Origin of the sequence: Lysobacter niastensis, from assembly GCF_031457115.1 — a bacterium.
In the GTDB taxonomy this organism is placed as follows: Bacteria; Pseudomonadota; Gammaproteobacteria; order Xanthomonadales; family Xanthomonadaceae; genus Lysobacter_J; species Lysobacter_J niastensis_A.
In genome coordinates, this window is record NZ_JAVDVY010000003.1 from 112,132 (window position 1) to 168,169 (window position 56,038).

Annotated in this window: 54 protein-coding genes and 4 tRNA genes (2 of these 58 running past the window's edge); 17 read left to right on the plus strand and 41 right to left on the minus strand. The window is 66.2% G+C overall.

What is annotated here, in order from left to right:
• A protein-coding gene (gene msrP, locus J2X06_RS15100; protein WP_310063833.1) for a protein-methionine-sulfoxide reductase catalytic subunit MsrP crosses the window boundary here: on the plus strand, window positions 1–77 show its end. The gene continues 892 nt to the left of window position 1, outside the view; only the last 77 of its 969 coding nucleotides appear in the window; the start codon falls outside the window, past its left edge; its stop codon occupies window positions 75–77.
• On the plus strand, window positions 77–730 hold the full coding sequence (msrQ, locus tag J2X06_RS15105; RefSeq protein ID WP_310063835.1) for a protein-methionine-sulfoxide reductase heme-binding subunit MsrQ: 654 nt from the start codon (window positions 77–79) through the stop codon (window positions 728–730). The genes msrP and msrQ overlap by 1 nt, the downstream gene beginning before the upstream one ends.
• Here msrQ and J2X06_RS15110 read toward each other — a convergent pair.
• The gene (locus J2X06_RS15110) at window positions 699–1,499 is read right to left on the minus strand and encodes an FHA domain-containing protein (RefSeq protein ID WP_310063837.1); all 801 of its coding nucleotides are present in this window, start codon (window positions 1,497–1,499) and stop codon (window positions 699–701) included. The genes msrQ and J2X06_RS15110 overlap by 32 nt on opposite strands.
• A gap of 85 nt (window positions 1,500–1,584) precedes the next feature.
• Here J2X06_RS15110 and J2X06_RS15115 point away from each other — a divergent pair, with 85 nt between their 5' ends.
• On the plus strand, window positions 1,585–1,863 hold the full coding sequence (locus J2X06_RS15115) for a polyhydroxyalkanoic acid system family protein (protein ID WP_310063838.1): 279 nt from the start codon (window positions 1,585–1,587) through the stop codon (window positions 1,861–1,863).
• Window positions 1,864–1,881: 18 nt separating this feature from the next.
• Here the strand turns inward: J2X06_RS15115 and J2X06_RS15120 are convergent, their stop codons facing one another.
• Window positions 1,882–2,610, minus strand: coding sequence for an FFLEELY motif protein (locus J2X06_RS15120; protein WP_310063840.1), 729 nt, complete (start codon window positions 2,608–2,610; stop codon window positions 1,882–1,884).
• An 88-nt stretch (window positions 2,611–2,698) separates the two neighbouring features.
• Here J2X06_RS15120 and J2X06_RS15125 point away from each other — a divergent pair, with 88 nt between their 5' ends.
• From J2X06_RS15125 to J2X06_RS15135, 3 genes are all read left to right on the plus strand, one after another.
• Window positions 2,699–3,970, plus strand: a complete 1,272-nt coding sequence (locus tag J2X06_RS15125; protein ID WP_310063841.1) for a patatin-like phospholipase family protein — start codon at window positions 2,699–2,701, stop codon at window positions 3,968–3,970.
• Between the two features lie 76 nt (window positions 3,971–4,046).
• Complete coding sequence (locus J2X06_RS15130; protein ID WP_310063842.1) at window positions 4,047–4,589, plus strand: phasin family protein; 543 nt, start codon at window positions 4,047–4,049, stop codon at window positions 4,587–4,589.
• Between the two features lie 238 nt (window positions 4,590–4,827).
• Complete coding sequence (locus J2X06_RS15135; RefSeq protein ID WP_310063843.1) at window positions 4,828–5,796, plus strand: restriction endonuclease; 969 nt, start codon at window positions 4,828–4,830, stop codon at window positions 5,794–5,796.
• 19 nt (window positions 5,797–5,815) lie between these two features.
• Here the strand turns inward: J2X06_RS15135 and J2X06_RS15140 are convergent, their stop codons facing one another.
• Window positions 5,816–7,804, minus strand: a complete 1,989-nt coding sequence (locus J2X06_RS15140) for an SDR family oxidoreductase (RefSeq protein WP_310063846.1) — start codon at window positions 7,802–7,804, stop codon at window positions 5,816–5,818.
• Window positions 7,805–7,957: 153 nt separating this feature from the next.
• On the opposite strand from J2X06_RS15140, the gene J2X06_RS15145 reads away from it, so the two are divergent.
• Together J2X06_RS15145 and J2X06_RS15150 are read left to right on the plus strand one after the other, a co-directional pair.
• Complete coding sequence (locus J2X06_RS15145) at window positions 7,958–8,215, plus strand: acyl-CoA-binding protein (RefSeq protein ID WP_310063848.1); 258 nt, start codon at window positions 7,958–7,960, stop codon at window positions 8,213–8,215.
• A 28-nt stretch (window positions 8,216–8,243) separates the two neighbouring features.
• Window positions 8,244–8,870, plus strand: a complete 627-nt coding sequence (locus J2X06_RS15150; protein WP_310063850.1) for a TetR/AcrR family transcriptional regulator — start codon at window positions 8,244–8,246, stop codon at window positions 8,868–8,870.
• Window positions 8,871–8,925: 55 nt separating this feature from the next.
• Here J2X06_RS15150 and J2X06_RS15155 read toward each other — a convergent pair whose 3' ends face one another.
• Window positions 8,926–9,333 (minus strand): hypothetical protein, encoded by a 408-nt coding sequence (locus tag J2X06_RS15155; RefSeq protein ID WP_310063852.1) that lies wholly within the window; start codon window positions 9,331–9,333, stop codon window positions 8,926–8,928.
• A 142-nt stretch (window positions 9,334–9,475) separates the two neighbouring features.
• On the opposite strand from J2X06_RS15155, the gene J2X06_RS15160 reads away from it, so the two are divergent.
• Window positions 9,476–10,330, plus strand: coding sequence for a hypothetical protein (locus tag J2X06_RS15160; RefSeq protein ID WP_310063853.1), 855 nt, complete (start codon window positions 9,476–9,478; stop codon window positions 10,328–10,330).
• A 129-nt stretch (window positions 10,331–10,459) separates the two neighbouring features.
• Here J2X06_RS15160 and J2X06_RS15165 read toward each other — a convergent pair whose 3' ends face one another.
• Window positions 10,460–12,115 carry an ABC transporter ATP-binding protein gene (locus tag J2X06_RS15165; protein WP_310063855.1) on the minus strand — a complete coding sequence of 552 codons (1,656 nt, stop codon included), beginning with the start codon at window positions 12,113–12,115 and terminating at the stop codon, window positions 10,460–10,462.
• 103 nt (window positions 12,116–12,218) lie between these two features.
• On the opposite strand from J2X06_RS15165, the gene J2X06_RS15170 reads away from it, so the two are divergent.
• Complete coding sequence (locus J2X06_RS15170; protein WP_310063857.1) at window positions 12,219–12,473, plus strand: PqqD family protein; 255 nt, start codon at window positions 12,219–12,221, stop codon at window positions 12,471–12,473.
• A complete protein-coding gene (locus J2X06_RS15175) occupies window positions 12,466–12,945 on the plus strand; it encodes a lasso peptide biosynthesis B2 protein (protein WP_310063858.1) in 480 nt (159 codons plus the stop codon). The genes J2X06_RS15170 and J2X06_RS15175 overlap by 8 nt, the downstream gene beginning before the upstream one ends.
• Window positions 12,946–13,008: 63 nt before the next feature.
• Here J2X06_RS15175 and J2X06_RS15180 read toward each other — a convergent pair whose 3' ends face one another.
• Entirely contained in the window at window positions 13,009–14,145 is a 1,137-nt protein-coding gene (locus J2X06_RS15180; RefSeq protein ID WP_310063860.1) for a nucleotidyltransferase family protein, read from the minus strand.
• Between the two features lie 41 nt (window positions 14,146–14,186).
• Between J2X06_RS15180 and J2X06_RS15185 the strand changes: the two genes are divergently transcribed.
• The 3 genes from J2X06_RS15185 to J2X06_RS15195 all read left to right on the plus strand — a co-directional run bounded on the left by J2X06_RS15185 (window position 14,187) and on the right by J2X06_RS15195 (window position 17,694).
• On the plus strand, window positions 14,187–16,082 hold the full coding sequence (locus J2X06_RS15185; protein ID WP_310063861.1) for an asparagine synthase-related protein: 1,896 nt from the start codon (window positions 14,187–14,189) through the stop codon (window positions 16,080–16,082).
• A 159-nt stretch (window positions 16,083–16,241) separates the two neighbouring features.
• Window positions 16,242–16,415, plus strand: a complete 174-nt coding sequence (locus tag J2X06_RS15190; protein WP_310063863.1) for a lasso RiPP family leader peptide-containing protein — start codon at window positions 16,242–16,244, stop codon at window positions 16,413–16,415.
• A gap of 343 nt (window positions 16,416–16,758) precedes the next feature.
• Window positions 16,759–17,694 carry a hypothetical protein gene (locus J2X06_RS15195; RefSeq protein WP_310063865.1) on the plus strand — a complete coding sequence of 312 codons (936 nt, stop codon included), beginning with the start codon at window positions 16,759–16,761 and terminating at the stop codon, window positions 17,692–17,694.
• 22 nt (window positions 17,695–17,716) lie between these two features.
• On the opposite strand, the gene J2X06_RS15200 is transcribed toward J2X06_RS15195, so the two are convergent.
• From J2X06_RS15200 to J2X06_RS15280, 17 genes are all read right to left on the minus strand, one after another.
• Window positions 17,717–18,067 (minus strand): hypothetical protein, encoded by a 351-nt coding sequence (locus J2X06_RS15200; protein WP_310063867.1) that lies wholly within the window; start codon window positions 18,065–18,067, stop codon window positions 17,717–17,719.
• A gap of 86 nt (window positions 18,068–18,153) precedes the next feature.
• The gene (locus J2X06_RS15205) at window positions 18,154–19,311 is read right to left on the minus strand and encodes an MraY family glycosyltransferase (protein ID WP_310063869.1); all 1,158 of its coding nucleotides are present in this window, start codon (window positions 19,309–19,311) and stop codon (window positions 18,154–18,156) included.
• 210 nt (window positions 19,312–19,521) lie between these two features.
• Entirely contained in the window at window positions 19,522–20,676 is a 1,155-nt protein-coding gene (locus J2X06_RS15210; RefSeq protein ID WP_310063871.1) for a glycosyltransferase family 4 protein, read from the minus strand.
• Entirely contained in the window at window positions 20,673–21,713 is a 1,041-nt protein-coding gene (locus tag J2X06_RS15215) for an EpsG family protein (RefSeq protein ID WP_310063872.1), read from the minus strand. The genes J2X06_RS15210 and J2X06_RS15215 overlap by 4 nt, the downstream gene beginning before the upstream one ends.
• Entirely contained in the window at window positions 21,713–23,659 is a 1,947-nt protein-coding gene (asnB, locus tag J2X06_RS15220; protein ID WP_310063873.1) for an asparagine synthase (glutamine-hydrolyzing), read from the minus strand. Before asnB ends, J2X06_RS15215 begins: the two co-directional genes overlap by 1 nt.
• Window positions 23,659–24,735 (minus strand): glycosyltransferase family 4 protein, encoded by a 1,077-nt coding sequence (locus J2X06_RS15225; protein ID WP_310063874.1) that lies wholly within the window; start codon window positions 24,733–24,735, stop codon window positions 23,659–23,661. Before J2X06_RS15225 ends, asnB begins: the two co-directional genes overlap by 1 nt.
• On the minus strand, window positions 24,735–25,958 hold the full coding sequence (locus J2X06_RS15230; protein WP_310063876.1) for a glycosyltransferase: 1,224 nt from the start codon (window positions 25,956–25,958) through the stop codon (window positions 24,735–24,737). The genes J2X06_RS15225 and J2X06_RS15230 overlap by 1 nt, the downstream gene beginning before the upstream one ends.
• Window positions 25,945–27,300: an oligosaccharide flippase family protein gene (locus tag J2X06_RS15235; RefSeq protein ID WP_310063878.1), complete on the minus strand. Its 1,356-nt coding sequence runs from the start codon at window positions 27,298–27,300 to the stop codon at window positions 25,945–25,947. Before J2X06_RS15235 ends, J2X06_RS15230 begins: the two co-directional genes overlap by 14 nt.
• Complete coding sequence (locus J2X06_RS15240) at window positions 27,297–28,307, minus strand: NAD-dependent epimerase (protein WP_310063880.1); 1,011 nt, start codon at window positions 28,305–28,307, stop codon at window positions 27,297–27,299. Before J2X06_RS15240 ends, J2X06_RS15235 begins: the two co-directional genes overlap by 4 nt.
• An 11-nt stretch (window positions 28,308–28,318) precedes the next feature.
• Window positions 28,319–29,596 (minus strand): Vi polysaccharide biosynthesis UDP-N-acetylglucosamine C-6 dehydrogenase TviB, encoded by a 1,278-nt coding sequence (gene tviB / locus J2X06_RS15245; RefSeq protein ID WP_310063882.1) that lies wholly within the window; start codon window positions 29,594–29,596, stop codon window positions 28,319–28,321.
• A complete protein-coding gene (locus J2X06_RS15250; protein ID WP_310063883.1) occupies window positions 29,583–30,956 on the minus strand; it encodes an O-antigen ligase family protein in 1,374 nt (457 codons plus the stop codon). Before J2X06_RS15250 ends, tviB begins: the two co-directional genes overlap by 14 nt.
• Before the next feature lie 72 nt (window positions 30,957–31,028).
• Window positions 31,029–31,409 (minus strand): hypothetical protein, encoded by a 381-nt coding sequence (locus J2X06_RS15255; RefSeq protein WP_310063885.1) that lies wholly within the window; start codon window positions 31,407–31,409, stop codon window positions 31,029–31,031.
• Between the two features lie 153 nt (window positions 31,410–31,562).
• Complete coding sequence (locus J2X06_RS15260) at window positions 31,563–31,853, minus strand: hypothetical protein (protein ID WP_310063887.1); 291 nt, start codon at window positions 31,851–31,853, stop codon at window positions 31,563–31,565.
• Between the two features lie 67 nt (window positions 31,854–31,920).
• Window positions 31,921–33,186: a hypothetical protein gene (locus J2X06_RS15265; RefSeq protein WP_310063889.1), complete on the minus strand. Its 1,266-nt coding sequence runs from the start codon at window positions 33,184–33,186 to the stop codon at window positions 31,921–31,923.
• Between the two features lie 81 nt (window positions 33,187–33,267).
• Complete coding sequence (locus tag J2X06_RS15270) at window positions 33,268–35,412, minus strand: GumC family protein (protein ID WP_310063891.1); 2,145 nt, start codon at window positions 35,410–35,412, stop codon at window positions 33,268–33,270.
• On the minus strand, window positions 35,409–36,086 hold the full coding sequence (locus tag J2X06_RS15275; RefSeq protein ID WP_310064463.1) for a polysaccharide biosynthesis/export family protein: 678 nt from the start codon (window positions 36,084–36,086) through the stop codon (window positions 35,409–35,411). Before J2X06_RS15275 ends, J2X06_RS15270 begins: the two co-directional genes overlap by 4 nt.
• Window positions 36,087–36,235: 149 nt before the next feature.
• Window positions 36,236–37,072, minus strand: a complete 837-nt coding sequence (locus J2X06_RS15280; protein WP_310063893.1) for a tyrosine-protein phosphatase — start codon at window positions 37,070–37,072, stop codon at window positions 36,236–36,238.
• Between the two features lie 173 nt (window positions 37,073–37,245).
• Between J2X06_RS15280 and J2X06_RS15285 the strand changes: the two genes are divergently transcribed.
• A tRNA-Val gene (locus J2X06_RS15285) sits at window positions 37,246–37,320 on the plus strand.
• Between the two features lie 81 nt (window positions 37,321–37,401).
• Window positions 37,402–37,755 carry an arsenate reductase (glutaredoxin) gene (gene arsC, locus J2X06_RS15290; protein ID WP_310063895.1) on the plus strand — a complete coding sequence of 118 codons (354 nt, stop codon included), beginning with the start codon at window positions 37,402–37,404 and terminating at the stop codon, window positions 37,753–37,755.
• Window positions 37,756–37,771: 16 nt separating this feature from the next.
• On the opposite strand, the gene J2X06_RS15295 is transcribed toward arsC, so the two are convergent.
• From J2X06_RS15295 to J2X06_RS15305, 3 genes are all read right to left on the minus strand, one after another.
• Window positions 37,772–39,391 carry an FMN-binding glutamate synthase family protein gene (locus J2X06_RS15295; protein ID WP_310063897.1) on the minus strand — a complete coding sequence of 540 codons (1,620 nt, stop codon included), beginning with the start codon at window positions 39,389–39,391 and terminating at the stop codon, window positions 37,772–37,774.
• Window positions 39,392–39,447: 56 nt separating this feature from the next.
• The gene (locus J2X06_RS15300) at window positions 39,448–40,725 is read right to left on the minus strand and encodes a nucleotide sugar dehydrogenase (protein WP_310064464.1); all 1,278 of its coding nucleotides are present in this window, start codon (window positions 40,723–40,725) and stop codon (window positions 39,448–39,450) included.
• A gap of 84 nt (window positions 40,726–40,809) precedes the next feature.
• Window positions 40,810–41,823: a YeiH family protein gene (locus tag J2X06_RS15305; RefSeq protein WP_310063898.1), complete on the minus strand. Its 1,014-nt coding sequence runs from the start codon at window positions 41,821–41,823 to the stop codon at window positions 40,810–40,812.
• Between the two features lie 70 nt (window positions 41,824–41,893).
• Here J2X06_RS15305 and J2X06_RS15310 point away from each other — a divergent pair, with 70 nt between their 5' ends.
• Window positions 41,894–42,784, plus strand: a complete 891-nt coding sequence (locus tag J2X06_RS15310; RefSeq protein ID WP_310063900.1) for a LysR substrate-binding domain-containing protein — start codon at window positions 41,894–41,896, stop codon at window positions 42,782–42,784.
• Between the two features lie 203 nt (window positions 42,785–42,987).
• Here the strand turns inward: J2X06_RS15310 and J2X06_RS15315 are convergent, their stop codons facing one another.
• The 15 genes from J2X06_RS15315 to J2X06_RS15385 form a co-directional block, all read right to left on the minus strand.
• A complete protein-coding gene (locus tag J2X06_RS15315; protein WP_310063901.1) occupies window positions 42,988–43,431 on the minus strand; it encodes a hypothetical protein in 444 nt (147 codons plus the stop codon).
• 339 nt (window positions 43,432–43,770) lie between these two features.
• A tRNA-Leu gene (locus J2X06_RS15320) sits at window positions 43,771–43,857 on the minus strand.
• Between the two features lie 123 nt (window positions 43,858–43,980).
• Window positions 43,981–44,054, minus strand: a tRNA-Cys gene (locus J2X06_RS15325).
• 147 nt (window positions 44,055–44,201) lie between these two features.
• A tRNA-Gly gene (locus tag J2X06_RS15330) sits at window positions 44,202–44,277 on the minus strand.
• A gap of 149 nt (window positions 44,278–44,426) precedes the next feature.
• The gene (pgsA, locus tag J2X06_RS15335) at window positions 44,427–45,020 is read right to left on the minus strand and encodes a CDP-diacylglycerol--glycerol-3-phosphate 3-phosphatidyltransferase (RefSeq protein WP_310063903.1); all 594 of its coding nucleotides are present in this window, start codon (window positions 45,018–45,020) and stop codon (window positions 44,427–44,429) included.
• Window positions 45,017–46,900 carry an excinuclease ABC subunit UvrC gene (uvrC, locus tag J2X06_RS15340; protein ID WP_310063905.1) on the minus strand — a complete coding sequence of 628 codons (1,884 nt, stop codon included), beginning with the start codon at window positions 46,898–46,900 and terminating at the stop codon, window positions 45,017–45,019. Before uvrC ends, pgsA begins: the two co-directional genes overlap by 4 nt.
• A 174-nt stretch (window positions 46,901–47,074) precedes the next feature.
• Entirely contained in the window at window positions 47,075–47,557 is a 483-nt protein-coding gene (locus J2X06_RS15345; RefSeq protein WP_310064466.1) for a low molecular weight protein-tyrosine-phosphatase, read from the minus strand.
• Window positions 47,558–47,561: 4 nt separating this feature from the next.
• Complete coding sequence (gene kdsB / locus J2X06_RS15350) at window positions 47,562–48,326, minus strand: 3-deoxy-manno-octulosonate cytidylyltransferase (RefSeq protein ID WP_310063908.1); 765 nt, start codon at window positions 48,324–48,326, stop codon at window positions 47,562–47,564.
• Between the two features lie 15 nt (window positions 48,327–48,341).
• A complete protein-coding gene (gene lpxK / locus J2X06_RS15355) occupies window positions 48,342–49,382 on the minus strand; it encodes a tetraacyldisaccharide 4'-kinase (RefSeq protein ID WP_310063909.1) in 1,041 nt (346 codons plus the stop codon).
• Window positions 49,383–49,393: 11 nt separating this feature from the next.
• Complete coding sequence (gene msbA, locus J2X06_RS15360) at window positions 49,394–51,130, minus strand: lipid A export permease/ATP-binding protein MsbA (protein ID WP_310064469.1); 1,737 nt, start codon at window positions 51,128–51,130, stop codon at window positions 49,394–49,396.
• A gap of 8 nt (window positions 51,131–51,138) precedes the next feature.
• A complete protein-coding gene (locus tag J2X06_RS15365) occupies window positions 51,139–51,582 on the minus strand; it encodes an ExbD/TolR family protein (RefSeq protein ID WP_310063911.1) in 444 nt (147 codons plus the stop codon).
• A 12-nt stretch (window positions 51,583–51,594) separates the two neighbouring features.
• Entirely contained in the window at window positions 51,595–52,233 is a 639-nt protein-coding gene (locus tag J2X06_RS15370) for a MotA/TolQ/ExbB proton channel family protein (protein WP_310064471.1), read from the minus strand.
• 65 nt (window positions 52,234–52,298) lie between these two features.
• The gene (locus tag J2X06_RS15375; RefSeq protein WP_310063913.1) at window positions 52,299–54,635 is read right to left on the minus strand and encodes a DNA internalization-related competence protein ComEC/Rec2; all 2,337 of its coding nucleotides are present in this window, start codon (window positions 54,633–54,635) and stop codon (window positions 52,299–52,301) included.
• A 3-nt stretch (window positions 54,636–54,638) separates the two neighbouring features.
• Complete coding sequence (lolD, locus tag J2X06_RS15380; protein ID WP_310063915.1) at window positions 54,639–55,367, minus strand: lipoprotein-releasing ABC transporter ATP-binding protein LolD; 729 nt, start codon at window positions 55,365–55,367, stop codon at window positions 54,639–54,641.
• Window positions 55,360–56,038 carry the 3' portion of a lipoprotein-releasing ABC transporter permease subunit gene (locus J2X06_RS15385; RefSeq protein WP_310063917.1) on the minus strand. Its footprint extends 566 nt past the window's final position, so the window shows 679 of its 1,245 coding nt (coding positions 567–1,245); its start codon lies off the right edge, out of view; the stop codon is at window positions 55,360–55,362. Before J2X06_RS15385 ends, lolD begins: the two co-directional genes overlap by 8 nt.

Genomic DNA, 56,038 nt, shown 5'->3' on the forward strand with positions numbered 1-56,038 from the left:
CTACCCGGCTGTTCAACGGCTACGCCGATCAGGTCGGCAGCCTGTACGCCGGCATGGACCTGAAGAAGTGGTTCTGATGGGCACTGCGACCTGGCGTCCCGGTGCCCGTGCACTGCTTGCCTCCAAGACCCTCGTGCATCTGCTGGCGCTTACACCGGCCGCAATCCTGGGCTGGCAGATCCGGCAGGAGATGCTGACCGGCAGCGGTGGCCTCGGCGCCGACCCCGTCGCCGAGATCGAACATCGGCTGGGGCTGTGGGCGCTGCGCTTTCTGATGATCACGCTGGCCATCACGCCATTGCGCCAGCTGACCGGGCAACCGGCCTTCCTGCGCTACCGGCGCATGCTCGGCCTCTACACGTTCTTCTATGCGACGCTGCATTTCACCGCCTACCTGGTGCTGGACCTGCGCGGCTACTGGGCGCAGATCTTCGAGGAGATCGCCAAGCGCCCCTACATCACCGTTGGCTTCACCGCCTGGCTTTTGCTGTTGCCGCTCGCCATCACGTCGACCCAGGCGGCGATCCGCCGGCTGGGTCGTCACTGGGCGCAACTGCACAGGCTCGTCTATGCCATCGGCGTGCTCGCCGTGCTGCATTTCTGGTGGCTGGTGAAGTCCGACATCCGCGAGCCGGCGCTCTATGCCGGGATCCTCGCGGTGCTGTTGGGGTGGCGCCTGTGGAAACGGCTGCGCGCGGTCAGCGCGCGCCGTACAGCAACAGCAGGCTGAGCGCTGCGGCCATCAGCAATGCCGCGAGCAGCAGCCAAGGCATCCGGCGCATGGGGTTCCGCCGCGGACGCGGTGCTTCTTCGCTTCCGTGGACAACCGACGTATCCGCCTTCGGCATCCCAGCCGAATTGCCGACACCGGGGCGACCGACCGGCGCTTCGATCACGAAACGATGCTGGAGATCGAAAACCACCTGGTCGCCCGGATGCAGCAGCGCGTCGCGGACGGACACGCCATTGACCAGGCTGCCCTCGGCCGAACCGGCGTCGCGCAGCACCACGCCATCGGCATGGGGTTCCAGCCGCGCGTGATGCTCGGCGAACGCGGGTTCGTTGATGCGCACGTCGCAGTCGGCGGCGCGTCCCACCGCCCGCGACTGATCCAGCGAAAAAGCACGGCCGTGATGCAGGCCGCCGATGCCGCGCAAAACCAGGCGCGCCTCAGTCGCGGCGGGTCCACTCACCGGTGGCGCCGGTGGCGGCTCGCTGCCAAGCAGCATCAACTCCACGCCGTTGACGTAGATCGCATCGCCCACCCGCAGCATGGCCATGCGCCTGACCGGCCGGCCGTTGACGTGCAGCCCCCTCACCCCTTCGCGCACCTGCAGCCAGACGCCACGACGGTCCACGCACAACTGGGCGACCGCCTCGTCCAACTCCTGGACGAGCACGGCATCGCCGCTGCGGTCGATGCCAAGCGCATGCACGCCCGGGCTCAGCGCCAGGTCGGCATGGGGTCGGTTCTGGAATCGAAGTCTGAGGGCTTCCACTCCGCGGGAATCTAACATGACGTCGCGCACACTTGGACGCTGTCGCCTTCGCCCCGCACAATAGCGGCCACTCCCGGAGGACCACATGTCGAACATCGATATCCGCCATGCGCATTCGCTGCCGCCCAAGCAGGCCCATCAGGCGGTGCAGGAAGTCGCCGAGAAGTTGGCCGAACGATTCGGCGTCGCGTACTCATGGGACGGAGAGGACACGCTGCACTTCAACCGCAGTGGCGTCGACGGCCATATCGCACTGGACCCGCAGCAGTTGCGCGTTACCGCGCATCTGGGGTTCCTGCTGGGCGCGTTGAAGGGCCCCATCGAGGCCGAGATCCGTCGCGTGCTGGACGAACGCTTCACCTGATCCGCGCTTTTTCCAAGCCTATTTGATCGCGACCATCGCAAACGGTCGCGGATCTCCGTCGAACAGCCGCCGCGCCAGTTCTCGCTCGTCGGCTTCGATTTCGGCGATGAAGGTGCCGGCATCCCCCAGCGCGCCGAACGCGGCAAAGCCGCGCTCAAGAAAACCCTGCAGTTCTTCCAGCCCCGCGGCTCGCGCCGGGCCGCGAGAGAGTCTCAGCAGCATGGAGACTCCGGGCAGGCGCAATGCCCTGCCCAGATCGACGCCCACTTTGGCCAGCAGTTCGATCTGGTGGTCGCGCAGGCGCGGCAGGCCGCAGGCGCGATAGGCCTGCGCATAAAGTTCGCCGTCGAGATCGCGTAATTCGGGGGCAAGCGCCTGCAACATGCCGGCCATGCGCAGGTCCAGGGCATGGGTCAGCAGGCCCAGTTCGATGGCGTCGGCGATCGTCGTCAGCAGCGCCGCCGGCAACAGGCGTTGCATCATCGGCAGCACTTTGGCGACGTCGGCGTCGCGACGACTGAAGTCGCGGTCGTTGTAGACATCGCTGAGAAAGAACTGCGCGGCCGGGCGGCGCCTGGGATCGCGCAGGAAGCGGTCGAAGCTCGCCTCCAGCCGAAGCGCCTGCCAACGCCGCACCTCGGGCAGCCAGCGCAAGCGGTTGCGTGGCTCGAGGTTGGGATCGTGCAGGGATTGATGGCGTGCCAGCAGGCAGCCAAGCCGTGCGGAAAGGTCGCGGTTCCTGGACATTGCCCGGCGATCATCGGCTGCGGCGCCGGACCGGCGCAAGCCACGGGCTGGGCTACACTCGGGCCACTTCCGTTGTGTAGCCGTCTTCATGCTGTCCATCCACACCGCCCGGCAACGGACGCCCAAGACTCCCGGGACGCCGGCCCGGATTGGCCTGGCCGTGGCCGGGGGCGGCCCGATCGGCGGCATGTACGAACTGGGTGCGCTGCGCGCCCTCGACGAAGCCTTCGAAGGCCTGGATCTCAACCGCCTGGACTGCTACGTCGGGGTCAGCAGCGGCGCCTTCCTCGCGGCCGCCCTGGCCAACCGCATGGACACGGCGGAGATGTGCCGCATCTTCATCACCGGCGACAGCGACGATGTGCAGTTCCGCCCCGAGACGTTCATGCGTCCGGCCTTCTTCGAATACATGCGTCGCGCCGCCAGCCTGCCGCGCCTGGCGACGCAGTGGTGGCGCGAGTTGCTGTTCGCGCCGCGCGAGGCGCGTTGGGCCGACCTGATCACCCGCTTCGGCGGTCTGGTGCCCAACGGTTTGTTCGACAACACGGAGATCGAGCGCTTCCTGCGCGATGTGTTCACCCGTCGCGGCCGCAGCAACGATTTCCGTGAACTGTCCGCGCCGCTTTACGTGGTCGCCGTGGATCTGGACAGCGGCGAGGCGGTGAAGTTCGGCGGTCCCGGCTGGGACGACGTGCCGATCTCGCAGGCGGTGCAGGCCAGCGCCGCCCTGCCCGCGCTATATCCGCCCGTGGAGATCCGTGGACGCCACTTCGTCGACGGTGCCCTGCGACGCACGATGCATGCCTCGGTCGTGCTGGAACAGGGCATCGACCTGATGATCGGCCTCAATCCGCTGGTGCCGTTCAACCAGAACGAGGGCATGGCCGTCGAACACGACCGCAGCCTCGCCGCCGGCGGCCTGCCGACGGTGCTCTCGCAGACCTTCCGCACGCTGCTGCAATCGCGGATGCAGGTCGGCCTTGCGCGCTATAGCCAGCAGTACCCTGACATCGACCAACTCGTGTTCGAGCCCAATGCCCGCGACAGCGAGTTGTTCTTCACCAACGCCTTCAGCTTTTCGTCACGCCGGCGCATCTGCGAGATCGCATACCGCAACACGCTGGCCGACCTGCGCCGGCACGCCGACACGCTGCGGCCGCAGCTGGCCGCCCACGGTATCCGCCTGCGCGACGAGATCCTCGCCGACGAGCGCCGCTCGGTACTCGATGGCATCGCCCGGCCGTCGCGCGACACCGAGACCACGGCCCGTCTGAAGCGGGCCTTGGACGATGTCGAGCACCGGGTTGCACAGACGCCCGCCGCGGCGCCGAAACGACGGGCGCGTCGCGTCACGCGTTGACCACGGCTGGTGTGAAAGCTCTAGAGGGCGGGGCCAATGTGGCCTCACCACGATCACGCCCGACGACGGAGCGCACATGGCTGCCAAGTTCAAGAAGACCGCAAAGAAGTCCACGGCCGGGAAGGCCAGTGCGCAGCAGCAGGCCGACCGCCTGTCACGCAGCCTGAGCGAATCGGCCCAGCAGATCTGGCTGGCCGGCGTCGGCGCCTTCAGCCGCGCCCAGGCCGAGGGCACCAAGCTGTTCGAAGCGCTGGTCAAGGAGGGACTGACGCTGGAGCAGACCGCTCGCAAGTTCGCCGGCGGCCAGGCCGACGTCGTGCGCGACGTGGTCGAATCCAAGGTCGGCCAGGCTCGCGAACGTGCCACCGACACCTGGGACCGCCTGGAGAAGGTGTTCGAGGAGCGCGTGCAACGTGCCCTGGTCAAGCTGGGCGTGCCCGGCCGCGACGACCTCAACGAACTGAGCAAGCGCGTCGATGCATTGACCAACGAACTGCGCAGGCAGGGCGGCGCTCCGGCCCGCAAGGCCGCAAAGAAGACCACGGCCACCAAGACGGTGGCTGCGCGCAAGGCTCCGGCCAAGAAGGCTCCGCGCAAAAAGGCCGCATCCGCCTCCTGACGCGGCAACAGATTTAACGCCCGGCCCACCGGGCGTACCGCCAAAAGCCCGCCAGTCCGCCCTTCCGTATGCTCCCCTCCCCTTACGGTTCCGGACTGGCGGGCTTCCTATTGCTGGCCTGACACACGCGAAGTCCCTCGCCGACCCGTGTTGCCCCACTTGAACCCGTGACCGGCTCCACGGGCCTCGTGCGAGCGGCGGCGGTATAGTTCGCGCCTTCAGGGATCGGCCTGCTCGCATGCTCAACGGTTTTTCCGTCACTACCGCACTCATCATCGCCGTGCTGCTCGGCGTCGCGTTCACCGCGTACTTGTGGCTGGTCCACCGCAAGCAGGCAGAGGCCCGCGCCGGCATCGAAGCGTTGTCGGCAATGCGCTGGCGCGAGTTCTCGCGGCTGGTGATCGAGGCGCTGCAGCCGCGCGGCTTCGTCGCCGAATCGATCGAGGATGCCGCCGACCGGGGACAGGAGGCCGACCTGCGCCTGAATCGCGACGGCCAGATCTGGCTGCTGTCATGCAAGCAGGGCGCGAATTACCGCATCACGGCCCCCATGGTGAAGGAACTTTCCGACGGCATCCGTTTCCACGGCGCCAAGGGCGGCATCCTGGCCACGCCCGGGAGAGTCGAAGCCGAGGCACGCAAGGCCGCGTCCGGAATCGAGCTGTACGACGGCAACGCCCTCTGGGCGCTGGTGAAGCCCCTGCTCCCGGCCACCGTGCACAACGACCTGGCCGCCCAGGCCCAGACGCGCACCGCGCGCCAGACCGCCATCGCCTGGGGTGCGGCGCTGGTGCTCGGCTTTGTACTGGCCGCGCTGCTGGCCGGACGGACATCGGACAAGTCGGCCGCTCCGGCAGAGACTACCGAAGCCACGTCATCCGACGCGCCCGCACCGGTACCGGTCACCGCACCGTCCGCCTCCGCCGCCAATGGCATGACGGCGCCGGCTCCGCCCGATCCGGGTCGTGAAGAGTTCGAACGCAACGAGGTCATCCGCAGCGTCTCGGCGCTGCCGGGCATCGACAAAGCCATGTGGTCGACCCGGTCCACGCTGATGGTCTATCTGCGCGAAGACGCCGGCGACCCGGTCAAGGACATCTGCGCCGTCCTCGAACGTTACGAAGACCTGCGGGTCTCGCGGCTGCACCTGCAGCCCCCCGCCGGAAGCGACCGCCGCGTCCGCTTCCTGCAGTGCCGGACCTACTGAGTCCGGCACTGCATCGACACTACCAGTGGACGCCGCGCATCAGTGCGGCGAACGCGATCTGCTCGTTGCTGGCGCGCTCGTCCTTCAACGCCTTCTTGTCGCCCTTGGCCGCGGCCGAATCCGGGAACAGTTCGAAGGCGGTATTCATCACCACTTCGTAGGCTTTCGGCGCCAGCGCGTTGACCACCGAGGCGAAGATGCCCAGGCGCGTGGCAATGCGGCTGGGGCGGTCGATGATGCCCTTCACGACCAGGTCGGCGGCTTCCTCCGTAGTCAGCGTCGGCACGCTCTCGTACATCTTGGTCGGCGCGATCATCGGCGTCTTCACCAGCGGCATGTTGATCGTGGTGAAGCAGATGCCCTTGCCCGACAACTCGCCCTGCGCGCAGCGGCTCCACGCGTCCAGCGCCGCCTTCGATGCGACGTAGGCCGAGAAGCGCGGTGAATTGGCCAGTACGCCTATCGAGCTGATGTTGATGATGTGCCCCTTGCGGCGATGGGTCATGCCCGGCATGAAGCCCATGATCAGGCGCAGGCTGCCGAAGTAGTTCAGCTGCATCGTCCGCTCGAAATCGTGGAAGCGGTCGTAGCTCAGTTCGATGGAGCGACGGATCGAACGGCCGGCGTTGTTGATCAGGATGTCGACGCGGCCGTGCGCTTCCAGCACTGTCTTGACCAACCGATCGCAGTCGGCCATATCCGACAGGTCGGCGGTATAGGCGAACACCTTGCCGCCGGCCGCCGTCATCGCATCGCGCGCCTTGAACAGGTCATCCTCCCCACGCGCGACGATGACCGTGATCGCCCCGGCCTCCGCCACGCGCTGCGCGGTCGCCAGGCCGATGCCCGACGAGCCGCCGGTGATCACCACGACCTTGTTGCGCACCTTGCCCTTGAGCGTGCGATCGACGAACAGATCCGGATCGAGATGCCGTTCCCAGTAGTCCCACAGACGCCATGCGTATTGCTCCAAGGGCGGCACTTCGATACCGCTGCCGCGCAGCGCCCGCTCGGCTTCGCGGTTGTCGAAGCGCGTCGGATAGGTGATGAACTTGAGGACTTCCTTGGGAACCTTGAAGTCACGCAGCAACATGCCGATGAAGCGTCGCACCGGCGGCAGGTTGCCGACGACGCTGCGCACGCCACTGGGCACGAAGGCGAACATGCGCGCATCCAGGCGCATCGTCATCTCCGGCGAGTGGCCGGCACGCGCAAACGTATTGAGCACCTCGCCCACGCGCATCGGCTGCGGATCGACCAGGTGGAAGCAATGCCCATCCAGGCGCGGTTTGTGCGCGATGTGATCCATCGCATCGACGACGTAGTCCACCGGCACCAGGTTGATGCGCCCGCCTTCGACACCGAGCATCGGCATCCACGGCGGCAGCATCTCGCGCAGTTTCTTGAGGAAGGTGAAGAAGTAGTAAGGCCCATCGACCTTGTCCATCTCGCCGGTCTGCGAGTGGCCCACCACCATGCCGGGCCGGTAGATGCGCCACCTCAGGCGCTTCTCCTGCCGCACCAGGCCTTCCGAATCGTGCTTGGTGCGCAGGTAGGGATCGTCCAGGCCTTCGGCCTCCTCGAACATGTCCTCGCGGAACACGCCCTGATAGAGACCCGCGGCCGCGATCGAACTGGTGTGATGAAACACGCCGGCGCCGATGGCGGCGGCGAGGTCGAGCGCGTTGCGCGTGCCTTCGATGTTGGCCACACGTTGCTGCTCGGCCTTCGCGGTCAGGTCGTAGATCGCGGCGAGGTGGAAGAAATGCTTGACCTTGCCGTTCAAGGTCTTCAATTGTGCGGCACTCACCCCGCACTTGGCCTCGGTCATGTCGCCGTCGACCACGACCACGCGCTTGCGATCCCAGCCCATCTTCTTGGAGATGGCATCGAGCTTCTTGACCGAGTCCTTGCGCACCAGCACGTAGATGGTGCCCTTGCGCTTGAGCAGGTTGCTGACCAGATAGCGACCGATGAACCCCGTCGCGCCGGTGACGAAGTAACTCATGCCTTCTCCCCTATCCCTAGTAGCCGCGAAGGCGGCGAGATGGCACTACGTTGCCAGAGCCGATGCCTGCGAACAATTCCCCTGCGTATTGACCACCCCGACATCGCATGCGCTAATGCCCGAACCAACTTGGCCGCCAGGAGGGGCGTCGTCATGTCCGACCTACAGACTGCATTCGAGCAAGCCGCCAAGGACGTCCAACTGCTGCCGGAGCGTCCGGACAACGAGACCCTGTTGCGCCTGTACGGGCTCTACAAGCAGGGCTCGGAAGGCGACGTCAGCGGTCCGAAGCCCGGTTTCTTCGATTTCGTCGGAACCGCCAAGTACGAGGCCTGGGCCAAGCTCAAGGGCACCGGCCAGGACGATGCCAGGAAGAAGTACGTCGACCTCGTGAAGAAGCTGCGCGGCTGACGCCGCGGCGGGCTGTCGCAACCGACCCATGGCGAAACAGACCCGCCAGCGCATCCTCGACACCGCGTTGACGATGTTCAACGCGCAGGGCGAGCCCAACGTCACGACCAACCACATCGCAGACGAGCTGGAGATCAGCCCGGGCAACCTGTACTACCACTTCCGCAACAAGGACGACATCATCGAGCAGTTGTTCGCGCGCTTCGAGGAGCGCATGGACGCTGCACTGTCGGTCCCGCAGGGGCGCCTGCCCGGACTGGAGGACATCTGGCTGCAACTGCACCTGGTGTTCGAGTGCATCTGGGACTACCGCTTCCTGCACCGCGACCTGGTCGAGATCCTCAGCCGCAACCGACGGCTGCGACTGCGCTTCGCCCGCATCCTCAGGCGCGCCGACGAGCAGGCCCTCGGGGTCATGCGAGGACTGTCGCAGGCGGGGATCATGCGCGCCTCCAAGGACGAACTGGCGGCGACCGCGACCAACGTGCTGGTCATCGCCACGTTCTGGCTCAATTACGCCGCGGCGCGCGGCGACCGCGACGAGCACGCCGCGATCCGGGCCGGCATCGTCCAGGTGATGATGCTGCTGGCGCCGTTCCTGCGCGATGCCGAACGCGTGCATCTCAACACGCTGACCCGCGCCTACATCGACTGAGCATCCGCCCATACGCCCCGCATCGGCGGGGCGTCGTTGGCGTGCTGGTGACCTATCAGGCGCGTCGAGTGGAGCGCCGGGGCTGCACTTTTTTGGCCGATGCGGTACGGCCGCCGCGCTTGCCCGCGCTCTTGCGTGCCTTGCGGGCGGGCTTTGGCGTGGCGTCCTTCAGGCCCAGCTTGTCGAGCACAGGCGTGAGGCGGGCTTCCACCTCGGCGCTGAACTGAACGACCTTCGGTTCGACCTGGCCGCGCACGAGGTCCAGGCCACCGATGACGTTGGCCCGGGCGTCGTCCGCCAGCGCGAGCGCGCGACGCTTGAGTTCGTCGGCCTGCCCGGCCACGCGATCGCCGGCGGTCAGCGCCTGACGGCGTGCGAGTACGGCCAGGCCGAGACCTGCCAGCCAGACATGACGCAGGGAAGTTTCACGGTTCGCTGGGGTCTTGCGCTTGGTGGCTGCCATGGTCCTGGGCTCCAGTGATCGGCCGGAATGCCGTTTACGCAGCGCACTGTGCGCACGGTCCATGGAGCAAACACACTACCCCTTGCCCCGCACCCGTACCGTGGCGGATGCTGCGGCTCCCACCCGCCGACAAGGACCGCATATGGCCGCCAAAACCAGCTGGGCCGCGTTTCCCCACGACGCCAAGGGCTTCACCTACGCCGGCGATGCCCTGAAGAAAGCCTGGCCGAAGTTGCATGCGGGCGATGTCGAACCCTTCCCGGACACCAAGCGCGCCGCGACGCTGATCGCGGCAGCCGGCAAGGCGGCGCCCAAGGGGCTCGATGCCGATGGACTGGCCGCAGCACTGCAAGAAGCTTGGCGGGCGTTCCACTTCGGCGACTTCAAAGCGGCCTTCGATGCCGGCGAAAAACTCGGCCCGGTCGGCGCGTCCGTGGCGGTGAAGGCCCTGGGTATCCACGCGACTTACCTGGTGGAAGACGATGCGGAAAAGCTCAAGCGTTTCGAGCACGCCGCGAAACTGGCCGAAGCCGCCGTCAAGGCGCTGCCGGACGAAGCAAACAGCCACTACCGCCATGCGTTCGCCTTGGGCCGGTACAGCCAGGGCTTGAGCATCGCCAAGGCGCTGAAAGCCGGCATCGCCGGCAAGGTCCGCAACGCCCTGGACACCACGCTCGAACTGGCGCCCAAACACGCCGAAGCGCACACCGCCATGGCGCTTTACCACGCCGAGATCATCGGCAAGGTCGGCGCGATGATCGGCGGCCTGACCTACGGTGCCAAGGCGGCCGAAGCCGACAAGCACATCAAGACCGCGCTGAAGCTGACGCCGGATTCGCCCATCGCCCACATCGAGCATGGCAACGTGCTGATGCTGCTGCACGGCGACAAGCAGGAAGACGCCGCCGCCGCGGCCTATGAAAAAGCGGCCAAGCTGAAACCAGCCGATGCAATGGAGACGCTGGACGCGGCCTATGCCAAGTCCCAGCTGGAGTAGCCGCTCACAGACCGGACAGCCGACCGCGCTCGCGGACAATACGCACCAGGTCGGCGTTGCGGCGCGCGCCTGATCGACTGAGCCGGCCGCGGGTCGCGCGCCGGATCACCGCGATCCGCGCAGGACCCGCTACACCTGCCGCAGCCGCCCGTTCTCCAGCCGCAGCACGCGGTCGGCCAGCGCCAGGCTGGCTGGGCGATGGGTGATCAGCAGCACCGTGCGCTGGCGCAGGATGTCGTGGCACTCCTCGATGAACTCGCGCTCGCCTTCGGGATCGAACATCGCGGTGGCCTCGTCCAGCACCAGCACGGCTGGATCCTTGAGCAGCGCGCGCGCCAGCGCGATGCGCTGCTTCTGTCCGCCGGAGAGCTTGATGCCCTGGTCGCCGACCACGCTGGCATAGCCTTCGGGCAGACCGGCGATGAACTCATGCGCACGAGCAGCACGAGCGGCGCGCCCGATCTCTTCCATGCTCGCGTCAGGGCGGCCGTAGCCGATGTTCTCGGCCACAGAGGCATTGAACAGCAACACGTTCTGCGCGACCAGGCCGATATTCGCGCGCAGCGACGGCAAGGCGAGGTTTCGCAGGTCGACACCATCGAGGGTGATCCGTCCCGCCTGGGGATCGGCGAAACGCAATAGAAGATGGGCCAGCGTGCTCTTGCCCGCACCGTTGGCCCCGGTGATCGCGACGGTCTCGCCGACGGCGATCTGCAGGTCCAGGCCGTCCAGCACCGGAGGCCGGCCCGGATAGGCGAAGCGCACACTCTCGAAGGCCAACGCTCCGTGCACCTCGTGCAGGTGGTCGTCGCCGCTGTCGGGTTCGGGCTGCTGCGCGAACAATTCGCGCAGGCGCTCGGCGGTGCCGCGCGCGGTCTGCACCCGGCCGTACACACTGGCCAGTTGGCTGACCGGCTGGGTCAGCAGCAACCCGTACAACAGCAGGCTGACCAATTCGTCCGCGCGCATCGCGCCGCTGGATACGCCGTGACTGGCGGCCCACAACAGCAGCAGCACGCAAGCGGCCGCAACCACCCGCACCACCGGCCCGATCGCCTCGTGCAAGCGGGTTTGACGCAAGTCCACGTCGCGATAGCGGTGCGCCTGGGCAAGGAAACGCGCCGACTCGGCTGGCTCACCCGAGAACGCCTTGATGATCGGCAGCATCACCAGGCTCTGTTCGGCGATCGCCGACATCGCTGCGTGCTCCTCGATCGCCTGCCGCGCCAGCGGCCGCAGCCGTCGCCCGGCCAGCTTGAGCATCGCGAAGAACAGCGGCACCAGCACCGCCACCCCCAGCCCGACCCGCGGATCGATCCGCAGCATCATCGCGAACGCACCGGCGCAGGTCAGCAGCAGCGGTAATAGCGGCAGCAACGTGGCAGTGACGAAATACCCCAACCGGCCCACGTCCTCGGTCAGCAGCGCCAGCACCTCGCCGCGGCGGCGATCCTGGTGCCACGGCAGCGGCAGCGACTGCAGGTGATCGAACACCCGTGCCGAACCGTCGGCGATCAGATGCGAGGCGATCGCCTGGCTGCGCACCGCGATCGCGTAGCCCAGCGCGGCCTGCAACGCGATCACCGCGAACCACGCCAGCAGCAGCCCGGTCACCGGCTGGCTGTTCAGCAACGCGGCGGAAAACCGCCCGGCCAGCCACGGCATCGCCAGCGCTGCGGCGCTCTGCGCCAGCAGCAGTGCCAGCGCCACCAGCAGCGGACCGCGGTACGGGCGCAGCAGGCGCCAGGCCAGGCGTGCGTCGCCCGGGGTTCGCTCCTGTCCCATCCTTTACTTCGCCCGCTCCGGACCCGTACCCTGCCCGCCCGCCTGTGTTCGACCGTCCCGCATCGCCATGTCCCCAATTCCCGCGCCCACGCTAGCATGCCGCGTGCAGCCTTCGCCTCAGGCGATGCTGCAGATCACCGGCGATGAGGCGATCCTGCTCGACCTGCGCAGCGAACACTATTTTGGGCTCGACCCGGTGGGCACCCGGCTGTGGCAACTGCTGTCGGTCGACCCGGAGCTGGGCGCCGCGCACGGTGCGCTGCTGGCCGAGTACGACGTCACCGCCGAGCGCCTGGAACAGGACCTGCTAGCACTGGTCGCGCAACTGGCCGATGCTGGCCTGGTCACCGTTGACTGAATCCCGCACCCGCTGGGCACGCTGGCGCGCACTGGGCGCGGGCGATCGCCGCCGCCTGCTCGCGCTGGCCGTGCTGCTGCCGTTGATTGACCTGGCCCTGCGAAGCGCCGGCTTCGTCCACACCCAACGCTGGCTGACCCGCCACGGCGAAACCCGTCCGCTGCGGGCTTGCACGCCGCAGGCGCTGGCCGAGGCCGAACGCTTGGCGCAACTGGCCTCGATCGCCGGTCGTCACGGCGCGTGGACCAACACTTGCCTGCGCCAGGCCTTGGTCGTGCAGTGGTGGCTGCGCCGCGAGGGCCTGCCGGCGCAGCTGCGCATCGGCGCCCAGCGCGGCGAAGAGGGTTTGCAGGCGCACGCCTGGGTTGAACTGGAAGGAATGGCGTTGGCGCAGGGGGAGGATCTGCCACCGACTTTTCCGCTAGCCGCGCCAACAACGCGCGAAGCTACGTCGTTCGACGTGCCGCGTTGAGCGGCAGCTCCATACATCTTCGTTTTGCCACTCAGCGACGCGCCGCCATCACGGCGCGTTGAATCATCGGTGCGAACGCACGGCACGGAACGCAATGCCGATGCACTCCCCCAGGCGACGCGCGTATGCGGCAGGTAATTGCATGCTGTTGCAAAGATTGTATACCTGGCGCATGTAGGCGGCGCTTGGAAATACACGCTTGAGAAAGTAGCCGGGCCGACTCCACCAGGGCAGCGTGCCCAACACCTGCCATTCGTAGTAATCGCGCCGGTGTGCCTGGTCGGCCTGGAACTCTTCCCCTCTCGCGCATTCGGCCAATGAAGTCGCGACCTCGGCAGGTAAGCGGGTGTGGAGCCATCGCTGTGCGGCCTGCAGCGCCGCATGGCATGCGCCGCCCAACTGCCTGTCACGCACTATCTGCAACAGTTGTGCCCAGTCGTCATCGGCGAACCGCTGCACGAGCAACTCGAGGTCGTAAAGCCAGATCAGCCTATCGCCCTCGCCTGTGCGCAGGTTGGACACTCGGTGCACGCATGCCTGAATCAGCGCGTGCACCAACCCCAGCCCGTTAGCGGTCGCAATGCCGGGCAGCACACGGCGCGCCGCAAACAGCTCCTCGAATCCGAAACGCTCGGCGTAGACGGGGTAGTTGGACATCCGCCAATGCGCATCGATGACGTGCACATGGCCGCCGGGCGAGCGCGCAGTGAAGGCACGCTCATAGTGGATGGCATTGGCTGCAAGAGGTGCAGCCTCATAGCCAAGCTCGGCCAAGACCGGGGTTGTGGCCTCCAGCGATTCGACAGTCTCGAACAACAGATCCACGTCGCAGCGTTGCCGCAGATGCGGTTCCGGATACAGCCAATGCGCCAGCGCGGCGCCCTTCAGCACCAACACCGGCTGGCCGGCCGAGGCCAAGGCGTCGCTGACCCGAACCAACTCTGCCCGGCGTAGCAGTTCCAGTGCCCGCTCGCGACGCTCGGCACCGTCGAGCTTGGCGCGCTCCTCCGGCGGGATGCCTGTTGAGCCAGACCTCCGCAGCGCAGCCGCTAGCAAGCCGACCACGCCCTCCTGCGCCGCTGCGTCCGCCAAGGCCAATGGGGCGACAAACAGGTCCGGTGCCCAGGCCGGGCAGTCTCCTCGCAGTGCCGAAGCCAGCCAGGCCCGACGTTGGCTGCGCATTTCCGACCGGGAATCCATCACACTAATCTTCGCCACCTCGCGGAATCACGTTCGACACGATGAAGGGGATCTGCGGATTTTTCCAGTTCGATGGGCGCCCGTTGCAGGTCGGCGACCTGAATGCGATGTGCGCCGCGTTGGTGCGCAACGGCCTCGGGCAATTTCAGCACTGGCACGGCGGCTCGATGGCCCTCGCCAGCGCCGAATGGTCGGGGCACGATGGCATCGTCGGGGAGCCGATCGTATTTGATCATCCGGCGTCCGGCTGCGTCGTGGTGGCCGACGTCCGCCTCGACGACCGACGGCGCCTGTCCGCAACACTAGGACTGGCCGGCGGCACCAGGGCCAGCGATACAGAGTTGGTACTGCGTGCGTGGCTGCGCTGGGGCGAGCGCTGCATAGAGCAGCTGGATGGAGACTTCGCCTTCGCCGTATGGGACCCGCGGCAGCAGCGTCTGTTCTGCGCGCGGGACCGCATGGGCGTCAAGCCGCTGTACGTTCACCATGCGCCAGGCCGGCTGTTTGCCTTTGCCTCCTCGAGCACCGCACTGCTGGCCCATCCGCAGATACCTGCCCGGCTCAACGAGGGGCGCATTGCCGACTATCTGGTGACCCAGCTCGAAGGGATCGACCACACCTCCACGTTCTACCGGGACATCGAACGCCTGCCGCCCGCTCATGAGCTGATAGCCACGCCGGGCTCCGCACATAGGCGGCGCTACTGGGCCCTGCAGGCGCGCCCCACCAACGAACTGCCTCGGGGCGAGGACGACTGGGCCGCGGCATTGACCGAAGCCCTGGAGCGCGCGATCACCCGCCACCTCGATAGTCCTGGCCGGGTCGGCTGCATGCTCAGCGGCGGCCTCGATTCCTCCACGCTGGCATTGCTGGCCAACCAGCAACTTGCGACCAGCGGAGGCGGACCGCTGCCGACGTTCTCCTGCATCGATACCGGCGCCGACAACGAGGAGACACGTGCCATCCGGGCCATGCTCGCCCTGCCTGGCTTCGACGCGACCCTCGTAGACCGAAACCGGATCCTCGACGAGCAGCCGGCTCTACTGGACTGGATGCTCGACGCAGAGGAACCCTACGACGGCTCCATGCCGTTGATCCACGCGCAGTACCGGGCCGCCGCCGAACGCGGCGTCGACGCCGTTATCGACGGCATCGACGGAGACAGCCTCTTTCTCGAAGGCCATGGTCTGGTCCGCCAATTACGCACGGGCCGCTGGCTGGGCGCACTGCGCAATGCCCGTGGCATCGACCGGATCTACTTCGACCGCCGTAGCGGTTTGCGCCCATTGGGCGCCGCGATGCGTTCGGCGCTGACCCCGATGCCGCTTCGGAACTATTGGCACCGTGCGTCCGCGATGCGCAGCAACCTTGCCAGCTCGCTGATCTCGCCAGAGTTCGCTCGGCGCGTCGACCTAGACGCTCGACTGGCTGCGTTACGCGCCCATCGTTCGCCGGGTGCCCACGCTCAACCCGCCAATGAGGCAATGGAAGCACTGAGCCATCCATACCTGAGCGTGGCGCTGGAGCGGTACCACCGGGTAGCCGCCCAACATGGCGTCGAACCGCGTCACCCGATGACCGATCGGCTCCTGGTCGAACTATGCGTCAACCTGCCCGATCGCCAACGGCTGCACGACGGCTGGAGCAAGGCAGTACTGCGCCACGCCATGCGGACCCGCCTGCCCGCCGCCGTCTGCTGGCGCCAGGACAAGCAGCATCTGGGCTGGTCGCTGACCCGGACCCTGTTGGCGAGCCAGCAATCCCCCCTGCTGGACCGACTGAGACAGTTGCGTCCGCTGTTGGCCCCGTACATCAACCTCGCCACCCTGGATGCGGCCACCGCCCGGCTCGGCGCGGGCAGTGCGGACGACCCGTCCCATGCCGCTGTGGTCGAGGCGGCCTTGCTGGGGTCCTGGCTGGCCCGACAGAAGGCGTGATCCGCCATCACATTTCTAATGTGACTTACTTCTCATTTTTGAGATAGGATCGCCCCGGGGATCCCAGCGCCAGTCATTTCGGACCGCGACTTCCGGCCCGATACAAGCGCGCGCTGGTCACCGATCCCGGACAACCGGTCTCAGACCGAGGGGGCTTGTATGCAGGATCGCGATACCGATGCCATCAGCAGCACCCGTCCTGTCACCGCCGAGACGGTGCGCAGGCCTTATGCAACACCCGCACTGGTCGACTACGGCAGTGTCAATACATTGACCGCCGGCGGCTCCGGCCATGCGCTCGAGAACAGCAACGGCGACTTCAAGCGAGCCTAGAGTGCGACTACCACCTGGTTTGGATAAACGTCTGGTAACTGATCACAGAATCGGGCACGATTGCATTCGATAGCCAAACTGTGACAACCATCCATCTCAGGGGACGCAATGCAAGTTGAACAGATTTTGACCGCTTCGGCGCAGCGCCAGCCCTACCAGACACCGCAGCTGCACAACTATGGTGCCGTGTCAGATCTAACGGCCGGCGGCTCGGGCAATGCGAACGAAGGCAGCGGTGGGCAAAGGCCGCGCCCATGATCGGTTGAGCGACACCTCGGGGTGTCGCCCGCAACCACGATCCCCGGCTTGCGTGACTGCCGGGGATTTTTTTTGACATGCATCCATGACCCATCACTGGCACCGTTATGCAGGCCACACCATCGTGTCGCCCATTGCCCTGCCTGAGCTTCCCACCGCCTCCGCTGGCCCCGGCGACTTCCGCCTGACGATTGTCGCCGAGCCACTGTTCCCCACGGGCGCGTGCGAATGGCAGCACGATTTCACCGATCCGCGCGGCGGGATCACCCTGTCGTGCGCGCGTGCGGGTGAAGTCTGTTATTTCCGCTTCCCGCACGTGGCCGAAGCGCGCGCCGACGCGCAGGGCGACATCGCCGTATGGCCCGCGCCCGGCTCCAGCGATGAGTCGCTGCGGCACGTCCTGCTCGACCAGATCCTGCCTCGCCTGCTGGCCCAGCGGGGTCGGTTGATCCTGCACGGCAGCGCGGTTCGCACCGCCACCGGCCGCACATTCGGGATGCTCGGTGACAGCGGCCACGGCAAGTCCACCTTGGCCGGCGCGCTGGTGCTCAGCGGGGGGCAGTTGCTCACCGACGATTGCGTGCTTTTGCGATTCGATGGCGAACAGGTACACGCAGTACCCAGCTACCCCGGCCTCAGACTATGGCCGGATTCGTTGGCCAGGCTGTTTGTCGGGCGCGCGCATCAGGCTACGCCGATGGCCCACTATTGCGCCAAACAGCGCCTGCCCATCAGCGAGTCAACCGACGCCGCTGTTGTCATTGATGCGGTGTTGGTATTGCAAGCGCCGCCGGAGGAGCCGGTCATCCGCCTCACCCCCCTGCCGGCCCAGGCGGCCTGTATGGCGCTGGTGCGCAACAGTTTCCAACTCGACCTGAGCGACCGTGCCCGGCTGGCCCAACACCTCATCCAGGCAGCCACCGCCGCTGCCAGGATGCCTGTATTGGCGCTGGCCTACCCACGCGACTACTCGCGCTTGCCGCATGTTGTCGAAGCACTGGAACAGATGGGCGCAGTTTGACGGCCGACGGCGCGGACACGGGCTATGGCGTCGCGCGCTGGCCGCCCAATGCCGCCCAACCCGGACGCCACCACCAGGCAAACCCAACCCCGACCATACCGGCAGCGACGTCGGCCAGCGACGCGGTGCGCTGGGGCAGCCAAGCCCACTGCACCAGTTCGATGCCAACCGCGACCGACAGCCCAAATAGCAGATAGCCGGCCAGGCCGAGGCGCGGGTTAGTGCGTCGCAACGCCCAGCCTAAGGCCAGGAAACCAAGCACGTGGTGCAGCTTGTCCTGGTGGTCCCAGAACAGCGGAAACGGCAGTGGATTGAGGCCAGCCAGCAGCAATACCGCCGCGGCCACCGCCAAGGGCAGGAATCGAAGCACCACTCACCGCGCCTCGTTGCCGGACAGATTGACGAGAATCATCAAGACAGCACCCTGCACCGAAGAGAGCGCCATTCTACTGGCGAAGTTCAGGCCGCCTCGACCTCGGTCTCTGCAACTCGCGTCGCGCTCCTCTCAGGCCCCTTGAAGCCGGCCATCACGCGCAGGACGACCGCCGGCTCGCTATGCCCACGCAGTGCGCGGAACATGCCGACGACGCGCTCGCGGCGGCCGGTCAGCCTGTACCAGCCGAAGCACAGACCAAGGAAGGCCACGAGTAACAACGGCTGTGGCACGTCCATCCGCATCGCCTGACCCGCAGCCAGACCGCATATGCCGCTGAACAATGCCAGCGCCAGCGCCACCTGGGTCGGCCCGAAGCCGCCTTCCTGCATGATGTGGTGGATGTGGTTGCGGTCGGCGATGAACGGCGATTTGCCTAGGCACAGGCGTCGCGCGATCAGCACCAGACAGTCCATGACCGGCACCGGCACGAACCACAGTGCCAGTACCGGGCTGACCGGATGCCCCGGGTTCTGGGTCAGGCTGAAAGAAATCCAGGCGATAACGAAGCCAAGAAACGCGCTGCCCGCGTTGCCCAAAAATACCTTGGCCCTGGGCTGCCAGGGGAGTCGCATGTTGTAGGTCAGGAAGGCGCCTACTGATCCAATCAGGATCAGGGTGTGGTCGGCGATGCCGCCATTGCCGGCGTACAGCGCGGCCGCGGTCAGCATCACCAGCGCGCCGGTCACCAGCAGCCCGGCCAGGCCATCGGCTCCGTCCACCATGTTGATGGCGTTGATCAGGCCGACAGTGGCGAACACCGTGAACGGCACCGACAGCATGCCCAGGGACGTTTCACCCAGGCCGAATACCGGCCCGAGCTGCTCGATCCGCACGCCGCCCAGATACACCATGACCAGCGCCGCCACCGACTGCGCCAAAACGCGCCAGTACCAGCGCAGGTCGTACTTGTCGTCCAGCAACCCCACCACGATCAGCAAAATCGAGGCAGCGCAGAACGCATACATCGCGACAGTCGCCTGCAGCATCGACAGTCCGGTTACCACCACGCCCACGGCGATCGCCAAGCCACCGGTGATCGGGGTCGGATGCGAGTGGTCCTTTCGGCCCTTCGGGTGGTCTAGCAGATTCCAGCGGTGCGCAACGGGTCGCAGCAGCCATTGCACGAGGAACGTCAATCCGGCAGCCGCGAGCCCCCTCTCGGCGCTTACCAATTCGATCACTGAAATCCCCTGCGGCAAAAAAGTGCCATGTGTCACATATTAAATGAGACGCAGGCCCACGCAAGGAAAACAGAAACCTTTCTTTACCTTCCTAAAATTGCCGCTCGGCACTCATTTGACGCATGGCGTCACTATTGAACGCAGCAGGCCCCACTCCTAACGTGGATCGTCATCCGGCACTTGCGAGCCAGGCTCCTGCCCGCATCTTCCTCAGCCAAGCGCAAGCAGTTCTTCGTGTGTTTCCAGCGTCCGCCGGATGACGATGTTTTCGTCGAACTGAGCTAGCGCCTTGTTGCGGGCCGCCCGGCCCAATCGCGCAGCCAACTCCGGATCGTCCTGCAGCCGTGCAATGGCGTCGGCCAAGGCATCGGCGTCACGTGCAGCCACAAGCAGACCATCGACCCCGTCGCTTACGACTTCACGGCAACCGGGTACATCGGTAGTCACCAGGGGCAAGCCGCAGGCCGCCGCCTCGATCAGCCCCTTGGGCAGGCCCTCGCGAAAGCTGGGCAGCACGACGATATTCACCGACGCAAGCAATGCCGGCATGTCGTCGACATGACCGAGCCACTCCACAACCCCTTCCTCCACCCAACTGCGGACCCTGGCTTCAGTCACTGCGGCAGGATTGCCGGGATCCGGATCCCCGGCCAGCAGGAACTCGATCTCCCGCCCCTGCGCGCGCAATGCACGGGCGGCGGCGACGTACTCGGCCAGCCCCTTGTCCCACAACAGGCGAGCCGCCAACAACACGCGCAAGGGACCCGCCGGATTGCGACCGCCCCCGGAGAAACGGGAACAGTCCACGCCCGACCCGGGGATCATGCGGATGCGCTCGCGATCCACAATGCCGGCGCGTTCGAACAGCGCCACGTCGTCCGGGTTCTGCAGGATCAGGCGCGCATTGCGCCCATCCAGCGCGACATGCATCAGTGCGCGCACCAGCGGACGCAACAGCCTGGCCTTGCGACTCTGGCTGGTGAACACATAGCCCATGCCGGCCACCGCATTGATCCGCGCCGGAACCTGCGCCAGGCGCGCCGCGAGCGAGCCGTAGACCGCGCACTTGATAGTGAATGCATGGACCAGATCCGGCTGCTCGCGCCGTAACAGGCGCCACAGAAACCAAAGCAACGCGGCCTCGCGCAAAGGGTTGAGGCTGCGCCGGTCCATCGGCACCGGCTCCCAGCGCAACCCAAGCGCGCGCAGCCGCTCGCCGTAGGGGCCAGGTGGCGAGATAAGCAGCACTTCGTGGCCAGCGTCGCGCAGCGCCAACGCCAACGAGCGGCGGAAGTTGTAGAGGTACCAGTCGGTATTGGCGAACAGGACGATCTTTCGTCCCGAGCCGGCGTGTGGAGGTGTCATGCGAACGGCGCGAATTGGTACGGGACCCAGTACTGGGCATGGGTGGCAAAGTTCAGCCAGACGAACTGCACCGCCGCGTAGAAGGCCACGATCCCCAGCACTAGCGGCGTGCGCACCTTCGTGGTGGTGGCCAGTCGTGGCAAGCGGGAGAATACGAACAACTGCAACGGGATCAGGTACAAGGCCACTCGGTCCACGGCTGTCGACGACACGGCCACCATCGGGACGCAGGCCAACGCGAAGACGGCCATCCACGACCACAGTCGTCGAGCGGCGGGATCGGGCTCCAGGCGTTTACCGAGCACTACCAGCAACAACGCGGGGACCACATTCATCGCAACACGGATCGCGCCGCCCTGGGACTGCATGTCGGCCTCGACATAGTTGATCCAGAGATTCTCGGCGCTATCGGCCAACAGCAGGTAATACAGCAGCGCCGTCGATACGAGCACCAGCAGACCCGTCGTGAGCCTGTTGCGGCTTGTGGCCAGTGCCGCGATCGGCAGCAGCAGCACCGCGGACTTGTGGAACAGCGCCCCTACCGCGACCCAGACCACGAAGGAGCGCACACGCTTGTCCCCCAGTGCCACCAGCCCCAGCAAGGCGAACCCGAGTGCCACCGACTGGCGCGTATAACCCATGCCGACCACCACCAGCATGTAGGGCACCGCTGCCAACAGCGCCAACCAGGGGTTCGGCTGACGCCGGCAGAACGCGACCGTGCCCCACATCATCAAGGCGGCGCAGACCAGGTTGACGGTGTAGATGCTGCCGCCCAATCGGGCCGCCAGCCAGTTCAGCGCGTAGTAGCCCGGATCACTGCGTTGTAGCGCCTCGAGAAACGTCATTCGCGCGGTTGCCTGGAAATGCGGCACGTAGTTGAACCAGTCTCCTCCCACTTCGTGGCGAAGCCCCATCATCAAGGCGAAGAACGCGCCGACGCCGCACCAGATCCACCAAGCCTGCCGCTGGGGCAAGCGCCCCGGCATCAACACACCCCATGCAGGCACCAGGAACATCAGCCAGAACGGCCACATCAGCACGCCTCCTGCTGTTCGAGCCACGCCTGGAACATGAGCACTGACCACAACCGGTAGCCGAACGAGGCTTCGCCGCGGACATGAGCCCGCCAGGCAGCCCGGACCGGAACGGGGTCCAGGAAGCCTTCGCGGCGCAATCTGTCCTCGGCCAGCAGGCTTTCGGCCCACTCGCGCAATGGTCCACGCAGCCACTCGTCCAGCGGGATGCCAAAACCCATCTTGGGACGTTCCACCAACGACCGCGGCACGTACCGGTCCAACAACCGCCGCAACGGCCACTTACCCTTCCCGTCGCGGAGCTTCATCGCCATTGGCAAAGACCATGCGAACTCGACGACCTCTCGATCCAGGAATGGCGCGCGGGTTTCAAGCGAGACCGCCATCGAAGCACGATCGACCTTGGTGAGGATGTCGTCGGGAAGGTAGGTCAGCCCATCCAGTGCCTTCATTCGTGCAACCGGGTCGCCCAAACGCGGCCAGCGCGTGCGGTCGTCGAGCAAGTTCGGCGGCATGCTGCCGCCGGACACCATCCGACCGGCATCCGGCCATTCCGACACCATCGACACGTACATGTCGTCGAGCGAGCCGACCTCGCGCATGCGCAGCCCGAGTTTGTGCGCCTTGTCACCTGCCATGGCGACATTCGCACGCGTGGCCAAGGGGGCCGCGAGTCGGTTGAGCGCGGCGGCCGGTATGGCCGTCAGTCCAGCGCCCACTGCACGACGCAGGCCCCGAGGCATCCACCCGATCCAGCGCCAGACCGCCGGCCCCAGGAAATACCGGTTGTACCCACCGAACATCTCGTCACCGGCGTCGCCTGACAGCGCCACGGTCACGTGCTGGCGGGCCAACTGCATCACCAGGTGCGTCGGCAACTGCGACGAATCCGCGAACGGTTCGTCGTACATCGAAGGCAGGCTCGGGATCAGCGACAGCGCTTCGTCGCCACGCAGGCGAAGCTCGGTGTGCTCGGTACCCAGGTGCGCGGCGACGGCGCGCGCATGCATGGCCTCGTCGTAACCGTGCTCGTCGAAGCCGATCGTGAAGGTCCGCACCGGCCGCGTGCTGTTGGCCTGCATCAACGCGGTGATGGTGGTCGAGTCGATGCCACCGGACAGCAGGGCGCCCAGCGGTACGTCGGCGACCATCTGCCCACGCACGGCATTGCCCAGATGCTGCTCCAGCGCATCGAGTGCCTCGGCCTCGGAGCCCTGGAACGGGTTGGCCATGCCGCGCTCGGCCACTTCGGCCAGCGACCAGTACGCCACCGGCTCGACGTCGCGCTGCCCAGTCCCGAGCCGCAGCCATGTCCCCGGCGGCAGCTTGCGGATGCCGGCATGGATGGAATATGGCGCCGGGATGTAGTTGTGGCGCAGCATCAGCGCCAGCGCGCCGCGGTCGATAGCGGCATTGAACGCCGGATGCGCCCGCAGCGCCTTCAGTTCGGAGCCGAACAGGAAGGTGTCGCCCTGCCACCCGTAGTACAGCGGCTTCTCGCCGATGCGATCGCGCGCCAGCCACAATGTGCGCTCATTGCGGTCCCACAGCGCGATCGCGAACATGCCGACGCTGCGCTTCAGCGTGGCATCCACGCCCCACGCCTCGATGGCGGCCAGCAGCGTTTCGGTATCCGAATGTCCACGCCATGCCGGAGCCCTGCCTTGGGCCTCCAACTGGCGACGCAGGTCGAGGTGATTGTAGATCTCGCCGTTATAGGCCAACACCCAGCGGTCGCTTGCCGACATCATCGGCTGGTGACCGGCGGGTGACAGGTCGAGGATTGACAGGCGACGGTGCGCGAATGCGATCCCGGCACCGTCATCGGTCCAGACGCCGTAGTCATCAGGACCGCGGTGGACAATGCGGTCGGCCATCGCCACGGCCAGCGGTGCCAGGGCGCCTGCATTGCCGGCCCGCGTCAGGAATCCCGTCAGCCCGCACATCAGCGGCTCTCTCCGACTACCAGTTCGCGCAGCAGACTCACGAGACGCGGAGCTTGTGCCTGTAAGGAATACGTATCTTCGACCGCACGCCTGCCGGCAGCGCCCATCGCACGGCGCAGTGAAGCGTCGGCAATCAAAAGCTCAAGTGCATCTACCCATTCTGCAGTCGTTGACGCCAGCAAACCGTTGATACCCTGCGTGACAATCTCCCGATTGACGCCGACCGGAGATGCCACAACGGGCAGACTGCACGCCATGTACTGGATCAGCTTGTAGCCGCACTTGCCGCGCTCCCACGACGCATCCGGCAACGGCATCGCGCCAATGTCGAATTGCTGGAGCATCGCCACCTCATCCTGCTCGCGCCAGGTCCAGGCTTCAAAGGGCGTACCCTCGAGCTGATCCGCACGCGCCCCGATAGCGACGCATCGAATCGGCTGGCGTAGGGCAAGCGCCTGCAACGCCGGCGTGATCGCCTTGAGATAACCGGCTGTCGAAGGCGAGCCGATCCAGCCGATGACGACCGGCCCAGTCGACTCGCGTGTTTTCTCGCTTCGTGGATAACGCTGCAGATCGACAACGGTTGGCAGGCGCTCGATGCGTCGCGCACCGGCCGCGTCTGCGCGTTCGGCCAGGTAGGCGTTGCCGGCCGTAACCAGGTCGGCGCGACGCATGACCCTGTCGACCTTGCGCCCCAGCACCTGACGGACGAATGCGTTTGGATGCTCGTCATAACGATGGAAAACGGCGTCGTCGTAATCCGCAACAACAGCCACATCACGGGGAAGCGGCGCTGTTTCGCACAGACTGGGCAACCACGGCCATAGCTCCTTCTCCAGCCAGACCACATCGTAGCGGCCGACCTGGAGCAGTGATTTGAGCCGTTGCCAGTAGCCATCGAGCACCGACGACGCCGAAATCCGACCGGCGTACAGTGCGCGAACATAGCGGTCGTCCAGCAGCGGTGCTGCCTTCACTTCGATGCCTGCTATCTGCAGCGCAGGGATGTACTGAAGCAAACGCAACCGACTGCTGGCGCCAAGCTCATCGTATCGGGGCAACATCAACATCCGCATTAGCTTGCGGGCTCCATTGCGTCGTGGATGGCCCGATAGCGCGCGACACCCTGCTCCAGCGAGAAATGCCGTTTGGCAGCGGTCACGCAGCGCTCGGCCATGCCCTCAGTAGCAACGAGCGCCAACAGACGGTTCAGACCTGCCTGAAGCTCGGACTCATCGAAGCCATCCAAGGCGACGCCAACCCCTTCGCCTTCCAGGACTTCGGCCATGTCTCCAACTCCTCGGTTGGACAGGCACGGGATCCCACAGCCGAGAAACTCCCCTAACTTGGTCGGGGCACATGCCATTCTCGAATAGGAGGGCTTGTAAAAGAAAATCCCTGCGTGCATCTGCGCCATCTCGGCCGGCACTTCGGCATGACTGACAGCACGAATATCGACCACCTGATGGGGAACTCCCGCCGCCGCCAACCGCTCGCGGATATAGCCATGCTCATGGCGATTGACGACCCGCAGCCGCGCGTCCGGACGCAGTACAAGCAATTGCTTGAAGCAGGCCGCGACGGCATCGAACAGGTACCACGTCCCGGCGGAACCCACGTAACCGAGGACGAAGCCGTCATCCCTCACTCCTGCGCCCGGCCGGAACCGTGCTAGGTCGGCACAGGTTGGGATGACCGTGACCGGCGGAATACGTCCGGTCAGATAGGGAAAACTCCCCATCTCCCGCGCCGACGCGTGCGTAAGCGCCACAACATGATCGGCACTTAGCAAAAAACGACGCTCGAACCATTTTGCAACCCGGTACATCCGCCCTTCACGGGGCCACAGACCACCGTCGACGCGCTCGTCCGCCCAGAAGCCGCGCATGTCGAAAACGAACTTCACGCCTGTCAGTCGTTTCAGCGTGAGTGCCATCACCGCAGGAACATAGCTGCGCGCGTGCATGGTGCGAATGCGGCGGCTCAGGATCAACCAGAATCCAACGAGCACACCAACGGCAATGTCGTAGCTAGTGGCCAATGCCGTCGGGCGCTTGTGATAGCGCCGTGGGTGCCAGTGGATTCCAGCCGCCTTCATCCGGGCAACGACCTCGTCGCGTGCCAAACGATCAGCCCAATCGCCCGGCTTCTCGAAACTCAACAGATGGATCTCGCGACGGACAGACAGATGCTCAAGGTAGGCCAGCACTTGTGACTGTCCCAACGGCTCGAGAACCCCGTCGTATGAAACGTACAACACCGCGCGTGAATCGCCGGCAATCACTTCACCTGTCGACATTGGCGACACCCCGACGCGCCGGAGCGCCAAATCCGAAAATCGAAGCATCCAAATTGCAATGCTTCATAGCATCCTTCCACATGATCCAATTCCAGCAAGCAACCGTTGCACTGCTTGCCAACGCCGCTCCGGCGCCCCCGTACACCAAAGTCAGCGGAACCACCATGATGGCTAGAAACAGGAGCGAGACGAGGAAAGCCCGCGTCACTTTCTTTTCGTGGCCCGTCATGTTGAGCAATCCAATGGCAGCGCCGAAGACCGCGTTCACGAGCGCGCCCGCAGAAAGAATCAACAGTGAATTGAGCGATCCGGAAAACTGCTGCCCGAATACAAAACCAAGCAGCTCTCTACCGAAAAAAACAAACGGAAGGCATAGCAAAATCACACCAACTGTCATGCCGACAGACACCCGGAACAGTAGGCGCTGCATTCCTGCGAGATCGCCCTCGGCATGCAACTTCGCCAGCATAGGACTCGATACAACGTTCAGGAGCGAAACAGGCAGGGTGATCAGCAGCGAGACAGAGACCGCTACACGAAAAAGCCCCACTTCGGAAGCGGCCGCCATGACACCAAGGACAATGATGACCAGGTGTGCTTGCAGCACTCGAACGCCTTCCGACAAGGCCATGGGGGCGGCAGAGCGCAACCAATTCCCTGAAGACTTGACCGACCGCGTGCCAATTACTGATGTAGGCCAATCGCGTCGCAGCAGGAGACCTGAAACGAGCAATGCTGCTCCAGCCGACACCAGCCCAAGAATCATCGCAATGGTGGGGTCAAACACGACCAGGCCAGCCTGATGCACCAGCAGGAGCAACAACGAAAACAACGCCGGTCGAAGCAGTACATCTGGAAATTGTCCGCCCGCAATATTCTGCAAGCCACGCAGCGCCCCGCCCCATACGCTCGCCAAGGCCACGACAGGAACTAGCAGCAGGCCGTACGCCAACGTTCTGTACAAGCCCTGCCCCAACCTGACATGCATCGCACCCATTAGCAGCAACATGCCGCCAATCAGAGCCAATGAGCAAAGCAGGACGAACTTGTTTGCCCAGGCGAGGACGTCACCAGCACTGACGAAGCTGTTCAAGGCCTTCGCAGACGCAACTTCGCGGGTGACCAGAATCGAAAGTCCGAATTCCGCGGCAACGGTAAGAAGCGCAATCACCGACATGGCGACCCCGTAGACACCATATCCTTCCGCGCCAAGAAGCCTCGCCAACTGAATACCGACGAGCAATCCGAACGCCATGCCGGTCACCCGGAGCGTTGCACTGGCGACAACGACCCGCAGGAACGGGCCATCAGGGGCGAGGTGATTTCGCAGCTTGCCGATCATGCGTCGTAACAGCCCTTGTACCAGCGGACAAAGTTCGCCACACCCTCTTCCACGGTCACTTGCGGTCGATACCCCACCGCCCCGATCAGTTCCGACACATCCGCTTCGGTGTCCGGCACATCCCCCGCCTGCAGCGGCAGCAGTTCCATCTGCGCCTTGCGCCCGAGGCACTGCTCCAGCACCTCGATATAGCGCAGAAGCTCGACAGGCTGTTCGTTGCCGATGTTGTAGAGACGGTATGGCGCCACACCGCTGGCGGCCGGGTCCGGCGTGTCGCCGCGCCACCCCGCGTCCTTTTCCGGCACCTTGTCCAGTGTGCGGATCACGCCCTCCACGATGTCGTCGACGTAGGTGAAGCTGCGCTTGTGCTTGCCGTGGTTGAACACCTTGATCGGCTTGCCTTCCAGAACGGCCTTGGTGAACAAGAACAGCGCCATGTCCGGCCGGCCCCACGGGCCGTACACAGTAAAGAAGCGCAAGCCAGTACAAGGAATTCCGTAAAGGTGCGCATAGCTGTGCGCCATCTGCTCGTTGGCTTTTTTGGTGGCCGCGTACAGCGTCAGCGGGTGCTCGGTGGAGTGGTGCTCCGAGAACGGCATGTTCGTGTTCGCCCCATAGACCGAACTGGTCGAAGCGAACACCAAGTGCTCAACGCCATGATGGCGGCACCCTTCCAGGACGTGCAGAAACCCGGTGACGTTGCTGCTCACATACACATGCGGGTTCTCGGCCGCGTAGCGCACACCCGCCTGCGCGGCCAGGTTGATCACCCGCTGCGGCTTGTGAGTGGCGAATGCCGCTTCCACCGCGGCGCGATCGGCCAGGTCGGCCTGGATATGGGTGTAGTTGGGGTGCTCCATGAAGCGGGCCAGGCGGGCCTTCTTCAAATTGACGTCGTAGTAGTCGTTGAGGCTGTCGAAGCCGATGACCTGGTCGCCGCGTTCGAGCAGCTTGAGCGCGACATGCGATCCGATGAAGCCGGCGGTGCCGGTCACGAGCACTTTCATTTCGTAGTTCCTTACAGGCGGCCGTCGACCGCATGGCGCGGCAGCACGTATTTGACGTCGTAGATCACCGAGTCGGGCTTGCCGTAGGCACGAATACCGTCCACGCCCCTGGCAGCGAATTGTTCGTGGCCCACGGCCAGCACGATGGCGTCGTACATGCCGGCTTCCGGGTCGCTCGTGATGTCGAGGCCGTACTCGTGCCGGGCCTCGCCCGCATCCACCCACGGGTCGTGGATGTCGATGCGGGCGTTGTAGTCCCGCAGCGCCGCGAGGATGTCTACTACGCGGGTATTGCGCAGGTCCGGACAGTTCTCCTTGAAGGCCAGGCCCAGCACCAAGATGCGCGAACCGACCGGATTGATACCCTTGCGGGCCATCAGGCGGACGACCTGCCCGGCTACATAAGCCCCCATGCCATCGTTGGTGCGACGGCCGGCCAGGATCACGTCGGGGTGGTGACCCACTTCCTGGGCCTTGTGGGTCAGGTAGTAGGGATCCACGCCGATGCAATGCCCACCCACCAGGCCGGGGCGGAACGGCAGGAAGTTCCATTTGGTGCCTGCAGCCTCCAGTACTTCCAGCGTGTCGATGCCGAGGCGGTTGAACAGCATGGCCAGGTCGTTGACCAGGGCGATATTGAGGTCGCGCTGGGTGTTCTCGATGACCTTGGCGGCTTCTGCCACCTTGAGCGAACTGGCCTTATGAGTGCCGGCGGTGATGATGGAGCCGTACAGTGCGTCGACGAAATCGGCAACTTCCGGCGTGGAGCCGGAGGTCACCTTGAGGATCGTGGTCACGCGGTGGGCCTTGTCGCCCGGGTTTATGCGCTCGGGGCTGTAGCCGGCGAAAAAATCCTGGTTGAACGTGAGCGCCGAGACCTTCTCCAGGATGGGGATGCACACTTCCTCGGTGCAACCGGGGTATACGGTGGATTCGTACACGACCACGTCGCCGCGCTTGAGCACCGTGCCCAGCGCCTCGCTGGCCTTGACCAGCGGGGTCAGATCGGGGCGACGTGCGGCGTCGATCGGAGTGGGCACGGTGACGATGTAGACGTTGCAGTCGGCGATGGCCTCCAACTGATCGGCATAGCGCAGATGCGTTGCCTTTGCGAGCTCTTCGGCTTCGACTTCCAGGGTGCTGTCGCGGCCGGCCAGCAGTTCGACCACGCGCGCGGGGCGAATGTCGTAGCCCATCGTCGGGTAACGCTTTCCGAACTCGACTGCCAAGGGCAGACCCACGTAGCCCAGGCCAACGACGGCCAGACGAACGTCCTCAAGAGACAACATCGGCACTTCCGCTTGAATGAAAAGAATCGCTGCGCATGGCCGTGAGCTGCGCCACGACGAGCGCAAACAGCACGGCCACCTCGAGCGTGCGCAGTGGGTAATCCAGCAGGGAATGCAGCAGGGGCCCCAAGACCGCGACTGCGGTCACACCCGCAATTATCGCGTCCGGGCCGGTGGCAGCGGTGAGATTTTTTCGCATGACCAGAAGCAGACAGATGGTGACGCAGACGAGCAGCAACAGCCCGGGCGCGCCTAACTCCAATGTCGTTTCAAGCAGATCGTTGTGGGCGTGCAGCGCGTAAGTGGTCGTCATGGCGCCCACCGGTTCGAACGGCGCGTAGACATCACGGAAACTGCCTGCACCGCTGCCCCACGGGAAATAGGTACGGACGGCATCGAGACCGTATTCGAGGTAGACCCAGCGTTGGTCTCCCAGGGCGTCCTGCTCGAAGCGGCCGAGAATCCGATTCCAGGCATAGTGGGCGACGGCCAAGGCGGTCAGCCCCAGGGTAACCAGCAGCGCTGCCCTCGCCGACGACCTGCCGGCCGTGCCGATTCGGGCTGCGCGGTCGCGCCAGACCAAGACGGCCGCAGCGGCGGCCGCGAGACTGGCCAGCACCACGCCGGCGCGCGAGAACGTCAATGCGCTGCCAAGCAGGACCAGCACGGTGGTCGCGTACCAGGCGGCCGCCCAGCCGAGCCGATGCTCGCGCTGGGCAAGGTAGCCGAACGCGATGGCGAACGGCGCAAGCATGGCCAGCAGCGAGGCGAAGTGGTTGTGGTTGGCGAAGCTGCCGGTGGCGCTGCCGACATTTTGGAAGGAGTGGAACTGCAGATCGACATGTTGTCCACCGGCAACCTGAGCGAAACCCAGCAGTACCAGCGGCGCCGAAACCAGTAAGGCCAGCTTCAATAGGCGCAGGCGCGCAGACGCGGACAGGGTGGTCGCCAATCCCCACATCGAAATGAAGGTACCGAGCGCCAGCAGAGATCGCACGCTGCCCCAGCGGTCGAGGGCGATGGGCAGCCAATCGGGCTGCAGGCCGGCAAGTTTCAGATCCCTCAGCACCCCGGCACGCTGCGGCAACTGCGAGATCCACGCCGCCGGCAGCGGCACCAGTTGCAGCGCTACCAGTGCCAGCGCCGCCATCAGCAGATACAGGAATGCGCGCTGCGCGCGACTGGTCCGGTCCTGGCGCCAGCGCAACAGCGCCAATAACGCGGCCGGAAGGGCGCACAGGTGCACCACCAGGTCGCCGAGGCCGCGGCTACCGCCACCGAACAACAGTGCGGCGACCAGCAGCAGACCGGCAGCCGCTTCCGCCAGGAAATCCCGGTTGGCGACGCGCTGGACCTGCATGGTGAAGCTCCCCTTAGACGACGACGGGCCGCTACGAGCGGCCCGTCGATGACTGCTGCCGAACCACCCGGATCAGGGGCTGGACGGCTTGTCGTCGCCGTCGCTCAGCAGCGCGGCAGCCGCGGCCGCGGCACCGGCGCCGCCAAGGATGTAGGCGGTTTCGGTCTGCATGCCGCTCTCGACCGGCTTGGCGCAGATCGGCGTGGCGGCCTTGACGGTGTAGCGATCGGTCACCAGCACGGCGCAACCGTTGGAATAGGTAACGGTCGCTTCACCGCCGTTGACGACCACTTCGTCGCCGATCTCGGCACCGTAGCTGGAGGACTTGGGCACAGCATGACCGGCCACCTGCACCTCGCCCTTACGGGCATGGACCAGCACCTTGGGCGACTGCGCCATCGCGCTGCCGGCAAATACGAGTGCAACCAGGCCCAGGAACAGGGACTTCTTCATGCAGGCTCCGTAGTGTCATGTGCGCGACACCGGTCCGGTGGCGCTAGCTGTTAACGAAACGTGAATACTACGTGAAGAATGTGACATTCGGCAAGGAATGTGACATGCAGCGACCCGGCGCTGCGCCGGGTTGGCTAGGGCGTCAACGCTTGTTTACGGGCTCGACGGCTTGTCTTTGCCGCCACCGCCACCACCCGCAGCCAGCGCGAGCGCGGCAACCACGCCGCCGGCGGCGAACGCCTTCTTGGTGCCGGAGCTGATCGCGCCGGCGCACTTGTTCTTCTTTTCCTCACCGGCCTTGGCGTGGGACTGGGCGCCCTTGCACTTGGAATCCTGGGTGCTGGCGACGTTGGCCGACGCCGGCGCAGGCTTCACCGAGACCTGCTGTGCGGCCACTTGGCCGAAGGCGAAGATGGCGATCACGCCGAATACGAGCTGCTTCATGCAAATCCCCCTGTAGGTTCGCCGCTAGGCGATGCGACACAAACAGTAACGTGACATGAAGCACATTTCAACGCGAAGATTTCGCCGCCTGCCCGACGGCAACCGTTGACGCTGGAGGAGCCACCAGCGGCGTCACCGCGACCGCGTCGACCTGCAACCGGCCGCGCAACTGGCGCTCAGCGCTCGAACGTCCGGCATGGCGCAATTGCAACCATTGCAGTGGGCACTGTTCGCCGACCTCGAACTCCGCCTGCACCCGTTGCCAGCCGCTGTCACCGGCGCCCGCGTTGAGTTCAACCAGGGTTGCCCAGCCGTCGGCGCAGGACAGGCGCCAGAAAAATGCGCGGGCGCTGCCGGTACGGTCGTCGAACGCGCTGCTCAGGCGATAGCGGCCCGGCTCCAGCACCAGCGCCTGGGCAGGGCCGGCAAAGGCAACCACGCGCCCGCTGAACTCCGCCACCAGCGACTGCACTCCCTCGGCCGGATCGCTGCCATCGACACCCATGGCGACCCCCGGCTGCGGTGCCAGTTGCCAGCCGAACGGACCGGAGGTGCCCGGATCCAGCCAGGCGCCTTCGAAACCGCCATCGAACACGATGCCGTCCCTCGCGCGATTCGCCGGAGCCAGACGCTCGCGCCACAGACCCCGAGCCAGGTCCGCGCGGCCGAGCTTCACCAGCAGTTCGATGCGCGCCTGCGCTTCGGCGTCGGTAGGCGGCAAGCGCTCAGCCAGTGCGGCCAGCAGTGCTTCGGCCGTTGCAGGGTCGACATCGTCCTGGCGCAACGCGGTCGCGAGTGCAGCCCGCCACGGTGGGTCCGATGCCAGGCGCGGTGCGAGGACAGCCTGCAATGCCGGCGCGGGCAGCGACTGCACCAGCGTCGCAAGCAGTGGCGCGCCCAGTGTGGGCATGACCCGCAGTAATGCATCGACGTGCTCGCCGGCCAGGTCGTAGTTCTCCGCAACCAGTGCGTCATCGAGCAGCTTGGCCCGCGCCAGCCGGTCACGCGGCGCGCGTTCGACCGCGATCCGGTACAGCTCACGCGCGCGCTCGCCCTGCCCCTCCAGCTCGGCGCGTTGCGCCAGCAGACGGAATCCGCGTCCGTCGACTGGCCGGTCGGCCAGCACGGCAGCCGCTGCGGCCTTGAGATCGGCAGCAGCGTCGGCATCGGCGGGGATCGCCTCGACGATCCGGTCCGGACCGCGCGGCGGACCGAGCGGTCCGTCCACTTGCGCCAGTTCCAGCGCAGCGATCGCGAACGCTGCCGCCAGCGCGATAGCGATCGCCAACCGCAACAGGTGCACGGCGGTACCGCTTGCGGTGGACCCGAACATCCGCACGCTCAAGCGCGCTCGCCCCGGACGCCGACCACCGCCGCCCGCAATGCGGCCGCAGCGGGGGTCAGCCCATGGCGCTTACCTGCCGCCGTACTCGTAGGCATAGCCATAGTTCTCGCCTTGTCGCTTGGCGTCGAAGCGGGTCAGCACTGAGCCGAGCACGCGTGCGCCGGTCGCATTGAGACGGCGCAGGGCGGCGTCGATGGCGTCCGAGCGGGTCTCACCGGCCGCGGCCACCAGCAACGTAGCCGCCGCATGGTGTGCCAGCAGCGGCGCGTCGGCCAGGCCGAGCACCGGCGGACCATCCAGCACCACCACGTCGAAGCGCTGCCCCAGCTCCTGCAGCAGCTCGGCGAAGGCGTGGCCGCCGAGCAACTCGGGCGGGCTGGGCGGGATCGGGCCGGAGGTGATCACGCTAAGCCCGTCGCCCATCGTCTGCACCACCTGCGCGGACGCGGCCGCACCGGCGAGCAGGTTGGACAGGCCTGCCTCATTGGTCAGGCCGAGCGCCCTGTGCACGGACGGCTTGCGCAGGTCGGCGTCGATCAGCACGACCCGCTTGCCGAGCTGGGCGATGTTGCGCGCCAGCTCCACTGCGGTGGTGGTCTTGCCCTCGGCCGGACCGGCGCTGCTGATCAGCAGGCTGCGCGGCAGGCCACTGGAGGTAGCGAACTGCAGCGCGGTGCGCACCGATCGGTATGCCTCGGAGAACGGCGAGCGCAGGTCGGCCACAGCCTGAGCTGGCGTCGCGCCCTTGCCCAGCAGCGGGATGGCGCCCAGAACGGGGCGCCGCGACGCGGTTTCCAGCGCCTTGGGGTTGTGCACGGCTTTGTCCAGGTAGTGCAGCAGGAACGCGAGCAGAACTCCGAGGAAGCCACCCAGCAGCAAGCCCACCGCCAGATTGAGGGCCTTGCGCGGCGAGTGCGGGAAGTCCGGCACCTGGGCGCGGTCGACCACCGAGATGTTGTTGGCGCCGATGCCGCCCGCCACGCCGATCTCCTTGTAGCGTTGCAACAGCGCGTCGTAGAGCTGCCGGTTGGTCTCGGCCTCGCGCTTGAGGATGTTGTACTGGATGCTGCGGCCCTGCAGGTCCAGCACGTCCGACTTGAGTCCGGCGATGCGCTCCTGCAGCAGGGTTTCCTGCTCCTGCGCGGCGCCGTACTCGGCCTGCAGCGCGGCGCGCACGTTACCGACCTCGGTGGCGATCTGGCGGTCGACTTCGCCGATCTGGTTGTGCAGGCGGACCATGTCCGGGTAGTCCGGCTTCATCGTGCCCAGCTTTTGCTGGTAGTCGGCGGACAGGGTCGCGCGCTGCTCGCGCAGTTTCTGGATCAGGGTATTGGCCACCACCTGAGGAAGACCCAGGCCGTCGCCGGTGCTGGCCTGGCGCCACTGCGCCTCGGCCTTGATCCGCGCGCTCTGTGCGGCGGCCAGCGCGGAATTGATGTCGCCCAGGTTCTGCGCGTCGAGCGAGGGCTTGTCCTCGCCGACCGAGACGATCTGCTCCTTCTCGGAGAAGGTCACCAGATCGCGCTCGGAGTCCTCCAGCTTGCCCTTGAGCTGTGTCAGGCGGTCTTCGAGGTACTTCTTGGCGTAGCTGGACGCATCGAAGCGGCGCTCGATGTTGCTGGCGATGAAGGCATCGCCGTAGCCGTTGGAGATGCGCGCGGCCAGTTGCGGATCGGGCGAGTCGAAGTTGACCCGGACCAGGCGCGAATTGCGCACCGGCTCGACGGTCAATCCGCCCATCACCGTGCCGACCAGCGCATCCTCACGCGCCTGTGCCTTGCCCAGCGCGTTCGCCTTGCCGGGATTGCGCTCGTTGAACGCCTCGTCGACCGCGGCCACGGTCTTGGCGAAGTACGGATGCTCGACCAGGCGCAGGTCCTGGACCACGCGCTGCGCCAGCGAGCGGCTCTGCAGCAGCTCGTACTGGGTCTGGTAGAAATCGATGTCGTAGGGCGATTCGGCCGGCTGCAGGCCCTGGACGTCCAGCAGCTGGATGGTTTCGCGCTCGATCTGCAGAGTGCTGCCAGCGCGGAACACCGGCGTGGCCAGCAAGGTCAGCACCAGCGCCACCAGCGCCACCGCCGCGGTCACCCCGACCACCAACCACTGGCGTTCGCGCAGGATCCGCCAGTACTCGAGCAGGTTGATCTCGTCGCTGTCCGGCTCCTGGCCCAGCGGTTCAGGCAGCAGCGGATGCTCGGTCATCGTGGTCATTGGTACACCCTCCAGACCGTCAGGAATGGTGTCAGCTGGACCAGGGTCTTGAGCGATTGCTTGCCGGCCGACGAATCGACCATGACCACGTCCTCGCCCTGCAGTTCGGGGTCGGTCTGTTCGCCGGCCTCGATCGCGGCGACGTCAAAGCGGGCGAACTGACGCTGGCCGTCGACGGTGCGGAACACGAACACGTTGCGGTGGCTGGCCACGTCGGTGAAGCCCTGCGCCAGCGCGATCGCTTGGACCAGGGTGACGCGGGAATTGACCGGGAAGATGCCGGGTTTCCCCACTGCGCCGCCGACAGTGATGCGTTGGCTGACCAGTTCCTTCACGAACACGCTTATCTGCGGGTTCTGCAGGTAGCGCGCGCCGTAGCGGCTGGCGATCTCGCCTTCAAGCTCGCCGATGGTGCGGCCTGCGGCATCGACCGTGCCGATCAGCGGCAGCGAGATCTGGCCGGCGTTGTTGACCCGCACCTCGCGGTCGAGATCCTTGACCTGGAACACCGACACCGCGAGCAGGTCGCTAGGGCCGACGCGGTATTCGGCACGACCGAGCAGCGAGGCGACAGAGTCGCTGGCCGGCAATACAGGTTGAGGGGGCTGGCTGGCGCAAGCCGACAACAGCAATGACAGGGCGCACACAAACGCCCATCTAGGCAACACGATCATCGACTCGGCGATCCCCGGAGAAAACAGAAACAACGTGCGCGCCGGTCACCCAACCCCTTGGGTCAATCGCAGGCGCTGCCCGGGCATTCTAAACTGTGACATTGGTCCGCGTCGGCTGTCGGCCGAGACTTTTTCCCACCCGACCCCATTCAGCCTCGCCGACCACGCAGGGACCGGAGGAATCGGCCGAAGACCGCGCCATCACGTTCGGTCGCCGCCGACGGACGCGCCCTGAAGCCGGGCTGCCCGGCGGGCAACGGCGGCAGCGCGGCGGGTGCCTGGTCGGCGACGATGCCGCGTGGACGGGTCTCGACCAGGTGGGTGGCCTCGGTTGTGCCAACCAGTGCCGCCGCGGCCTCGCGCGCCTCGGCCAGCAAGGGCGGGCGACGCGTTGGATGATGCGCGTCGGTCGCCAGCACCATCGCATGGCCCTCGCCGACGAAGCGTTCGCCCCAGTAGCGCACCCTCCGGCCAAAACGTCCGGTCAGCGCGCCCGCGGTGATCTGCATCCAGGCCCCGCGCTTGCTGAGGCGGGTGAACAGTTCGTAATGCGTTTCGACCCAGCTGAGCCGTTCCGGATGGGTGATGACCGGCACGATCCCGGCGGTCATCAACTCGAACACGGCATCCTCGAACCGCGGCGGGGCTACATGATGCGGCGGCTCCAGCAGCAGGTAGCGCGAGCCGGCCAGGGTCGGCACGCGTCCCGCGCGGATGTCCGCGACCAGCGCCGGCGCGAGGTGCACGTCGGCGCCTTCGACCAGGCGCAAAGTGATGCCGCGCGCATCCAGTTCCGCCTGGAATGCGGCGATCGCGGCGCGAATACCCTCGGCGCTGTTGTCGTACATGCCGGGATAGATGTGAGGCGTGCAGGCGATGGTGGCGATGCCGTCGGCGACTGCGATACGCGCCATCTCCAGGGCCATCTCAAGATCGGTGGCGCCGTCATCGATGCCCGGAAGCATGTGGCAGTGAAGGTCGAACATCGCGATTCCATCTTGATGGCCGCGCCAGTGTAGCCACCGCAGGCGCACCTGGGCGGATTGGCGCGCGCCGCGAGATCGCTTCGATTCGCGTATCGCTCGGTTTTGGACCCAATCCTGCACCTCACCCCCTTGGCAACCGATGCGGGCCATGCTGTATACTGCGCAGCCCTTAGGGGCGGTTAGCTCAGCGGTAGAGCACTGCTTTCACACGGCAGGGGTCACAAGTTCGAAACTTGTACCGCCCACCATATCCAGACAAAAGGCCGGCGCAAGCCGGCCTTTTGTTTTTTCCGTCCAGGCCCTTGGGCCGCGTTCATGAGGACCGTCCAGTGATCGGCACCCGCCTCTTCCATAACCCGCGCTGCTCCAAGTCCCGCGGCGCGCTGGAACTGTTGCTCGAGCGCGGGATCGAACCCGAGATCGTGGCGTACCTCGACACTCCGCCCACCGTGGAGCAGCTGCGTGACCTGCTCTGCGTTCTTGGTATCTCCGCGCGCGAGCTGCTGCGCACCGGCGAGGACGACTATGCCGCCTTGGGGCTGGCTGACATGTCGCTGCCGGAACAGACACTGCTCGAAGCGATGGCCTCGCACCCGCGCCTGATCGAGCGTCCGATCTTCATCCATCGTGGCCGCGCCGTAATCGGGCGCCCGCCCGAGCGCGTGCTGGAGCTGCTGGACTGATCCACGCTCGACTCCGCTAGAGCGACTTGCTCACGCGCATCGCCTGCACTTTTTCCGGCGCGGCGAACGAATCGCTCCGCGCGCCCGCCCAGAACGACTGGAATACCGCGTGGTCCGGAATCCTGCCCAGCAGGTCGCCGGGCTTGAGGAAGCGATAAAGCGCGGCCAACGAGCGCACTTCGATCGGCGAAACCCGGCGCAGGATGTGTTCGGGGCCCAATTGTTGGGGATGCTCCAGGCCAGCCGCGCACAGCAGGTCGCGCAATGCCTTCAGCGTGTTCTGGTGGAAGCTGGCCACACGCACCGCCTTGTCCGCCACATCGAGATTGCGCCAGCGTCGCGGATCCTGCGTTGCCACGCCGGTCGGGCAGCGATCGGTATGGCAACTCTGCGACTGGATGCATCCCAGTGCGAACATGAAACCGCGGGCGGCGTTGCACCAGTCCGCGCCCATCGCCATCGTGCGCGCGATGTCGAACGCGCTGGTGATACGCCCGGCGGCGCCGATGTGGACGCGCTTGCGCAGGTCCAGCCCGACCAGGGTGTTGTGCACGAGCATCAGCGCCTCGTGCATCGGTACGCCGACGTGGTCGATGAACTCCGCGGGCGCCGCACCGGTGCCGCCCTCGGCTCCGTCGACGACGATGAAGTCAGGCAGCAGGTCGCTTTCGAGCATGGCCTTGGCAATGCCGAACCATTCCCAGGGATGACCGATCGCGAACTTGAAACCGACCGGCTTGCCTCCGGACAACTCACGCAGTCGCGCCACGAATTGCAGCAGTCCCAGTGGCGAGTCGAACGCGCTGTGCTGAGCCGGCGATACGCAATCCACTCCCATCGGCACGCCGCGCGTGATGGAGATTTCAGCGGTGACCTTGGCCGCAGGCAGGACACCGCCATGGCCCGGCTTGGCGCCCTGCGAAAGCTTGATCTCGATCATCTTCACCTGCGGGTCGCGCGCGTTTTCGGCGAAGCGTTCCGCATTGAAGCTGCCGTCGTCGTTGCGGCAGCCGAAGTAGCCCGAGCCGATCTCCCAGACCAGGTCGCCACCGTATTCGCGGTGGTAAGGCGAGATCGACCCCTCACCGGTATCGTGATAGAAGCCCCCGAGCTTCGCGCCATGATTGAGCGCGCGGATCGCATTGGCCGACAGCGATCCGAAGCTCATCGCCGAGATGTTGAACACGCTCGCCGAGTATGGGTGCGGGGTTCCCTCGCCCACCACGACGCGGAAGTCGTGGCTGCCATGCGGCGCCGGCAGCAGCGAATGGTTGATCCACTCGTAGTTCGGCCCGTACACGTCCTGCAGCGTGCCGAACGGGCGCACGTCGTTGACCGACTTGGCGCGCTGGTAGACCAGCGCCCGCTGCTCGCGCGAGAACGGCACTTCGGCGGTATCGGACTCGATGAAGTACTGCCGCATCTCCGGGCCGATGGACTCCAGGCCGTATCGGAAGTGCGCAGTCACCGGATAGTTTCGCCGCAGCGTGCTGCGTGTCTGCAGCAAGTCCCAGGTCCCCAGCGCCGCCAGCGCGCCGAACGCCCCGGCACCCCATAGCCAGCCGGGCGAATGCAGGCCCAGCAGGATCGAGACGATCGTGGCGAGGAGGCAGAACGCGTAAAAGGCGTAACGCATCGTCTTCAGGGGTGGCCGGTTGTCTGAAGCATACCCGCGCCAGCTGAAGCCAGGCGTCACAAACGCCCGTCTACGTCCTCGCGCGGGAACAGGCTCTTGATGTCGTACAGCAGCGCCTGCGGCTTGCCGAAAGCGCGGGCCCCACCCGCCCCGAGCTTGCGGAACTGGTCGTGAGCGACGGCCAGGATCACCGCGTCGTAAGCACCTTGCGCCGGCTGCGCGAGCAATCCGACGCCGTATTCGCGCCGGGCTTCATCGGCATCGGCCCACGGGTCGTGGATGTCGACCTGCGCGCGGTACTCGCCGAACTGGCGCGCCAGCTCGACCACACGCGTATTGCGCAGGTCCGGGCAGTTTTCCTTGAAGGTGATGCCGAGGATCAGGATGCGCGATCCGGCCACGGCGATGCCGCGCTGGATCATCAGCTTGATCACTTCGTTCGCGACATGCGCGCCCATCGCGTCGTTGATGCGACGGCAGGCAAGCAGGATGTCCGGGTAATAGCCGGCCGCCTGCGCCTTCTGGATCAGGTAGTACGGGTCGACACCGATGCAGTGGCCGCCCACCAGACCCGGACGGAACGGCAGGAAATTCCACTTGGTGCCAGCGGCTTCCAGCACTTCGGTCGTATCGATGCCCAGGCGCTGGAAGATCAACGCGAACTCGTTGATCAACGCGATGTTGGCGTCGCGCTGGGTGTTCTCGATGACCTTGGCGGCCTCGGCCACGCGCAGGCTGGACGCCTTGTGCGTGCCGGCCGGGATGATCTCGCGGTAGAGCGCGTCGACGAAGTCGGCGGTGGCCGGCGTCGAGCCCGAGGTCACCTTGGGAATATCGACCAGGCGTCGCTGACGGTCGCCCGGATTGATGCGCTCGGGGCTGTAGCCGACGAAGAAATCCTCGTTGAAACGCAGGCCGGAGGAGCTCTGCAGTTCCGGCACGCAGATTTCCTCGGTTGCGCCCGGATAGACCGTCGACTCGTAGATGACCGTGTCGCCCGGCTTGAGCACGCTGCCGATCGCGCGGCTGGCGCCGATCAGCGGGGAAAAATCGGGACGCTTGTGCTCGTCGATGGGCGTTGGCACCGTGACGATGAAGACGTTGCGGTCGCGCAGGTCTTCCAGCGAATCGGTGAAGGCCAGGCGCGTCGCAGCCCGGATTTCCTCGGGACTGGTTTCGCGATTGCCGTCGTCGCCATCGCGCAGATGCTGGATGCGGCGGGCATCGATGTCGTAACCGAGCGTGTCATGGCGCCTGCCGAATTCGACAGCCAACGGCAGCCCGACATAGCCCAGCCCGATCACCGCGATACGCGCACTACCGACTTCCTGCATCTGATCCCCCGCCGGGTGCCCGCTGTTGGCACCTTCGCGACGCATTCTAGGGCCAGAGCGTGGCGCGATAGCAGTACGTAGTACTCAGTGCAGCCAGCGCACCAGCGCGTATCCGCCGATGCTCAGCCAAAGGAACAGTACCGCCGCCAGCAGAAGCGGCTTTGGCCCCAACGCGCGCAACTTGGCAAAGCGCGTCCCCAGCCCGAGCGCCGCCATCGCCGTGGCGAGCAGCAGCGTGTCGAGGGAGAGCAGCATCGACTTGAGCGCCGCTGGCACCGGCACCAGCGAATTCACCGCCACCATGGCCAGGAATCCGATCGCGAACCACGGAATCACGATCCCGTGTCCCCCGCCCTTGCGCGACTCCCGCCAGCCCAGCAGGAACAGCACCGGGACCAGCATCAACACACGGGTGAGCTTGACCACGACTGCGGCATCCGCCGTTTCCGGACCGATCGCGCTGCCGACGGCCACCACTTGCGCGACCTCGTGCACGGTCGCTCCGGTGTAGAGCCCGAACGCGGCCGCATCCAGGCCCAGGTACGGATAGAGCTGCGGGTACAGGAAGATATTGAGCGTGCCGAACAGCACCACGCTGGCGACCGCCATGGCGACCTTGCTGGAATCTGGCCGGATCACCCGCTCCACCGCCAGCACCGCGGCCGCGCCGCAGATCGCGCTGCCCGCTGCGGTCAGCAGGGCGGTGTCGCGATCCAGGCCCAGCCAGCGCCGTCCCACCCACGTGCCCAGGCCCAGCGTGCTGGCGACGATGATCAGATCCAGCAAAAGGCCCGTGGTACCGATGGCCGCGACGTCCTGGAAGCTCAGTCGCAGCCCATAAAGGACCACGCCCAACCGCAGCAGTTGCCGCTGCGCCAGGGCGATGCCGACCCCGGTCGATGCCGGCAGGCGGCTGCCGGCGAAGTTGCCGATCAGCATGCCGATCACGATCGCTACGGTGAGCGCGCTCAGCTGCGCGCCCTGCAACAGCGGCTGCTGTGCCAGCCACCACGCGAACAGCGCCAGGCCCGAGGCCAGCAGGAGGCCGGGCAGTTGCGGCGGGAGGTAGGACGGCGTGAGCGGCTTGGCGTATGACATGGCGACATGGTCAGGCCTGCCATGAAATAATTGAAGTTGAATTTCCTTAGGCCATCAATAAGGAATACTGATGATCGCGATCAGCCCGCGCCAACTCGAAGTCTTCGTTGCCATCGCCCTGTCCGGCAGCGTCCGCGCCGCCGCCGAGCAAATGCACCTGACCCAGCCGGCGGCGAGCATGGCCCTGTCCGAAATGGAACGCCTGCTGGGCGCGCCGTTGTTCGAGCGACACCAGCGCCGGTTGCATCTCAATGCGCACGGTCGCCGCGTCCTGCCGCTGGCGCAGGAACTGCTGGAGCGAATGCGCGAACTGACACGCAGCGTTGATGCTGACGGCGCCGAACTCGGCGGCGAGTTGCGCCTGGGCGCCAGCAACACGGTCGGCAACTACCTGGTGGGCGAACTGCTGGGAAGCTTCGTCGCCAAGCATCCGCAGGTCGCGGTGAAGCTGCAGGTCGACAACACCGCCGCCATCGTGGCCGGCGTGCTCGATTACAGCTTCGATCTTGGCTGCATCGAAGGCGCGGCGGCGCATCCGGACCTGGAGTTGCTGCCATGGCGCACGGACAGCCTGTGCGTGTGCGCCCCGGTCGGACATCCATTGGCGCAACGCAAGCGGCTGGAAGTCCGCCACTTCGCCGGCACTCGCTGGATCCTGCGCGAATCCGGCTCGGCCACGCGCGAACACACCGAACGCGCTCTGTCGGTGCTGCCCCCGGGCGAAACCGTGCTGGAACTCGACCAGAGCGAGGCCATCAAGCAGGCCGTCATTGCCGGACTGGGATTGGCATTGCTGCCGGCGGTGGCGGTCGCCGACGCACATGCAGCGGGAAGGCTGGCTGTGCTGCGCACGCCGTTCCTGCAGCTGGATCGCCCCTTGAGCCTGGTGTTGCATCGACGGCGTTATCGCAGCGCGCTGCTGCAGGCCTTTCTGCGCAGCGTGAGTGGGCGCGCCTCGTAGTGCCGGCATAGGCAGCGCTGGTGCGACCCCCACCCCGGCCGAACTGGACTGCGTCGGTAGGGCACTCCATACAGGCGCTCGGCGACGGTCTGCTATCGGCCTATTCTGTTAAAAAACTCTGAGGCTGCAACTGATCGGTTGACAGCGCCAAGCGCGCCGGGCGGCGCGCCTGGAGCATCGGAAGAGGACCAGCAGCCGTCCGTTCAGCGCGAGTCGCGTGTAAAGGCGCGGTCTGCTTCGAGCTTTTCCTCGCGCATTTGCGCGACGGTCTTGCACACCGTCTGGGGCCGGTTGCTGCCGACCGGTTTGACCCGCGTGCACACCATGCGCTCTTCTTCGGCCTGGTTGATGATGGCCTCGATGGCCTCAAGCGAATTGAACACGACGATCTGATCCTTCTCAGGAAGATCGGTGGTGCTCCCTACGCCGTCAAGCGCCCGATTCACCTTGTCCTGGTGCGCGAACAGTTCCTGGCGCTTGGGCTCGGCCATGTCCTTGTAGCGCCCCTTCTTGTTCATTGCCTCGGTCCGGATTCCGGCCTGCTGTTCCAGGATGGTCTTGGCGTCGGTGTTGCGGGTGTTGTTGGCGGCGGCCGGCGGAGCCGCCAGGCACATGAGGGCGATGACGGCAGCGAACAGCAACGGCAAACGCATGAGCATTCTCCTGAAAGGGGTCGTCCAATCCTGCAAGGGCGGCGCCGGGCGGCGCGCTCAGTGAAGCCTACCTGTCATCGGAAGGTTCTGGAATTGGGGGAAGCATCGGCCGGCACTTCGCCGGGGCCGGGTCCAGATGCGCAGCTTCGACCGGGCCTCGCTGTCCGCCTCCACTAGCCGGCTCTTCGGGCCGAAGCGGTAGTCGTCCCCGGCGTTGTCGGCGATGGACCGGCACTGCGCGGCAAGCGCGCCCTCGCCGTCGTCGCGCGCGATGGCGCTTGCAACGTCCTCGCCGGTTAGTGCGACGCCCTGAGACTTCCTGGAACTTAGAGATGGTGCCCGGAGCCGGGATCGAACCGGCACGGCCGTGAGGCCGGCGAATTTTAAGTCCGCTGCGTCTACCGATTCCGCCATCCGGGCAGGGATGCGTCGCGGGATAGCTTACGCGACGTGTTTCCAGAGCGGGAATCCAACCTCGCGCACGGCCCTATCGGACAGACAAAAACAAAAAGCCCGGCGTCTGCCGGGCTATTTGTTTTGCTTTGGAGGCCTGGGTCGGAATTGAACCGGCGTACGCGGATTTGCAGTCCGCTGCATGACCACTCTGCCACCAGGCCGGTGACTTTCGAATCCGCCTTGGCAGATTCTGCCGCAGGCGATTGTTCCATAAACCGCGCCCTGACGCAGCGCTGGACCCGGAAACAACAAGGCCCCGCGTGCGGGGCCTTGTCTGAGGAGGCAATCTTTCGAAAACCCCCCGAATTTGGAGCGGGAAACGAGACTCGAACTCGCGACCCCGACCTTGGCAAGGTCGTGCTCTACCAACTGAGCTATTCCCGCAGAGGAACCGACATTTTAGGCATGAAACGAAAAGTGTCAACCCTTTTTCGTTTCCGGAAGACCTGTTCCAGGCCTTCCTCGACACCGGATCATGCGCGCCACCGCGTGATCCACGCGAACAATGGCGCCGTTCGCGATGTGCGTATTTTCTATGAACGGACGTCTTCGCGCAAGACGGGCCACGCCACTCGCAGGTATTCGAAACCGGACCACAGTGTCAGCAATGCCGCCGCGGCCAGCAGCCAGTCGCCGATCCTGAATATCGGTTCACCCATCCAGATGTCCGCGCGCGCCGTCGAATCGGGCGTGACCGCATACAGCAGGCACAGCAGCGCGACCATCTGCACCACGGTCTTGATCTTGCCGACGTTGGCCACGGCCACGCGGGCACGCTGACCGAGTTCGGCCATCCACTCGCGCAGCGCCGACACGGCGATCTCGCGACCGATGATGACCGCGGCCCACAGCGCCATCCATATCGTGTGGTGACTCTGCACAATGATGACCAGCGCGGTCGTCACCATCAGTTTGTCCGCCACCGGATCGAGGAACGCGCCGAACGCCGAGTACTGGTTGTAGCGGCGCGCGATCCAGCCATCGAGCCAGTCGGTGATGGCCGCCAGCGCGAAGACGAAAGCCGCGGCGAAGTTGGTCCATTTGTAGGGAAGGTAGAACACCAGCACCAGCACCGGGATCAGCACGATCCGCAGCAGGGTCAGCATGGTCGGTACCGTCAACTTCATCCTTCGCTCCGCGTGCTGCTCATCGGTTCGTTCGTGTCGGGGGCGCCGTCGGGCACGTCCAGCCCGTGCAGGGTCGCATAGATGCGCTCGGCCAGGGCGTCGTTGATGCCATCGACCCGCGCGATCTCCTCGACCCCAGCCGCCTTCAGGCCGCCCAGGCCGCCGAAATGCCGCAACAGATTAGCGCGGCGGCGCGGCCCGATACCTGGGATGTCCTCCAGCCGGCTGCTGTTGCGGGCCTTCTGTCGGCGTCCACGGTGGCCGGTGATGGCGAACCGGTGGGCCTCGTCGCGGACCTGCTGGATCAACTGCAGCGCCGGGGACTCCGCACCGGGCCGCAAGCTGCGGCCGTCCGGCAGCAACAGTTCCTCGTCGCCCGCGCGCCGCGCGGGTCCCTTCGCCACGCCTACCAGTACCACGCCCTCCACGCCCAGGTCGTCCAGCGCGGCGCGCGCCTGTGCGACCTGGCCGGCGCCGCCGTCGATCAGCAGGATGTCCGGCATCACCCCGCCCTCTTCGACCGCGCGGCGGAAGCGGCGCTCGATGGCCTGGTGCATGGCCGCGTAGTCGTCACCCGGCTCAATGCCTGTGATGTTGTAGCGCCGGTACTGACCGCGTACCGGTCCCTCCGCATCGAACACCACGCACGAGGCCACGGTCGCCTCGCCCATGGTGTGGCTGATGTCGAAGCACTCTATCCGGGAAGGCAACGCCGACATGCCCATCATCTCGCGCAGCGCTTCGGCTCTCGCGTGCTGCGCGGCATGGCTGGTGCGCTCGGCGGCCAGGGACAGCTCGGCATTGCGGCGCGCCATGTCCAGGTAGCCCGCGCGTTCGGCGCGCACGTTGAACCTGAGCTGGACCTTTCGCTCGCCCGAACTGGACAGCGCGTGCTCGATCAGCTCGCGATCCGGAATGTCGCGATCGATCACGATCTCGCCCGGCGGCGGTTGCTCGACGTAGTACTGCGACACGAACGCCGCCAGCACTTCCTGCGGGTTGTCGCTGCCGTTGGTCTTGGGGAAGAAGGCGCGCGTGCCCAGGTTGCGGCCGTCGCGGAACGCCAGCAGCAGCACGCAGGCGGACACTCCATGCATGGCGATCGCGAGCACGTCCAGGTCGGCCGCGCGGCCGTCCACGTATTGCCGCGCCTGCAGGCTGCGGATCGACGCCACCAGGTCGCGCAGGCGCGCCGCCTCCTCGAAATCGAGGCGGATGCTGGCAGCCTCCATCGACTTGACCAGGTCGTCACTGAGCTCGTCGCTGCGCCCCTCCAGGAACAGGCCTGCGCGGCGCACGCTTTCGGAGTAGTCGCGTGCAGGCACCAGCCCCACACACGGCGCGCTGCAGCGACCGATCTGGTGCTGCAGGCACGGCCGCGAGCGGTTGCGGAATACGCTGTCCTCGCAACTGCGCAACTTGAACAGCTTGTGCATCAGGTTGAGTGTGTCGCGCACGGCGCCGACGCTGGCATACGGGCCAAAATATCGACCCGGGATCGCGCGCGGCCCACGGTGCATGGCGATGCGCGGCCAGGCCTCCTGGGTCATCAGCACATACGGGTAACTCTTGTCGTCGCGCAACAGCACGTTGTAGCGCGGCTTGAGCGACTTGATCAGCTGGTTTTCCAGGATCAGCGCTTCGGTTTCGGTGCGCGTGACCGTGACTTCCATGCGCGCGGTCTGCGCCAGCATCGTCATGATGCGCGCGGATTTGGGCGTGGCGTTGAAATAGCTGGACACGCGGTTCTTCAGCGCGCCTGCCTTGCCGACATAGAGCACGCTGTCGTCGCCCGCGATCATCCGGTACACGCCGGGCGCGGTGCTGAGGTTCTTGATGAAGGCCTTGCCATCGAAGGCCGGGAATTCGGGCTTGGTCATGAAATGGTGCGCCCCGCCACGCGCCATCGATCGCGGACCACGGGCGAGGAAAATGCAGCGGGCTGGGCGGTGACAGGGTTCGGCATGGATGGGGCCGATTATGCGTCAGGGCAAGGCGGAGTCGGGATTCAGCGACCCGGACCGGTATCGCTCCGGCCACATGAACGGCGCCGGCTAACCCAAACGGTCCGGATACTCGTGGCGGAGCCGCGCGATCACACCATCGGCGGCGCGATCAAGCAGATGGAACACGTGCTCGAACTGGGCCGGGCCGCCGGTGTACGGATCGGGAATTTCGCCATCGGCCTCTACTCCCGCCCAGTCCAGTAGCAGGGCAGCCTGTGCGTGGCTACCTGTCGGCATCCGCGCCCGCACGTCCCGCAGATTGGCGCGGTCGGCGCACAGCAACCAATCGAAGTGCCGATAGTCCGCTGCGGCGAGCTGGCGCGCGCGCAACTGCGAGATATCGATGCCGTGCTCGGCCGCATTGGCAATGGCGCGGCGGTCGGGCGGCTCGCCGATGTGCCAGTCGCCGGTGCCCGCCGAGTCGAGTTCGACCCGGCCGGCCAGGGTCGACACGCCGATGCGCGCCCGCAGCACGCCTTCGGCCACAGGCGAGCGACAGAAATTGCCGAGGCAGACGACCAGCAGGCGGATCGATTCAGCCATGACCGGTGATGCGCGCCTCGGCACGCGCGAGATCCTCGGGCGTATCCACGCCGGGCGGGAACGGTTCGGGCGTGATGCCGACAGCGATACGGTAGCCGGCCTCGAGCACGCGCAGTTGTTCGAGCGACTCGATCTGCTCGAGCCGCCCCGGCGGCAGCGATGCGAAACGCTGCAGGAAGCCGACGCGGTAGCCATAGATGCCGATGTGGCGCAGCCACTCCCCTTGATCCGGCATGCGACTGCGATCGCGGGCGAACGCGTCGCGCGGCCAGGGAATCGGCGCCCGGCTGAAGTACAGCGCGTGCCCATTGCCTGCGCGGACCAGCTTGACCGCATTGGGGTCCAGCAAGGTTTCGACGTCGGTCACGGGCGCGGCGAGCGTCGCCATCTCGGCGGTGCCGCCGTGCATCAGCGCGGCCACCGCGCGGATGCCGGCCGCGGGGGCAAAAGGCTCGTCACCCTGGAGATTCACCACAACGGTGTCATCGCTCCAGCCCGCGATGCGCGCGCATTCGGCCAGGCGATCGGTGCCGGAGGCATGTGCGGTCGATGTCATCGCCACGCGTACCCCGCAGCCGTCCAGCGCGGCGGCGATGCGCTCGTCGTCGGCGGCAACCCATACCTCACGTGCGCCGGCCGCCAATGCGCGCCGCGCCACGTGCAAAACCAGGGGTTCACCGGCGAGCAATTGCAGCGGTTTACCAGGCAGCCGCGTCGCGGCGTAACGCGCAGGTATGGCGACTACGAAATCGTCCATGGCGAAGTCCTTGGGTTATTTCGTCGCGGCGCTGCGCAACGCATCGCGCTTGCGCACCAGCCGGTCCAGCAGTGAGACCCAGAATGCCTCCGGCAGTTCGCCGCGCACGGGCACGCTGAAGGTCAGGTCGTTGGCGAAGTCGGCGCATTTCACCGCGTCTTTCTCGGTCATCAGCACCGGCAGCGGACTGCCGAACTCGAAATCGGCCGCGCTGTAGCGATGATGGTCGGCGAAAGCGTGTGGCACCACGGCAATGCCGTATCCGCGCAACATCGCGAAGAACCGTTCGGGATCGCCGATGCCGGCCACCGCGTGCACGCGCTGACCGGAGAACGAGGCGAGCCTGCGCGGGCGCACGCCGGTCAGCGGCAGCGCCTGGTCCGACAGCATCCGCATCGGCCACTCGCCGAAGCCGGTGTCGCCGTTGCCATTGCCGTTGCCGCCATTGGCTACGTTGACGACGCGGAAATCGCAGCGGGCGCCGCGTTCGGGCAGTTCCCGCAATGGCCCGGCCGGAAGCAACTGGCCGTTGCCGTAGCGGCGGCGGCCGTCCACGACCTCGATCTCGATATCGCGGGCCAGGCGGTAATGCTGCAGTCCGTCGTCGCAGATCACGACGTCGCAGCCAGCCTCGGCCAGCGCCTGCGCGGCTGCGGCCCGGTCGCGATCGACGCGCAGGCGCACACCGGTGCGGCGCGCGATCAGCACCGGTTCGTCGCCGCCACTGGCCGCATCGGTACCCGCTTCCACCCATAGCGGGCGCGAGCGCTCGACACGGCCGTAACCGCGGCTGGCGACGCCTGGATTCCAGCCTTCGGCGCGAAGGCGCTCGACCAGCGCGATGGTCAGCGGTGTTTTGCCTGAGCCGCCGGCGGTGATGTTGCCGACCACGATCACGGGAACGCCCGGGTGGTGCCGACGCAACCAGCCACGTGCGTACAGCCCACGGCGCAGCCCCGAGAGCGTTGCGTAAATGGTGGATAACAGCCTGGCGCCCAGCGGAACCGCCGCATCGCCGTACCAGTAGGCCGGCACCGCGCCGCGCGATTTGCTCATGGACGGTCCGCTCATTCGGCCTCGCGGAACTGCATGCGATGCAGGTGAGCATACAACCCACCGTGGGCAAGCAGTTCGGCGTGCGTGCCGCGTTCGACGATGCGGCCCTGGTCGAGCACCAGCACCTGGTCGGCGTGCTCGATCGTGGACAGGCGGTGGGCGATCACCAGCGTCGTGCGGTTGGGCATCAGGTGGTTCAGCGCGTCCTGCACCAGGCGCTCGGACTCAGTGTCCAGCGCGGCGGTGGCTTCGTCCAGGATCAGGATCGGGGCGTCCTTGAGCATGGCCCGCGCGATCGCCAGGCGCTGGCGCTGGCCGCCCGACAGGCGCCCGCCTTTGCTGCCGATCGACGTTTCCAGGCGCTGCGGCAGGCGCTCGACGAATTCCATTGCGTTGGCGCCGCGCACGGCCTGTTCGAGCGCCTCGGGTGCTGCGCCCTGCAATTCACCATAAGCAACGTTGGCCGCAACGGTGCCGTCGAACAGCATCACCTGCTGGCCGACCAGGGCGATCTGGCGGCGCAGGTCGGCTAGGCGGTATTCCTGCAGCGGATGACCGTCGAGCAGGATCTGTCCTGCCTCGATGTCGTAGAAACGCGGGATCAGCTTGATCAGCGTCGACTTGCCGCTGCCGGAGCGGCCGACGATCGCGGTGACCGTGCCCGGGCGGGCCGCGAAGCTGATGTCGGACAGTGCGGGCTGCGCCTGTCCCGGATAGCGCGCGGTGACGTCGCGGAACTCGATGACGCCCTGGGCGCGCGTCAGCGGCCGCGTGCCGGTGTCCACCTCGTCCGGGGTGTCGAGTACGTCGAACAGGCGCTCGGCCGAGGCCACACCACGTTGCAGCATGCCTTGCACGTTGGTGAGCTGCTTGAGCGCGGGAATGACCGCGAGCATCGACGTCATCAGGCTGACGAAATCGCCCGCGCTCAGGCGCCCTTTCGCGGCTTCACGGCCGGCGAAGAACAACAGCAGGGCCAGCCCCACCGCGCCCATCAGCTGCACCACCGCCGAGGAGATGCTGCGCGTCGACTCGACCTTCAGGCTCAGCTTGAGGTGGTGGTTGGCCTGGCCGCCGTAGCGCTCCAGTTCCACCGCCTGCGCGCCGTACACCTTCACTTCCTGATGGTTCGACAGCGCCTGGTCCGCCGACTGCAGCAGTTGTGCGCCGCTCTCCTGGATGCGGTGGCCGATCTTGCGATAGCGCCGGCCGACCGTGTCCATCGTCCAGGCCAGCAACGGCCCGAGCAGCAGGATGGCGGCGGTCACGCGCCAGCTGTAATAGAGCATCACGCTCAGCATCGCCACGACCTGCAGCGATTGCTGCAGCATCACCTTGGCGGCGTCGATGGCTGCCTGCGCGACTTGGTCGCTGTCCGAGCCCAGGCGGGTCAGCATCGATCCGACCGGTTCGGTATCGAAACGCAGGCCCGGCAGGCGCAGGTACTTGCCCAGCACCGTGACGCGCAGGTCGCGAGCGATGCTGCGGCCGGCGCGGGCCATGAACGTGTCGGTGACGTAACCGGCGATGCCGCGCACCACGAAGATGCCGACAATGGCGAGCGGCAGCAGCAGGCTCAGCTGCGAATTGCGGCTGATGAAGGTCTCGTCCACCACCGGCTTCATCAGCCAGGTGAAGGCGCCGGCCGAGGCGGCTTCGATCAGCATGCCCAACAGCGCCAGCAGCAGCACGCCCCGGTAGGGAGAGACGAACTGCAGCAGGCGGCGGTAGGTCTTCCAGGGCGACATTTCGTCGCTCACTTGCCCGCCCCCGTACCCGCTTCGCCGGTCTGCGGTGCGGTGGCGCTCATGATCCTGCGGAAGCCCAGCTGCCCGAGGGCGTCGTAGACGGTGACGACGGCCTGGTACGGCGTGCGCGCGTCGGCGCGCAGCAGCACCGGGCGGTCGCGGTCGTTGCCGGCCACCTCGCTGATGGTGCCCTTCAGCGACTCGACGTCGTCTCGCAGCACTTCGCGGTCATCGACGAAATAACGGCCATCGGCGTTGACCAGCACGACCAGCGCCTTGGCCGGGTCGTTGGCCTGCTCGCCGGTGGCGCGCGGCAACTCCAGCTTGAGCACCGAGCGCGCATCGAAAGTCGCGGTGACGACGAAGAAGATGATCAGCACCAGGATCACGTCGATCAGCGGAACCAGGTTGATGTCCGGCTCATCGAAGGCACGGTGGTCGCGGATGCGCATCGGGCATGGACCTCAGGCTGCGTTCTGCGCGCGCACGGCGCCCACGGGCGGTCGCGCTTCGATCGTGTCCATCAGCTGGATCGCCTCGTGCTCCATCGCGACGATGTACTCGGCGATGCGCCCGCGGAACCAGCGGTGCGCGATCAGCGCCGGAATCGCCACGATCATGCCGGCAGCCGTGCACACCAATGCCTTGCCGATGCCACCGGCCAGCTGGTTCACGTCGCCGATGCCGTGATCGAGGATGCCCAGGAACATCTGGATCATGCCGACGACCGTGCCGAACAGGCCCAGCAGCGGGCCGGCCGCGGCAATGGTGCCGAGCGTGTTGAGGTAACGCTCCATCTTGTGCACCAGGTGGCGGCCCACGTCCTCGATGCGTTCGCGGATCTGGTCACGCGGGCGGTTGCGCACATCGAGCGCGGCCGCCAACAGTTCGCCCAGCGGCGAGGTCTTGCGCAGGGTCTCGATGTGCGCCGGATCGAGCTTGCCGGTCCCGGCCCAGGCGCGGACTTCCTTGCCCAGGGTGGGCGGCAGCACGGTGACGCGCCGCAGGGTCCAGGCACGCTCGACGATCAGCGTCAACGCCAGCACCGACAGCAACAGCAGCGGAATCATCGGCCAACCGCCGGCCTTGACCAGTTCCAGCACTCGCAACCCCCGGCCCATGGCCGCATCAAAACTGGCCGATAGAATAGCCCAGCCGTTGCTGCAGCCTACCTCCGGGTTACATCCCACGGGCGCGGGTGTGTCCGCCGTCGCGCTTCCACATCGACCCCGCCTTCCTGAATCCGGATGCGCAGCGCGCCGTCGCCGGCCGTGTCATGGACCTGGGCGCCCGCACCTTGCCAGCGCTCGAGCACCTCCGGACGCGGATGGCCGAAACGGTTGCCGAAGCCAGTGGAGACGACCGCGTGGCGCGCACCAGTGGCGGCCACGAAGCCAGGATCGGACGATCCGCCGCTTCCGTGGTGCGCCACCAGCACCACTTCCGCCCTCAGCAGGGCGGAATCGTCGTGCAGCAGACGGCGCTCGATCACCCCGCCCACGTCGCCCAGCAGCAGCACGGCCCCATGCCGGCTTTCGATGCGGAGCACGCAACTGGCCTCGTTGCCCAGATACGGGAAATATCGCGCCGGATGCAAGTAGCGGAATCGCACGCCATCCCATGACCAGCTCTGGCCGGCCAGGCACAGCTGCGCACCAGGCACGCCCGCGCCCTCCGGCGCGCTCAGGCGAGTGACAGGAATAGCGCGGCGGACCGCTTCCAGACCGCCGGCGTGGTCGTTGTCGCCATGGCTCACTGCTGCGCGATCCAGGCGCGATACGCCCAGCGCATGCAGCGATGGGACCACGGCCCGTTCGCCGGCATCGAAGCCGTCCTTGACTGCCGGCCCCATGTCGTAGAGCAGCGAATGTCCGGCCGTGCGCACCAGCACCGACAGACCCTGCCCCACGTCGATCACCTGCAACTCCACGGCACCGTGGGCAGGCAGCCCGCGATCGGGCCACAGCAGCGGCAGCCACATCAGCAACGCCAGTGGTTTGCCGGGGATACCACGCGGCAGCAACAGCCAGAAGGCGGCCAGCAAGGCCAGCAGCAGCGCGGGCATCCCGGATTCGGGCAGCCACCACAGCGCCAGCGGACTGGCGGCCATGCGCTCGAACAGCGGCCAACTGAGATCGAAGCACCAGGCCGCGGCCTGCCAGGCCCAGACGCCCGTGCCCGAATGAAGGGCCTCGAGCCCGGTACCGAGCAGCGACAGCGGCACCACCACCAGGCTCCACCACGGCACCGCCACCAGATTGGCCAGCGGCCCCGCCAGCGAGGCTTGTCCGAACAGCACCACGCCTAGCGGCAACAAACCGAGCGTGGCGACCCCCTGCGCCGCAAGAAACTCCTTCCAGCTTTCGCGCAGCGGCTTGCGTCCCGCACCAGGCAGGCACCACAGCAACCAGGCCACACCGAGGAAACTCAGCCAGAACCCCGCGCCCAGCACCGAAAGCGGATCGGCCAGCAGCACCATGATCGCCACCAGCGCCATCGTGTCGAGCGCGCGTCGAGGTCTGCGCGACCACGTCACCGCGGCCACGACCGCGATCATCAGCAGCGTGCGTATCGTCGGCAGCGAGGCGCCGGTGAGCGCCGCGTAGCCCGCGGCTCCGAGCATGGCCGCGATGGAGGCCGCGGCCGGACGGGGCCATCGACGGCCCAGCACGGGGCACAGCCACCACAGCCCCCGCACCGACAAGGCGAAGAACCCCGCGACGAGGCTGACATGGAAGCCGGAGATCGCGATCAGGTGGGTCAGGCCGTCAGCCCGCAAGGTATTCCAGTCGATATCGTCCAAGGCTCGGGTATCGCCCAGCGCCAGCGCACGGATGAATCGTGAGGATGGAGCGGCCACGGCCGCCGCGATCCTGGCAGACATCGCTTCACGCCATGCGGGCACTCCGTCGGGTTGGGTCAGCCTGCGCGCCAGCGCCGGCTCGTGCACGTAACCGACCGCGGTGATCCGCTGCGCCATCGCGTGCTTTTCGGCATCGAAGCCTCCGGGATTGCGCAGGCCACGCGGGGTGCCAACGCGTACTGGCAACTCCCATCGCGCACCTGCTTTCAGCACGCTGCGCCTGGCGGGATCGTCGTCGTACCAGGCCAATCGCAGCAGGCGTCCCCGAAACGGCGCCGACTGCGTGTCGTCGCCATCGACACGAAACAGGAAGCGCGTCCGCCGCACCTCGTGCTCGGGCAGGTCGACGATGCGTCCTGTAACCACCGCATCGCGCTTTTCCCACGCTGCGGGCAGTTGCAGCCATAGCGCATGAGCCGCATGCAGGCCCGCAAGCCCGAAGCCGAGCAATACCGCTCCTGCAAGACGCAGGAAAGGGGATTGTCGCCCGCCGCGCCACCAAAGAAAGGCTCCGGATAGCGCCGCCGACAGCAGCCATGGCCATGACGCCAGCCGCGGCGACCACAGGCAGACCACGACACCAACCAGCAGCGCCGCAGCGCAGGCGATTCCGAAACGCGGCGTCCCTGCCGCTGTTGCCATGGTCTACACCTCGTCGTGGCTGAGCTGTCGCAGCTTGCCTTCGTGGAGTTCCATCACGCGGTCCAGGCGTCGTGCCAGGCGGCGATCGTGCGTCACCAGCACCAGGCTGGTGTGCTGTTCGTGGTTGAGCGCGAGCATCAGTTCGAACACCGTCGCGGCAGTCTTCTCGTCGAGGTTGCCGGTGGGCTCGTCGCCCAGCACGCAGGCCGGCTTGTTGACCAGCGCCCTGGCCACCGCAGCGCGTTGGCGCTCGCCGCCCGATAGCTCTCCGGGCTTGTGCTGCAGGCGATGGCCGAGCCCCACCGATTCCAGCAGCGACCTGGCGCGATGCAAGGCATCGGGAACATCCGCGCCGGACAGCAGCACCGGCAGCATCACGTTCTCCAGCGCGGTGAACTCGGGCAGCAGGTGATGGAACTGGTAGACGAACCCGAGCGATCGATTGCGCAACGCGCCGCGGGCCGCATCGGACAACGCGCTCATCTTCTGGCCGGAGACGAATACCTCGCCCGCCGTAGGGGTATCCAGGCCGCCCAGCAAATGCAGCAACGTGCTCTTGCCGGCGCCGGACGCACCCAGGATGGCCACCGTCTCGCCCTTGCCGACAGCCAGGTCCAGGCCGTGGAACACGTGCGTGCGCAGCGTGCCCTCGGCGTAGGTCATGGCCAGGTCCTGGCAACTGAGGACGATCTCGCCGTTATGTTTCTGCTTGGCCACGGTTTGCTCACTCATAGCGCAGCGCCTCCGCCGGCGCCGTGCGCGCGGCGCGCCAGGCGGGATAGATCGTGGCCATGAACGCCATCGCCAACGCCACGCTGGCGATGATGATCACGTCGCTGGCCTGCAGGTCGGTCGGCAGTCCGGTGATGTAGTAGACGTCCTCGGGCAGCAACTGCACGCCAAGGACCGCCTCGATGGCCTTGAGTATGTGTTCGAGGTTCAGCGTCAGCACGATTCCGCCGATGACACCGATCACTGTGCCGATCACGCCGATCAGCGTGCCCTGCACGACGAACACCTGCATCACGCCGCGCGGTGTCAGGCCCAGGGTGCGCAGGATCGCGATGTCGGCCTGCTTGTCGGTCACCAGCATCACCTGCGAGCTGACCAGGTTGAAGGCGCCCATCGCGATGATCAGCGACAGCAGGATCGCCATGATGGTCTTTTCCATCTTCAACGCACGGAACATGTTGGCGTTCTCGCTGGTCCAGTCGCTGACCCGATACGGACCGCCCAGGCCAAGCGCGAGATCGCGGGCCACGTCCCAGGACAGGTCCATGTCGTGCAGCCTCAGCCGCACGCCGGTGACACCCTCGCCCATCCGCAGCAGTCGCTGCATGTCGTTGAGGTTGACCACGGCCAACCCCTTGTCGAACTCGTTGTAGCCCGCCTCGAAGATGCCG

Coding starts and splice junctions, on each gene's coding strand:
- msrQ (WP_310063835.1), top strand. CDS start 77: ATGGGCACTGCGACCTGGCGTCCCGGTGCCCGTGCACTGCTTGCCTCC.
- J2X06_RS15115 (WP_310063838.1), top strand. CDS start 1,585: ATGTCGAACATCGATATCCGCCATGCGCATTCGCTGCCGCCCAAGCAG.
- J2X06_RS15120 (WP_310063840.1), bottom strand. CDS start 2,610: ATGTCCAGGAACCGCGACCTTTCCGCACGGCTTGGCTGCCTGCTGGCA.
- J2X06_RS15125 (WP_310063841.1), top strand. CDS start 2,699: ATGCTGTCCATCCACACCGCCCGGCAACGGACGCCCAAGACTCCCGGG.
- J2X06_RS15130 (WP_310063842.1), top strand. CDS start 4,047: ATGGCTGCCAAGTTCAAGAAGACCGCAAAGAAGTCCACGGCCGGGAAG.
- J2X06_RS15135 (WP_310063843.1), top strand. CDS start 4,828: ATGCTCAACGGTTTTTCCGTCACTACCGCACTCATCATCGCCGTGCTG.
- J2X06_RS15140 (WP_310063846.1), bottom strand. CDS start 7,804: ATGAGTTACTTCGTCACCGGCGCGACGGGGTTCATCGGTCGCTATCTG.
- J2X06_RS15145 (WP_310063848.1), top strand. CDS start 7,958: ATGTCCGACCTACAGACTGCATTCGAGCAAGCCGCCAAGGACGTCCAA.
- J2X06_RS15150 (WP_310063850.1), top strand. CDS start 8,244: ATGGCGAAACAGACCCGCCAGCGCATCCTCGACACCGCGTTGACGATG.
- J2X06_RS15155 (WP_310063852.1), bottom strand. CDS start 9,333: ATGGCAGCCACCAAGCGCAAGACCCCAGCGAACCGTGAAACTTCCCTG.
- J2X06_RS15160 (WP_310063853.1), top strand. CDS start 9,476: ATGGCCGCCAAAACCAGCTGGGCCGCGTTTCCCCACGACGCCAAGGGC.
- J2X06_RS15165 (WP_310063855.1), bottom strand. CDS start 12,115: ATGGGACAGGAGCGAACCCCGGGCGACGCACGCCTGGCCTGGCGCCTG.
- J2X06_RS15180 (WP_310063860.1), bottom strand. CDS start 14,145: ATGGATTCCCGGTCGGAAATGCGCAGCCAACGTCGGGCCTGGCTGGCT.
- J2X06_RS15185 (WP_310063861.1), top strand. CDS start 14,187: ATGAAGGGGATCTGCGGATTTTTCCAGTTCGATGGGCGCCCGTTGCAG.
- J2X06_RS15190 (WP_310063863.1), top strand. CDS start 16,242: ATGCAGGATCGCGATACCGATGCCATCAGCAGCACCCGTCCTGTCACC.
- J2X06_RS15195 (WP_310063865.1), top strand. CDS start 16,759: ATGACCCATCACTGGCACCGTTATGCAGGCCACACCATCGTGTCGCCC.
- J2X06_RS15210 (WP_310063871.1), bottom strand. CDS start 20,676: ATGACACCTCCACACGCCGGCTCGGGACGAAAGATCGTCCTGTTCGCC.
- J2X06_RS15215 (WP_310063872.1), bottom strand. CDS start 21,713: ATGTGGCCGTTCTGGCTGATGTTCCTGGTGCCTGCATGGGGTGTGTTG.
- asnB (WP_310063873.1), bottom strand. CDS start 23,659: ATGTGCGGGCTGACGGGATTCCTGACGCGGGCCGGCAATGCAGGCGCC.
- J2X06_RS15225 (WP_310063874.1), bottom strand. CDS start 24,735: ATGCGGATGTTGATGTTGCCCCGATACGATGAGCTTGGCGCCAGCAGT.
- J2X06_RS15230 (WP_310063876.1), bottom strand. CDS start 25,958: ATGTCGACAGGTGAAGTGATTGCCGGCGATTCACGCGCGGTGTTGTAC.
- J2X06_RS15235 (WP_310063878.1), bottom strand. CDS start 27,300: ATGATCGGCAAGCTGCGAAATCACCTCGCCCCTGATGGCCCGTTCCTG.
- J2X06_RS15240 (WP_310063880.1), bottom strand. CDS start 28,307: ATGAAAGTGCTCGTGACCGGCACCGCCGGCTTCATCGGATCGCATGTC.
- tviB (WP_310063882.1), bottom strand. CDS start 29,596: ATGTTGTCTCTTGAGGACGTTCGTCTGGCCGTCGTTGGCCTGGGCTAC.
- J2X06_RS15250 (WP_310063883.1), bottom strand. CDS start 30,956: ATGCAGGTCCAGCGCGTCGCCAACCGGGATTTCCTGGCGGAAGCGGCT.
- J2X06_RS15255 (WP_310063885.1), bottom strand. CDS start 31,409: ATGAAGAAGTCCCTGTTCCTGGGCCTGGTTGCACTCGTATTTGCCGGC.
- J2X06_RS15260 (WP_310063887.1), bottom strand. CDS start 31,853: ATGAAGCAGCTCGTATTCGGCGTGATCGCCATCTTCGCCTTCGGCCAA.
- J2X06_RS15265 (WP_310063889.1), bottom strand. CDS start 33,186: ATGTTCGGGTCCACCGCAAGCGGTACCGCCGTGCACCTGTTGCGGTTG.
- J2X06_RS15270 (WP_310063891.1), bottom strand. CDS start 35,412: ATGACCACGATGACCGAGCATCCGCTGCTGCCTGAACCGCTGGGCCAG.
- J2X06_RS15275 (WP_310064463.1), bottom strand. CDS start 36,086: ATGATCGTGTTGCCTAGATGGGCGTTTGTGTGCGCCCTGTCATTGCTG.
- J2X06_RS15280 (WP_310063893.1), bottom strand. CDS start 37,072: ATGTTCGACCTTCACTGCCACATGCTTCCGGGCATCGATGACGGCGCC.
- J2X06_RS15295 (WP_310063897.1), bottom strand. CDS start 39,391: ATGCGTTACGCCTTTTACGCGTTCTGCCTCCTCGCCACGATCGTCTCG.
- J2X06_RS15300 (WP_310064464.1), bottom strand. CDS start 40,725: ATGCAGGAAGTCGGTAGTGCGCGTATCGCGGTGATCGGGCTGGGCTAT.
- J2X06_RS15305 (WP_310063898.1), bottom strand. CDS start 41,823: ATGTCATACGCCAAGCCGCTCACGCCGTCCTACCTCCCGCCGCAACTG.
- J2X06_RS15310 (WP_310063900.1), top strand. CDS start 41,894: ATGATCGCGATCAGCCCGCGCCAACTCGAAGTCTTCGTTGCCATCGCC.
- pgsA (WP_310063903.1), bottom strand. CDS start 45,020: ATGAAGTTGACGGTACCGACCATGCTGACCCTGCTGCGGATCGTGCTG.
- uvrC (WP_310063905.1), bottom strand. CDS start 46,900: ATGACCAAGCCCGAATTCCCGGCCTTCGATGGCAAGGCCTTCATCAAG.
- kdsB (WP_310063908.1), bottom strand. CDS start 48,326: ATGGACGATTTCGTAGTCGCCATACCTGCGCGTTACGCCGCGACGCGG.
- lpxK (WP_310063909.1), bottom strand. CDS start 49,382: ATGAGCAAATCGCGCGGCGCGGTGCCGGCCTACTGGTACGGCGATGCG.
- msbA (WP_310064469.1), bottom strand. CDS start 51,130: ATGTCGCCCTGGAAGACCTACCGCCGCCTGCTGCAGTTCGTCTCTCCC.
- J2X06_RS15365 (WP_310063911.1), bottom strand. CDS start 51,582: ATGCGCATCCGCGACCACCGTGCCTTCGATGAGCCGGACATCAACCTG.
- J2X06_RS15375 (WP_310063913.1), bottom strand. CDS start 54,635: ATGGCAACAGCGGCAGGGACGCCGCGTTTCGGAATCGCCTGCGCTGCG.
- lolD (WP_310063915.1), bottom strand. CDS start 55,367: ATGAGTGAGCAAACCGTGGCCAAGCAGAAACATAACGGCGAGATCGTC.